Consider the following 44,483-nt stretch of genomic DNA (forward strand, 5'->3'; position numbering starts at 1 on the left):
GGGGTCCCCCCGCTCGAGCGCAGTCGAGAGTGGGGGAGTCGGCAACCGACGACAACGCCGCTGGGGGTACCCCCTCTGGGGGAGGGCGTGCCAGACCCCGCGTCTGCGGCATGATCCGCCGGACAGGCCCTAGCGCAGTAGCAGCTGCAGGGCTCCCACGACCGTCGCCGCGATGACGAGTTGTTCGAACAGCCGCTGGTTGATGCGGTGCACCGCCCACCTGCCGAGCAGCGCGCCGGGGACGACGAACACGGCGAGCGCGGCGTCCAGGAGGAGCGAGGGGCCGTCGATCAGGCCGAGACCGGCACTGAACGGCACCTTCGCCAGGTTGACGATGAGGTAGAAGAACGCGGAGGTGCCGAGGAATCCGAGCTTGCGGAAGCCCGCCGAGAGCAGGTACATCGACATCACCGGGCCGCCCGCGTTGGCGACCATCGTGGTGAAGCCGCCGAGGACGCCGTAGGAGCGGGCCTTGGCTCGGCCCGCGCGGGTGACCACGGCGTCGGGTTCGTCGGCCGCCTCGCCCGTACGGCGGCGCCACATGGTGACGGCCGCCATGAGCAGCAGGATCGCGCCGATCGAGGTGCCCACCGCGCCGTCGTCGGCCCACATCAGGAAGACCGTGCCGAGGACCAGTCCGGCCGCGACCGCCGGGAACAGCCGCCACAGCGTGGGCCAGTGGGCGTGCCGCCGGTAGGTGAGGACGGCCAGGACGTCCCCGGCGATCAGCAACGGCAGCAGCACGCCCGTCGAGGCGCGGGCCGGCAGGACCGCCGCGAAGATCGCCAGGCTGACCGTGTTGGCGCCGCTGACCGCCGTCTTGGAGAAGCCGACCAGCGCGGCCGCGAAGGCGAGGGCGGCGAACTCCCAGCCGGTGATGTGCCACAGATTCATCGTGTTCATGCGGAGGCCGATGCTATGCGCACGCATTCGACGGCGTAAGAGCGTCTCGCCTGCTGACCAGGTCCGTCCGCGCCCCCGCCTGAGAGGATCGCCCGAGGCCCCGGAGACCCGGAGACCCCGGAGACCTTCACCCGACCCAGCTGGAGGAGCCATGACCGAGCACGTCCTCGCCGGCACACGGGGCGCGATCACGGCGCACGAGTGGCCGAACCCGACGGCCCGCTACCTCGCTCTCGTCGTGCACGGTTACGGCGAGCACGCCGGCCGCTACGAGGAACTGGCCGGTGTCCTGACCGCGCACGGCGCGGCCGTGTTCGCGCCCGACCACATGGGGCACGGAAGGTCGGACGGGGAGCGGGTGCGGATCGAGGACTTCGAGGACGTGGTCAGCGATGTACGGGCCGTCGCGGAACTCGCCCGGGCCGCGCACCCGGAGCCGCCGCTGGTCGTGATCGGGCACTCCATGGGCGGCCTGATCGCCGCCCGTTACACCCAGCGGTACGGCGACGGGCTCAGAGCCTGTGTCATATCCCCGGGCGGCTGCTGGCGCACACGGAGATCCCCGACATCGCCGTCAGCCCCGCCGCGCTCTCCCGTGACCCGGCGGTCGGGACGGCGTACGCGGCGGACCCCCTGGTCTGGCACGGGCCGATGAAGCGGCCGACGCTCGAGGCCTTCGTACGGACCCTGCGGACCGTCGCCGAGGACGGCCATGTCGGCCCGCTCCCGCTGCTGTGGCTGCACGGCGCCGACGACCGGCTGGTCCCGCTGTCCGGCAGCCGCACCGGCGTCGAGCGGCTCGGCGGGGGCGGGCTCACCGAGCGGATCTACGCCGGGGCCCGGCACGAGGTGTTCAACGAGACGAACCGGACGGAGGTCTTCGCCGACCTGACCGCCTTCCTGGACGGGGTGCTCGACCACGGCGAGGCACCCCTGCCCGCCCGCTGAGGCCCGCGTTCAGCCCCCGGCCGGCGCCAGCCGGGTCAGCGCCGCCGACACCAGGGTCCGCACCCCCGGCACCAGCACGGACAGGTCCGGGGCGAACAACGGGCTGTGGTTTCCTGGCACGTTGGCGAACTTCTCCATCAACTCCTCGCCCGGCGCCGCCTCCCACACGGCGGCCGGGGTCGAGGTCACGTACCAGTAGTCGTACGGCACGCCCTGGGGAGCGAGCAGCGAGAAGTCCTCGCTGCCCATCGTCCCGCCGAAGTCGAACACGGTGTGCTCACCGAAGAGTTGGCGGTGGACGGAGGCGATCTCGCCGTCCAGGCCAGGGTCGTTGACGGTGTTCGGGTAGCCGGGAAGGACCGTGACCTCGGGCGGCACCGGGCAGCCCGCGGCGGCGCACTCGCCCTCGACGATCCGGCGGATCGCGGTGAGGACGCGCTCGCGCACCCGGTCGTCGCGGGTGCGCACGTTCAGCGAGAGCCGTGCCTCGGCCGGGATGATGTTGGGTTTCGTCCCGGCGTGGAAGGAGCCCACCGTCAGCACCGCCGGCTCACCCGCCGCGACCTCGCGGGAGACGACCGTCTGCAGCCGGGTGACGACGTACGCGGCCGTGACGACCGGGTCGACGGTCGACTCGGGCCGTGAACCGTGCCCGCCGACCCCGTGCACGACGACCTCGACGTCGTCCGAGGCCGACAGGGTCAGTCCGGGAGTGTGCGGATAGAACCCGGCGAGCCCGGGCGCGGCATGCTGCCCGAACAGCACGTCGGGGCGCGGGAAGCGCTCGTGGACACCGTCGGCGACCATCGCGGCCGCCCCGCCCTCGGCCTCCTCGGCGGGCTGCCCGACCACGACGAGCGTGCCGGACCAGGTGTCCCGGGCGGCGGAGAGGGCCTCGGCGGCCGCGGCCAGCCAGGTGACATGGAGGTCGTGGCCGCAGGCGTGCATCACCCCGTCGACGGTCGAGGCGTACGGCAGCCCGGTCGCCTCCGGCACCGGCAGCGCGTCCATGTCGCCGCGCAGCCACACCACCGGCCCCTCGCCGCCCGTGAGCACCCCGACCACCCCGGTACGGGCGACGCCCTCGGTCACCTCGAACCCGGCGGCCCGCAGCCGCCCGGCGAGCCGCGCGGCCGTGCGGTGCTCCTGGAAGGCGAGTTCGGGGTGGCGGTGCAGGTCCCGGTAGAAGTCCTCCAGGTCCCCCTGCTTCAGACCCGAGGTGATGTCCCTGGTGAGACGGGCGACGACGGCCGGATCAGTCATAGGCGGAGAGTACGGCGTGATCGGCCGAACGGTCGAGGAACCGGCCCTAGGACGCTGGCCGTTCGGCCGAGGCGCGGGGCCGTCCCGGAAGGAGAGGCTGGAGCCACTTCCCCTCCGCTTCCCCTTCGAGGAGTACGCGATGCTGTCCAAGAAGTTCGTCGTGGGCGCGATCGGAGGCGCCACGGCCGTGGTGGCCGTCGGCGGCCTGGGCACCTACCTGCTCTCCGGCACCGAGTCGACCACCGGGCTCGACCAGTACAACACCGTCCTCGTCGACGGCCACAAGGCGCTGGCCGCCAGCATCGTCGCCGGCCGCACCGAGAGCAAGTACCACCCGCTGCCGTGGATCGGCACGGACGTCTCCGTGAGCTGCCCGGGTGGTCTGAAGGCGGTCGCCGGCGCCACCCTCACCTGCGTGGGCGAGGAGAGCGGCGGAAGGACGATCGACATCCCGGTCACCGTGGTGAAGGCGTCCGCCCACTCCGTCACCTGGAAGTTCGAGCGATGAGCCCGGTCCTGGCCGCCCACGGTCTCGTGAAGACGTACGGCTCCACCACCGCCCTGGCCGGGGTGGACGTCGAGGTCGGCGAGCGCGACTCCCTCGCCATCATGGGCCCTTCGGGGTCCGGCAAGTCCACGCTTCTGCACACCCTCGCCGGGATCGTCCGCCCGGACGGCGGTCAGGTGCTGCTGCGCGGCGAGCGCATCGACCGTCTCGGGGAGAACCGGCTGAGCGCCCTGCGCCGCTCCCGCTTCGGTTTCGTCTTCCAGTTCGGCCAGTTGCTGCCCGAGCTGCCGGCGGAGGAGAACGTGGCCCTGCCGCTGATGCTGGAGGGCGTCCCGCGCGGGAAGGCCGTCGAGCGCGCCCGCCGCTGGTTCGCGCCGCTGGGCCTCGACGGTCTGGAGAAACGCCGCCCGGGACAGCTGTCGGGCGGTCAGGCGCAGCGGGTCGCCATCGCCCGCGCGCTGGCCGTCGAGCCGGACGTGGTGTTCGCGGACGAGCCGACCGGTGCCCTGGACCAGCGCACCAGCGAGGAGGTGGTCCGGCTGCTCACCTCCGTGACCCGTGAGCAGGGCGCCGCCCTGGTGATGGTCACGCACGACGCGGACGTCGCCGCCCACTGCGACCGGGTCCTCCAGGTCCGCGACGGCCGGATCAGCGGCCACACCCAGTACACGGTCGCCTGACCGCGACGCCCCAGGAGAACCGTATGCGCTCCCCCGTCCTGCCCCTGACCTGGCATCTGGCCCGCTCCTTGGGCCGCCGCGGACTGCAGAGTCTGCTGCTCGCGGCGGCGGTCGCCGCGACCGGCACGTTCGTGATGCTGGTGGTGCTGGCCGCCTGCCTCGGCTCCGGCACCCGCGCCGACCGCACCACGTGGCGCACCCCCGAGCCCGCCCGCCAGGCCACCGCCGTCCAGGCCGTCACCACGACGTACGTACGGCACGAACCCCTGACCGTGGTGTCCTTGGCGCAGCTCCCCGGCCGGCCCACCACGGGGGCGCCGCCCGGTCTCGCCCGCTTCCCCCGGCAGGGCGAGGTGTACGTCTCCCCCGCCCTGGCCGAGCTGCTGCGGAAGCTGCCCGCCGGCCGACTGGCCGACCGGTTCCCGAGGACCACGTCGTACGGCACGGTCGGCGCCGCCGGTCTCGCCTCGCCGGACGAACTGGTCGCCGTGGTGGGCCGGGCCCCGGACGACCCGGCGGTCTCCTCGGCCGCCTCGGGCGACCAGACCTGGTTCGACGAAGGGCAGACGGCCCGCGCGCGGGTCGCCGGGTTCGCGGGGACGAAGGCGAGCATGTTCACCGCCAACGACCAGGGGATGGCGCTGCTGGGTGTCGTACTGCTGGCGCTGCCCGTGGTCGTGCTGTCGGCGGCGGCCGGACGGCTCGGCGCGGCCCGGCGCGAGCAGCGGCTCGCGGCGCTGCGGCTGGCGGGGGCGACCCCGCGCCAGATCGTCGCGATGACGGCCGCCGAGGCGGTCGCGGTCGGCGCGGCCGGTGCCCTGACCGGCGCGCTGGTCTACGCGGCGCTGCTGCCCGGCCTGGCCGGGATCCCGTTCGGCGTCGGCTCCTGGTACACGGGCGACCTGTGGGTGGGGGCCGGCTGGGTCGCGGCGGCGGTGGCGGCGGTCACCGCTCTGATCACGGTGAGCGCGGTGTCCATGCTGCGGCAGGTGGCGACCGCTCCCCTGGGCGTCGCCCAGCAGGCGAACCCGCGCCGCACCCGGCTGATCCGGCTCGCCGTGTTCGTGGCGGTCCTGCTCTACATCCTCACGTCCTCCGGCGGTGACGGCGGGATCAAGCCCCGTCAGGCGCTCGCCCTGCTGCTGCTCTTCTACGGCGCGTTCTGGCTGTTCGGGCCGTGGGTGGTGGACCGGCTGGGCCGGCTCGTGAGCCGCTTCGCCCGCCGCCCCGCGACCCTGCTGGCGGGCCGCAGGCTCAGCGACGACCCGCGCGGTGCCTGGCGCACCGTCAGCGGGCTGGTGCTGGCCGGGTTCGCGGCCGGGTTCTTCTCTGTCAGCCTGCTGGGCACCGACGGCTCCGCCCACCGGGACCGGATCGCGGTGATCACCCCCGACGGCCGGTCGGCGGCGGCCGAGGCGCGCACCCTGCTGAAGGACGCCGGTGTCGACGCGAAGGTCACGGTCGGCCGCGAGGACGACTACGACACGCTGCTGGCCGGCACGGAGGGCCTGATCGTCCACGTCTTTGGCGGCGACCGGCAGCTCGACACGGCCGTCACCGCCCTCACCGGCCTCGGCACGGCCCGCGCCCCCTACACCCGGGACTACGCCGGCGCGAGCGACCGTGTGGCCACGGATCGCCTCGCCGACGTCAGCACCGGCACCCTGGCCCTGAGCTTCCTCGTCGCGACCGCCTCCGCGGGCCTGACCGCCGCCGCGAACGTCCTCGACCGGCGCCGGGTCTACGGCCTGCTCCGGCTTGCGGGCACCCCGCTGAAGGTGCTGGACCGGGCCCGCACCCGGGAGACCGTGCTGCCCCTGGTGATCCTGGCCGGCGGCACCACCGCCATGGGCGTGTACGGCTCCTACCGGCTCAACGAGATGGCCGGCGCCACCGTCAACACCTCCGGCGCCCTGCGGCTGGCGGTCTGTGTCGTCCTCGGCGCGCTAGCCATGTTCGCCGCGATCACCACCAGCCGCCCGCTCCTGCGCCGGGTGACGGCGGACCCGGCCCAAGCGGCGGACTGAGGCCCGCTCTTCCCACCCGCCCACCTGAGGCATGATGCGCCCCATGACCACCCCGAACCAGACCGGCGCCCCTCCCATCCGGGTCCTGATCGCCGACGACCAGGACATGGTCCGCACCGGCTTCCGTTTCTTCCTGGACGCGCAGCCGGACATGACGGTGGTCGCGGAGGCCGCAGACGGGGAGGAGGCGGTGGCGCTGGCCCGCCGGCTGCGGCCGGACGTGTGTCTGCTGGACATCCGGATGCCGAAGCTGGACGGTCTCGAGGCCACCCGGCTGCTCGCCGGGCCCGAGGTGGCGGACCCGCTGCGGGTGGTCGTGGTCACCACCTTCGACCTGGACGAGTACGTGTACGGGGCGCTGCGCGGCGGCGCCTGCGGTTTCCTGCTGAAGGACTCCGGGCCGACGCTCCTCGCCGAGGCGGTCCGGGCCGCCGCCGCGGGCGACTCCCTGGTCTCCCCGTCGGTCACGGTCCGGCTGCTCCAGCACCTCACCGCTCCGCAGGCCCCCGCCGCCGCCCCGCGCTCGGCCGCCGCCACCGCCGCTGCCGGTGCCACCGAGCCGCTCACCGACCGTGAGCTGGATGTCGTACGCCTGGTCGCCCTGGGCAGGACGAACGCGGAGATCGCCGCCGAGCTGTACGTCTCCCTGTCGACCGTGAAGACGCATCTCTCCAGCGTCCAGCTGAAACTGGGCGCCCGGAACCGCGTCGAGATCGCGGCCTGGGCCTGGCAGCACGGCCACGCCGGGCCGCGCTCCTGAGCCCAGCAGCGCCCCGGAAGGGGCGCGGGGAACTGCGCGACCAGCCACGACAAAGCCGCACATGAACGACGGCACATCGCGCCACCACCAGCGGAGCGCTCGGGCCCCTCAGAGGTCCAGGACGCGGGCGATCGTGCGCAGGACCCCGTTGTCGTTGTTGGAGGGCGCGAGATGGCGGGCGCGGCCGACGACCTGCGGATGGGCGTTGGCCATGGCGAACGACCAGTCGGCGGCGTCCAGCATCTCCAGGTCGTTGAGGTAGTCGCCGAACACCATGGTCTGGGCGGAAGTGATGCCCAGCTCGCGCTGGAGCCGGCGCAGGGCGGCGCCCTTGTTGGCGGTGCGGTTCATGACGTCGACCCAGTGCTCGCCGGAGACGACGACCCGGTGGGTGTCCGCGAAGGGCGCGAGCGCCGGGGCGGTTCTCTCCTCGACGGGGCCGAAGTCGTAGAGGGCGACCTTGATGACGTCGTCGTCGACGGCGGTGAGGTCCTCGACGAGCTCGCAGCGCACGTAGTACCGGCGCACCTCGGCCAGGAAGGCGTCGTCGGCCCGCTCGACGTACGCGGACCGCTTCCCGCAGACGACGGCGCCGAGGTCGACCCCGCCGGCCGCGAGTCCCCGTACCGCGTCGACGATCTTCGCGGCGACGCCGGGTTCCAGCGGGTCGGAGCTCAGTTCCCGCCCGTCGCGCACCACATAGGTGCCGTTCTCGGCTATGAACACCATCCCTTCGGCGACCTCGGCGAACTCCGCCGCCAGCGTGGCGTACTGGCGTCCGCTCGCCGGGCTGAACAGCACCCCGCGCTCACGCAGCCGGGCCAGCGTGTCCCACAGCCCCTCGGGGATCCGCTTGTCGTCGTCGAGCAGGGTGCCGTCCATGTCGGTGACGACGAGCCGGATGTCGACGGGACCGGCCGGGGGCTCGGGCACGGTCGGCTGGGGGGCGTGCGTGTAGGGCATGTCCTGCTTCCTGTGCTGCTGCTTCCGCGCGTGCTGCCACGGGGGTGACCGGATTTTTCACCCTACCGGGGGACCCCGCGAATCCCGGGACAGCGATGATCATGGGCGGCACAATGGACAGCCGGACGGTCGGTCGTACGAAGGAGTGGTGACGTGGGCGGTGCACGGCTGGACACCAGCGTGGCGCACAACGCGCGGGTGTGGAACTACTGGATCGGCGGCAAGGACAACTACGAGGTCGACCAGCGGGTCGGCGAGCACGTCGCCGGCATGTTCCCGCTGATCCGGGACATCGCCCGCGCGGACCGCTGGTTCCTGGGCCGGGCGGTGCGGTTCCTCGCCGAGGAGCGCGGGATGCGGCAGTTCCTCGACATCGGCACCGGGCTGCCGACCGCAGACAACACGCACGAGATAGCGCAGCGGATCGCGCCGGACTCGAAGATCGTGTACGTCGACAACGACCCGATCGTGCTGGCGCACGCCCGCACCCTGCTGACGGGCACCTCCGAGGGCGCCACCGACTACATCGACGCCGACGTCCACGACCCGGCCGCGATCCTCGAACGGGCCTCCGGCACCCTCGACTTCGACCGCCCCGTCGCGGTGATGATGCTGGGCATCCTGAACTTCGTGCTGGACTACGAGGCGGCCAGGGACATCGTCCGCGAGGTCATGGCCCGGGTGCCGTCCGGGAGTTGTCTGGTCCTCACGCACCCCACGCACGACCCGGAGGTGGGCGGCGAGGGCCAGATCCCGGCGATGAGGTTCTGGAACGAGAACGCCACCCCGCCGATCACCGCCCGCTCCGGCGCGGAGATCACCGCGTTCTTCGACGGCCTGGAGCTGCTGGAGCCGGGCCTGGTGTCCTGCTCGCGCTGGCGTGCCGACGGCGACTCGGCGGCGGTGGTGCCGCAGTACGGCGCGGTGGCCGTGAAACCCTGACGTCCCTGACCGTCCCTGATGGACGAGCCCGTGGAGGACGTATGACCACCCTTGCCGACCCCGTCCCCGGCGGGCGCCCCGGAGACGTCGAGCGGGCGTCCGCGCTGAGCGGGGAGCTGTCCGGCGCGGGCGTGCACGGGATCGTCCTGTCGTACGTCGACACCGCGGGCGTCGGCCGGGTGAAGACGGTCCCGGCGGCCGGGCTGGCCTCGGCGGTGGCCTGGGGCGTCGGGATGTCCCCGGTGTTCGACACGTTCCTGGCGAACGACCAGATCGTCACCACGGACGTGCTGGGCTCCCCGGACGGCGATCTGCGGCTGTACCCGGACCTGGACCGGCTGGTGGTGCTGGCCGGGCAGCCGGGGTGGGCGTGGGCGCCCGTCGACCGCCTCACCCAGGACGGCGACCGGCATCCGGGGTGCTCCCGCACCTTCCTGCGCCGGATCGTCGCCGACGCCGCCCAGGGCCACGGCCTCGCCTTCCGGGCCGGCATCGAGATCGAGTGGTCGGTCGGACTGGACTCCGCGCCCGCCGGGGAGTTCGTCCCGGCGACCACGGGACCGGCGTACTCGGCGACCCGGATGGTCGAGCTGAGCGCGTACACCGCCGATCTGCTGGCGGCCTGCGAGGCGCAGGGCGTGACCGTCGACCAGATCCATCCGGAGTACGCGCCCGGCCAGTTCGAGATCTCGGTGGGGGCGCTGGACCCGGTGGCGGCGGCCGACCGCAGCGTCCTCGTCCGGCAGACGATCCGCGCGGTGGCCCGCCGCCACGGTCTGCGGGTCTCCTTCTCCCCCGCCGTCGCCGCGGAGGGCGTGGGCAACGGCGGGCACGTCCATCTGTCCGCCTGGCGCGACGGAACGAACCTGCACTCCGGCGGGGACGGGCGGCACGGCCTGACGGCCGACGCGGAGTCCTTCGCCGCCGGCGTCCTGTCCCGGCTGCCCGCCCTGACGGCGGTGACCGCGCCCAGCCCGGCCAGCTATCTGCGGCTCAGACCCTCCCAGTGGGCGGGGGTGTTCACCGCCTGGGGCCTGGAGACGCGTGAGTCGGCCCTGCGGCTGGTGCGGGGCACGGCGGGCCGGCGCGCGGAACAGGCGAACCTGGAGGTCAAACCGGTCGACCTGGCCGCCAATCCCTACCTCCTGCTGGGCTGTCTGATCGCCGCCGGTCTGGACGGGCTGGCCGCGCGGGCCACGCTCCCGGAGGAGATCACCGGCGACCCGGCCCGCCTCGCCGCCGACGAGGCCACGGCGAAGGGAGTACGGCGGCTGCCCACCTCGCTCGCGCAGGCCGTCGCGGAGTTCCGCGAGGACGCCGTGCTGCGGGCGGCGCTGGGGCCGGTCCTCGCCGACGCCGTGACCGCCGTACGGCAGGGCGAGATCGACGCGACCTACGGGCTGGACGACGCACAGATCGCCGCCGCCTACCGGTGGGCGTACTGACATGGGCGCCGGACCGGTCCACGAGGAGCTCGCCGCGCTGGACCTGGTGGACCACCACTGCCACGGCGTGACCACCGGCCCCCTGGACCGGCCGGGCTTCGAGTCCCTGCTCACCGAGGGCGGGACCTGGCCCGGCGTCTCCACCTTCGACACCCCCGCCGGGGTGGCCGTACGCCGCCACTGCGCACCCCTGCTCGGCCTCGACACGCACGCCCCCGCCGACGCCTATCTGGCCCGGCGCGCCGAACTCGGCCCGCAGGAGGTCAACCGCCGCTTCCTGACGGCGGCCCGCACGGGCGTGTTCTGCGTCGACACGGGTTTCGCCCCGCATCCCCTCACCTCGCCCGCCGAGCTGGCCCGGGCGGGCGGCGGCCACGCACTGGAGGTCGTACGGCTGGAGTCGGTGGCGGAGTCCGTGGCCGCGCGGGGCGTCGACGCGGGCGGGTACGCCGACGCGTTCCGGGCGGCGGCGCTGGACGCGGTGCGCCGGCCGGGGGTGGCCGGGGTGAAGTCGGTGGCCGCCTACCGCACCGGCTTCGACCTGGACCCGGCCCGCCCCTCCGACGCGGACGTCACCCGGGCGGCCCGGCGGTGGCTGGCGCGCGGCGGACGGCTCGACGAACCGGTCCTGACACGGCACCTGCTGTGGACGGCCGTCGACCTGGGCCTCCCCCTGCAGCTGCACACCGGCTTCGGCGACAACGACCTCCGGCTGCACCGGGCGGATCCCGCACATCTCACGGACTGGTTGCACCTGATCGCGGGCACGATCCCCGTGCTGCTCCTGCACTGCTGGCCCTACCAGCGGCAGGCCGCGTACCTGGCGGCCGTGTTCGAGCAGGTGTATCTCGACGTGGGGCTGACCCTGCACCACGTCGGCCCGGTGCGGGCACGGACGGTGCTGGAGGAAGCGTTGGAGATCACACCGTTCCGCAAACTGCTGTACAGCTCGGACGCCTACGGTGTGTCGGAGTTCTATGCCCTCGGAGCGCTGGCGTTCCGCCGGGGCCTGGGAGACCTCCTCCAGGACCGGGTGGACGCCGACGAACTGAGCCTGCCCGACGCGCTGCGCCTGGCACGCTGGGCCGGAGCGGACAACGCCCGCCGGGTCTACCGGCTTCCCGACGGACACTGAAAGTATGATCAAGCAATGTCAGACTTGACCGAGACCACGCCCGGCTGGCTGAGCGCAGACGAGCTCGAGATGGCCCGCGCCCGCATGCCGATCCTGTACGTCGAGGCCGTGCCCGTGCGCGTCGACGACAGCGGCGAAGTCGTCAGCATCGGACTGCTGCTGCGCATCGGACCCGACGGAAACGTCAGCCGGACCCTGGTCTCCGGCCGGGTCCTGCACCACGAGCGGGTCCGCGACGCCCTGTTGCGGCACCTGGAGAAGGACCTCGGACCGGTGGCCCTGCCCCGGCTGCCGGCCTCACTGCAGCCGTTCACGGTCGCGGAGTACTTCCCGACGCAGGGCCTCACCCCGTACCACGACCCCCGTCAGCACGCGGTGTCGCTGGCCTACATCGTGCCGGTGACCGGTGACTGCCAGCCCCGCCAGGACGCCCTGGACCTGGTCTGGTTCGACCCGCAGGAGGCGGCCTCCCCCGCGGTCCAGAGCGAGATGCCGGGCGGACACGGCTTCCTGCTCCGACAGGCCCTGGCCCACGTCGGACTGTCGGCGTCCTGAGCATGGCGGCTCCGCTCCCCGGTCAGCGCAGCCCCTGAACACTCGTGGTGTGCAGGGGCTGCTGTTGCGGCGACGCCCGCAAGCACCCCGGCGTCGCCGCGCCGCCGGTCACGCTGGAGCTGCGGTTCATCCGGCCGCCGAGGGACGCGCGGGTGCGAAGTGCGCGTGAGCGCCGGGCAGTTGGCACCGGCGGATCTTGATGTCGTAGGTTGCCCCGATGGGGGCGACGACTCAAGAGCGCGTGGGGAAACGTTCCGGCGGGGCGGCTCGGTCGTCCGTGCTGATGGCGCTGGGCACGGTGGTGTCCCGCGCGACCGGGCTGATACGGCAGGTGCTGCAGGCGGCCGCGCTCGGCACCGGCCTGCTGGCGACCACGTACAACACCGCGAACACCGTGCCCACCAGCCTGTACACGCTGCTGATCGGCGGCGCGCTGAACTCGGTGCTGGTGCCGCAGCTGGTGCGGGCCCGGTCCGCGCACGCGGACGGCGGGCGGGCGTACGAACAGCGGCTGGTGACGCTGGTGGTGTCGGTGCTGGCCGTCGGGACCGCGCTGGCGGTGTGGGCGGCGCCGCAGATCGTCAGCGTGTACCTGCGCGACACCCCGGACCACCACGAGGCGTACGAGCTCACCGTGGTCTTCGCCCGGTTCCTGCTCCCGCAGATCTTCTTCTACGGGCTGTTCAACATGTACGGCCAAGTCCTCAACGCCCGCGAGAGATTCGGCGCGATGATGTGGACGCCGGTCCTCAACAACGTCGTGCTGCTGGGGGTGTTCGGCGCCTACCTCGGGCTGATGACCGTGCCCGGGCGGGTGCAGGACATCACGGACACGCAGGTGCGCCTCCTCGGCGTCGGGACGACGGCCGGGATCGCCGTACAGGCCCTGGCGCTGGTGCCGTTCGCGCGGGCGGCCGGGTTCCGGTTCCGGCCGCGCTTCGACTGGCGCGGGTCGGGGCTCGGTTCCGGTGTGCACGCCGCCAAGTGGACGCTGCTGTTCGTGCTGACGAACCTCGTCGCCCTGACCGTCGTCTCCAACTACGCGAACGCCGCCGACCAGGCGCTGCCGGACGCCGGCGCGGGCTACACGGCGTACACGTACGCGCAGACCATCTGGATGCTGCCGCAGTCGGTGGTCACGGTGTCGCTGGTGACCGCGCTGCTGCCGAGGATGAGCCGGGCGGTGGCGGAGGGCCGGATCGGAGACCTGCGCGCCGATCTGTCCCGGGGGCTGCGGGTGAGCGGGGTCGTCATCGTGCCCGCCGCCTTCCTGTTCCTCGCGCTCGGTCCGCGGATCGCCACGCTGCTGTTCGCGCACGGGGCGGCCGACGCGGCCTCCGCCCAGCCGCTCGGGCACATGCTCCAGGCGTTCGGCCTCGGTCTGATCCCGTTCTCGGCGCAGTATCTGCTACTGCGCGGCTTCCACGCCTTCGGCGACACCCGGACGCCGTTCTTCCTGGCGGTGTGGATCGCGGCGGTGAACATCGCCCTGGCCACCGCCTGCCATCTGCTGCTGCCGGTCCGCTGGGCGGTGACCGGAATGGCCGGCGCCTACACCGTGTCCTACCTGGCCGGGCTCGCCCTCACCACGCGGCTGGTACGCCGACGGGTCGGCGGCCGGCTCGACGAGGGCGCGCTGCGGCGGACGTACACCCGGCTGATGTGCGCGGCGGGCGCGGGCGCGGCCCTGGGCTGGGCAGCCGACCGCGCCTGCGCCGCCGCGCTGGGCGGCGGGACGCTCCCCACGGCGGCCGCCCTCACCGCCGGCACCCTCACCCTGGGCCTGGTCCACATCGGCCTGGCCCGCCTGCTGAAGGTCGAGGAGCTGCGGCAGCTGCGCCGGCCGCGGTGAGCGCTTGACTCCGTGACGCAGGGCGAGGACAGTGGGGGTATACGACGTAAACATACTTCGTAATCAGGAGCTCCTGCCATGGCGCCCAGCGAACCGCTCTCGGCTCCCTCGAGGCCCTCGCCGTCCACGGTCCTCGTCACCGGCGGGGCCGGTTTCATCGGCAGTCATGCCTGCGTGGAACTGCTCGACCACGGCTACGAGTTGATCGTGGTCGACGACTACTCCAACAGCGCACCCCAGGTGCTCGCCCGCGTGGAACGGCTGGCCGGCCGCTTCGTCGGCGCCGTCTACGAGCTGGACATCCGTGATCGGCGCTCCCTCTCGGCCGCCTTCGACCGACACTCCGTGGACGCCGTCGTGCACTTTGCCGCGCACAGGGCCGTGGGCAGGTCGACACGGATGCCCATCCAGTACTACGACTCCGTCGTCGGCGGCACCATCACCCTGCTGCGTACCATGCACGAGCACGGGGTGCACCAGCTCGTGTACTCCTCGTCCTGTTCCGTCTACGGCGACTCCGGAGGCGGGCCGCTGCGGGAGACCACCCCCGCGCGGCCCACCAGTCCGTACGCCGCCGCCAAGTGGATCTGCGAACAGATCCTCACCGACGTCTGCCGCCGCTGCCCGGAATACACCGTGCTGTGCCTGCGGTCCTTCAACTCGGCCGGCGCCCACTCCAGTGGACTGCTCGGCGAGGACCCCCTCGGCACACCCGCCGGCCTGATGCCGTACATGGCTCAGGTGGCCGTCGGCCGGCGCAACCGCCTCCGCGTCTTCGGCGAGGACTACCCCACGCACGACGGCACCGCGGTCCGTGACTACCTCCACGTCATGGACACGGTCGAGGCACATCGTGTCGCCCTCGACCATCTCGCCGACGGACCGGGCATGCACGTCTACAACCTGGGCGCCGGCAAGGGAAGTTCGGTCCTCGATGTGGTCGCCGAGTTCTCCCGGGCATGCGGCAGGCCCATTCCGTACGAGGTCGTGCCCCGTCGCCCGGGCGACGTCGCCGAACTCGTCGCCGACACGACCGCCGTGGAGCGCGCCTGGGGCTGGCGCCCCAAGCGCGCTCTCGCCGACATGTGCCGGGACGCCTGGCACTTCCAGCGGCTCAACCCGCATGGCTACGCGGGCTCCGCGCGCCGTCCGGAGCGCAAGGAGTGGTACGCCCCCTAGGGCTCCCCCAGGGCGGCCGCGCGACGAGATGCAGCGACTGCGCCCCGCGCCTATGCTCTTTACAGGAGCACGAGTTGACGCTCCGAGGCAGCCCCCGGTGTCATCCGCCCAGGGGAGGCGCTTGCCCTTGCTGCTGTCCCATCGGCCGATGGCCGCCTGTGCCGCGCTGGTCGGCGTGCTCATCTCCCTGTACATGACGTTCTCGGAGCTGCGTACCGCGCTCTGGGCCGTCGTCGGGCTCGGAGGCGTCGTCGCCGTCCTCACAGGCGTCCACGTCCACCGGCCCGCGCACCGCTGGCCGTGGTGGGTGCTCGCCGCCGGGCTGCTGGCCTTCACCGCGGGCGAGACCTTCCACCCCGTGCGGGAGACATACGCCCACACCTCCGGTGCTTTGCCGTCACCGTGGAACGCCTGCTACCTCGCGGTCTACCCGCTCCTCGCCACCGGCCTCCTCGGACTGGCCCGGTACGGCTGGGCGGACCGCGATCTGCCCGGCCTGCTGGACGCGCTGATCATCACAGTCGGGCTCGCGCTGCCGGTGTGGGTCCACCTGGTGGCGCCGCCGTCCCGGCCGGAGAGCCTGACCTGGCAGCAGCGGGCGATCGGCATCGCGTATCCGCTGGGCGGCATTCTGTTGCTTGCGCTGCTGGCCCTGCTGCTCATCCCCCGTCCCCTGTACGGCGGCAACCGCGCCATGCGGTTGCTCGTCCTGGGTACCCTCGCCCTGCTCCTCTCCGACATCGCCCACGAGATCCTCCAGCGCTACGGCGGGCCGCGGACCGGCACGCCGTCGGACTCGGGGTGGATCGTCTTCTGCACCGCCTACGGGCTGGCCGCACTGCACCCCTCCATGGCGGAGCTGACCGCGTCGAAGTCCCGGCCCGGGTCCCTGGCTCTGCTGCCGCCCCGGCGCCGGCTGCTGCTCACCGGGGCCATGCTGATCGCGCCCGCCGTCCTAATTCACGAGGAACTCCTGGGCAACGTACGGGACGCGTCGGAGATCGCCGCCTTCTCCGCCCTGCTGTTCCTGTTGGTGATGCTGCGGCTGGCCCTGCTGACCGTGGCCCATCACCGTGTCGTCGTGCGGGAACGGGAGCTGCGCACGGCGTCCGCCTCCCTGATGGCGGCGGTCCGGCCGGAGGGAATCGCGCGCGCCTGCGACACCGCGGCCGGCACGCTGTTCGGGCCGAAGGTCCGGCACGCCACCCTGCTCCTGTCGGCCCGGGACGCACAGGCGCTGTACACGCGTCTCGGCCCCACCTGCACCGGGCACCCTGACGTCACGGCCGGCGCCGCACCCCCTCGGGCCGGGCCTGCCGCCCTCGCCCGGAACCGCGATGTCATGGTTCCCGTCGCCGCACTCGGCACGGAGCTCGCCGGTCGGCTCGGGGAGCTGCCCATGGCGCTGCTCTGTCCCCTCGTCCGGTCCGCACGCCTGCCCGGCGCCGGGCTTCCCGGCCTGCTGGTGGCGGCGGGAACCGAACGTCAGCTGACCGAGGTACGCGAGTCACTGGGGATCCTCGCCTCGCACGCGGGACTGGCGACGGAACGCCTCGCGCTGCGGCGGGAGATCATCCACAAGGAGAGCGAAGCCTACTTCCGCACCCTGGTGCACAACGCCTCGGACGTGATCCTCATCGTCAACGGGGACACGACCGTCCGCTACGCCAGTCCGTCGGCACGTGCCGTGTTCGGCCGCGCCGAGCTGATCGGTACGCCCCTGCGGGAGTTGGTGGACCCGCGGAACCGGAACCGGGTGGACCGGACGCTGAGGGCTCTGCGCGACGACGGGCAGGAGGAGGTCCACGACAACTGGTGGGTCACCCCGGCCACGGACGACACCGAGGGCAGGGACCGAATCGAGGGCACGGACCGCATCGAGGTGGAGGTGAGATGCCGCGATCTGCGGCACGACAGAACCGTGGGCGGTCTGGTCGTCACACTCCGGGACGTCACCGAACAGCACCGGCTGGAACACGAACTCACCCAACGGGCCTTCCACGACCCCCTGACCGGTCTGCCCAACCGGACACTGCTGCTGGAGCGGACCGAACGTGCCCTGCTGCGCGCCCGTCGGGACCCCGCCGTCACCTGTCTGCTCTTCATCGACCTGGACGACTTCAAGAGCGTCAACGACACGCTGGGCCACACGGTCGGCGACCGGCTCCTGGGCGCCGTCGGTGAGCGTCTGTCGAGGATGCTGCGCCGCAGCGACACCGCCGCCCGGCTCGGCGGCGACGAGTTCGCGGTGCTGATGGAGGACGTGAAGGAGCCCCTCGACGCCGAACTCCTGGCCGCTCAGGTGGTCCAGACGCTCAATCAGCCCTTCCGGCTCTGCGGCGAGTCGGTGAGCGTCTCGGCCAGCGTGGGCGTGGCCACGGCCAGGGACAGCACCGACGCGGACGAGATGCTGGCGCTCGCCGATCTGGCCCTGTACGCGGCCAAGGCCGCCGGGAAGCGCCAGTGGCGCCGTTTCCGGCCCCAGCAGCGCGTCCGCATGGCGGAGCGTCACGAACTCCAGGCCCGGCTGAACGAAGCGGTCAGCAGAGGGGAGTTCGCGCTGCGCTACCAACCGGTGGTGGACGTCACCGCAGGCGACGTCGTCGGCTTCGAGGCCCTGGTCCGCTGGCCGCAGGGCCGCTACGGACTGGTCCCGCCGGACGAGTTCATCCCGCTCGCCGAGGAGACCGGGCAGATCTCACCGCTGGGCGCCTGGGTGCTGCGGAACGCCGCGCGCGACATCGCCCGGTTGCAGGGCGCCGCGCAGCGGTCCACGGCTCCGTACCTCAGCGTCAACGTGTCCGCGCGGCAGTGGCGGGGCACGGAGTTCTTCGACGAGGTGTGCGGCGCTCTCGACACCCCCGGTCTCGTCCCGGGGACGCTGCTGCTGGAGATCACCGAGTCGGTGCTCATGCAGCGGCACGAGGAACTCGACACCCTCGTCCGGGCGCTGAAGGACCTGGGGGTGCGCATCGCGGTCGACGACTTCGGCACCGGGTTCTCGTCGCTGCGCTACCTCCGGGAGTTGCCCGTCGACGTACTCAAGATCGACAAGACGTTCATCGACGACATCGCGCGTAACGCCCGTCAGGTGGCGCTCGTCGAGGGAATCATCCACCTCGCCGACACACTCGGCCTCGAGGTGATCGCCGAAGGCATCGAGGAGCCGGCGCAGCAAGAGCTGTTGGCGGGCATCGGCTGCCGGTTCGGGCAGGGATACCTGTTCGCGGAGCCCATGACGGTGGAGCAGGGCGAGTTCGTGCTGCGTCGGCAGGGGGGCGAGCGGCCGTCGGCCACCTGGGACTGAGGAGCAGCCCCGCTCTGCGTGTGCTCACGACGATGACAGGTTGAACGCCGTCTCCACCAGCGCGATGTGGCTGAACGCCTGTGGCGCGTTGCCGAGTTGGCGGCCTGCTTTCGGGTCCCACTGTTCGGAGAGCAGTCCGACGTCGTTGCGGACGGCGAGGACCCGCTCGAAGACCGCCCTGGCCTGCTCCGGACGGCCGGTCGCGGCCAGGGCGTCGGCGTACCACAGGGAGCACGCGACGAACGCGCCCTCCGCGCCGCGCAGCCCGTCCACGTCGTGCACGCCTGCGCCGCCCGGGTCGTACCTCTGCAGGAACCCTCCGTGGTACAGCCGCCGCATGGCCCGGACGGTGCCGCGCACGCGCTCGTCGTCGGCGGGCAGGAAACCCACCCGGGGGATCAGCAGCGCCGAGGCGTCCAGGGCCGACGAACCGTAGGACTGCACGAACGCCCCTTGCCGCGCGTCCCACCCCTCCCGGCACACCTGCCGGTGGACCTCCTCCCGCATGGCCCGCCATTCGCCCGAAACCCCGTTCGCGCCGAGCAGCTTTCCCATGCGCAAGGCGCGATCGGCGGCGACCCACGCCATGACCTTGGAGTGGACGAAGTGCCGCCCCGGCCCGCGCACCTGCCACATGCCCTGGTCCGGCTCGCGCCAGTGCCGGTGCAGATGGTCCATCAGCGCTTCCACCAGGCTCCACACATGGGCCGGCACGGCGATCCCGGCCCGCGCCGACAGCAGGAGCGTGTCGAGGACTTCGCCGTACACGTCCAGCTGGAACTGGCTCGTCGCGGAGTTGCCGAACCGGACGGGCCGCGATCCCTCGTAGCCGGGCAGCCACGGCGCCTCGGTCTCCGGCAGGAGCCGCTGTCCTCCGACGCCGTACACGGTTTGCAGATCGGCCGGGTCACCGGCGATGGCCCGTACCAGCCAGTCCAGCCATGCCGTCGCCTCGTCCCGGTAGCCGCTGCGCAGCAGGCAGGAGAGGGTGAGGGTGGAGTCGCGCAGCCAGCAGAACCGGTAGTCCCAGTTGCGCTCCCCTCCGATGCATCCGGGCAGTGAGGTGGTCGGCGCCGCGACGATGCCGCCCGTGGGCGCGTAGATGAGCGCCTTGAGGGTGATGAGCGAGCGCACCACCGCGTCCCGCCACGGCCCCTGGTAGTGGCACCGACCGGTCCAGCGCAGCCAGAAGTCGCCGGACTCCTTCAGCAGCGTCTCCGCCGGGGCGTACAGCGGCGCGGGCGGCGCGGGCAGGTGGGACGGCGACCACACCAGTGTCAGGGCCAGCCGCCGGCCGGCCGGGACGGTGAAGTCGAGGACCGCGGAGTCCCGGTGGCCGGGCGACCGCACCGGCCCGTCGGCGTTCAGCCAGACGGCGTCCGGCCCGGCCACCGCCACCGTGCAGGCGTCGATGCTGCGGATCCACGGCACGACCCGCCCCTGATGGAATCGAACCCGGAGTTCGCTGCGCATGACCACGGAGCCCGACAGGCCCTCCACCACGCGGACGACACACGGAAACCGAGTACGGGGCGGCATGAAGTCCGTCACGCGGACCGCTCCGGATCCGGTGACCCATGCCGACTCCAGGACAAGCGTGTCCTGCCGGTACGCACGACGTGTACAGGGCGTCTGGGTGCCCGAGGCGGCGGGGGCGACCCGCCAGAACCCGTTCTCCTCCGTACCCAGCAGCGCGGCCAGACAGGCCGGCGAGTCGAAGCGGGGCAGACAGAGCCAGTCGATGGCCCCGTTCCTGCCGACCATGGCGGCGGTTTCCAGGTCGCTGATGAGGGCGTAATCCTCGATGGGCTTGCTCATGACCGGAATTACGCCGTCTGTGCGCTGTGCCGCTGCTTCCCAAGCTACTCCATGGTCCCCCGCCCCGCTTGACTCCTCCCGCAGCCTTCCTAGACTGTACGTATACGTCGTAAACATGCACTTGAAAGTGACTTCGTACATTTTGGCCGTACGAGGAGTCTGCTGAGGTTTCCGCCGGTTTCTGGAGGTCTCGACCATGGCCGACACCCGCACCCCTCCCGCTCACGCTGCCGAGCACGCCGTCGTGGAGCTCAACGAGCAGGCGACCACCGTGCCGCGGCTGACCGTGATGATCCCGACGCGAGACGAACAGGAAGGACTCCCGCTTCTCCTCCAGGCCCTCGGACCGGCCTTCGCCGGTCTCGGCGCGGAACTGCTCCTGGTGGACGACAGCGACGACGCCACACCCGCCGTGGCCACGGCCGAGGCCTCACAGTGCGCCATGCCGGTCCGGCTGCTGCACCGCGGGCCGGGCACCCGGGTGGGCGGCCTGGCCGGAGCGGTGCTCGCCGGAGCCCGCCGCGTACGAGGGCAGTGGGTCCTTGTCATGGACGCAGATCTGCAGCACCCCGTGAATGCGGCCGCCACCGTCGCCCGCACCGCCATGGGCCACGACGTCGACATCGTCATCGGCACCCGCCGTGCGGGGTCCGGCTCCAGCGGCGGTCTCGAAGGCCCGTCCCGCCACCTCGCCTCCTGCGGGTGCACCGCCCTGGCCAAGGTGCTCTTTCCCCGCAGCCTCGCCACGGTCAGCGACCCGATGAGCGGCCTGTTCGCCTTCCGCCTCGACGCGGTGGACCTCGACCGGCTCGATCCCCTCGGGTTCAAGGTGCTGCTGGAGATCCTGGTCCGGCACCCGGCCGCGCGCGTCGCGGAGGTCGCGTACCGGTTCGCGCCCCGGGCCGCGGGCAGTTCCAAGGCATCGCTGCACGAGGGCGTCACGTTCCTGCGCCATCTCGTACGCCTGCGTCTGGGCCTCTCCCCCCAAAGCACCCGCGGGGACCCGGCTACCGGCCGGCGCCTCTCGCCCGGCGGTGGGGAGCGGCTTTCCCCGTTCGCCCGCTTCCTGGCCTTCGGCCTCATCGGCCTGACCGGCATCGCGGTCAACACCGCCGCCCTGTGGTTCGGCCACTCCGTGCTCGGTATCCAGCATCTCCTCGCCGCGGTGCTGGCCACCGAGGTCTCCACCGGCTGGAACTTCGCCCTGCTGGAAGGGCTCGTCTACCGGGGCGGCACCCCGGGCCACCGGCTCCGCCGGGCCGCGGGCTTCTTCGCCCTCAACAACGTGTTGCTGCTGGGACGGCTGCCCGCACTCGAACTCCTCGTCCGCCTGGGCGTCGGACTTCTGGTCGCCAACGTCATCACGCTGGTCGTGCTGTTCCTGCTGAGGTTCTTCGTCTCCGACCTCGTCATCTACCGGCGCGGCGGGCGGGGCGCCGCGACCAGGGGCCGCCGCGACCCGGTCCACGTCTTCGTGGACGCGGGGCACGAATCCCGCGACGCCGAGAAGCCAGGCTCCGGAAAGACCCCCGTGACCCCCGTGGCGCAGTCCACGGCCAAGCGTCCCCGCCACCTTCCCCATCGCTACGACATCGACGGCGTCGTCGCCATCGGCTCCCAGGTTCCGCTGCCCGAGCTGGAGTTCTTCCGCGCCCAGTGGGTTCCGTCGAGCAGCTGCGACATCACGCTCCGCGTCGGTGCCGTCGGCCACCGCACACCCCGTCACCGGGCCTCGATGACCGAGCTGCCGGTCGACGGCGAACCGGATCACACCACCGTCGTCTACGAGGAGCAACTGGGGCAGCTGGGCGCCAACTTCCATGTCGAGATGGGTCGTCCCATCTCCGTGGTCGTCAGCCCGCTGCTGGCTCGCTCCCCCCACGTCGTCTACACCAATGTGATCGAGGCGCTGCTGCGCTTCGTACTGGTCTCCCACGGGCGCATGCTGCTGCACTCCGCCTGCGTCGAACTCGACGGCACGGGAGTCATGCTCTCGGCGCTCACCGACACCGGCAAGACCGCAACCGTCCTCAGACTGCTGCGGGAACACGGCGGCAGGTTCCTGTCCGACGACATGACCCTGGTGACCGCCGACGGCGTCGCCCAGTGCTTCCCCAAGCCTCTGACCATCAGCTCCCACACGCTCCACGCGGTGCACGCCGACGACCTGACCCGGCACGAGTGGCGCCGGCTGCAACGCCAGAGCCGGCTGCACTCCAAGGGCGGGCGCTCCTTCGCGCTGACTCTGAGCCGGTTCAACCTGCCCATCATGGCCATCAACGCGCTCGTCCAATTCGCGGTCCCGCCACCCAAGTTCGCCGTCGACCGGCTGATCCCGTGCCGCCTGTGCAGCGCCACCCCGGTCCGTGAGCTGTTCATCATCGAGCGGGGCGCGCCGCGGCTCGCCGTTCTCGGACACGAGGAGGCCGAGCAACGGCTGCTGGCCAACACCGAAGACGCCTACGGATTCCCGCCGTTCCGCTACTTCGCGCCCGCGATCAGCCTCGACGGCATGGACTACACCGGCCTTCGCAGCCGGGAGCGTGAGATCCTCTCCGGCTTCCTCGACCATGTCCGCGTCCGGGTGCTCGCCTCCGACCACTTCACGTGGGCGGACGACATTCCCCGCCTTCTCACCGAGGAAGGCGTCACCGGACCGCCGGCCCCCGGCCGGTACCCGGACAGCGAGCAGTGGCCGCACTGGGGACAACCGGACCTCACCACCGCCGACTCCGCCTCGTCGGACGGCAAAGGAACGGGCTGATCACATGATTCGCCTGATGGCTCGCCTCGGGAGCGACTCCCTGTCCCTGCTGAGCAGGGGGCCGCGAAGCATCACCGCCGGCGGCCGTCCCGAGGCCGCGCAGCCCGCACCCGGGCCCGAGCCCGGACGACCGCCGCGCCTGCGCCGTCCCGGCCGGCATGGTGCGTGGCTGCTGGGCACCGCGGCCCCGCTCACCGCCATCCTGGCCGCCGCCGCGACCCTGCGCTTCTGGCAGCTGTCCGCGACCGGTTTCAACAGCGACGAGGCCGTCTACACCGGAAGCGCCGCCACGCTCGCCGGAGACCCGGTTCTCCGGGACCTGTTCCCGGCGTTCCGCTCCCATCCGCTCATGTTCCAGACGCTCGTCTCACTCGCCCTGCACGGAGGCACCCACGACTTCGCCGCCCGTGCCGTCGCAGCGGTGATCGGGGTGGTCACCGTCGCCGTGGTGTATCTCCTCGGCAAGCAGCTCTACGGGCGGACCGCCGGTCTCGCCGCCGCGGCGCTCCTCGCCGTGATGCCGTACCACGTGGTCGTCACCCGGCAGGTCCTGCTCGAGGGTCTGGTGACCCTGTGCGCGACCGGAGTGCTGTACTGCGTGGCCCGGTACGTCCAAAGCGGCGCCGCGCTCTGGACTTCCGCGGCCGGAGCCGTCCTGGGGACCGCGATCCTCACCAAGGAGACCAGCGTCGTCCTGCTGCTCGGCCTGTGGCTGTTCTTCATGCTCACCCGGGGCGTCCACATCCCGTGGCGTCACACGCTGTACGCGCTGGGCTCGGCGACGGCTGTCGTGGCCGCGTTCCCGCTGGCGGCGTGGCTCGCGGGCAGCAAGCGCACGACGCAGGACTATCTGCTGTGGCAGTTGCTCCGCCGCGCCAACCACAGCGTCTGGTTCTACTTCACCACCCTGCCCGGTGCGGTCGGCTGGGGCGTGCTCGCCGTCGCGCTCGCCGGGGTGCTCTGGCTGCGGCGGCGCGGCACATGGCGCGAGCCGCTGCTGCTGTGGTGGATCGCCGTGCCGCTGGTGTTCTTCACCCTGTGGCCGGTCAGGGGGTACCAGTACCTGCTGCCCGTCGTCCCGGCGCTCGCGGTGCTGGCGGGAAGAGCGCTCGCCGCGGTCGCCGCCCTGCCCGCGCGCCGCCGGTGGCTGCCCGCCACGGCATCCCTGGTGCTGTCCGCCGGCCTCATCGCCTCCCTCGCCGTCCCGGCCGCCGAGCGTACGACCCCTTCCGTCAGCGGCACCTTCCTGGCCGGAACCGGCGGAGTACCCGGCGGCCGGGAGGCCGGCGAGTGGGTGCGCGACAACGCTCCCCGTGGCGCACAACTGCTGGCCGGCGGCCCGTCGATGGCCAACATCCTGCAGTTCTACGGCCATCATCCGGTGTCCGGGCTGTCGGTCAGCGTCGACCCGCTCAAGCGCAACCCCTCGTACCAGCCCGTCCCGAACCCCGACCGGGCGCTGCGGAACGCCGAGTTCCAGTACGTGGTGTGGGACTCCTACACCGCCGCCCGGTCCCCGTTCCACGCGGAGAAGATCCGCCGACTCGCCGAGAAGTACCACGGTGTCGCCGTCTACACCTCCACCACCAAGGTGGAGACCGGCTCCGGCAAGGGCACGGCCGCACCGGTCATCGTCATCTACCAGGTGCGTGCGTCATGAGAGTCATCAGGCCGCTGTCCGCCCTCGCCGCCGCACTGTCCGTGGTCACGGTGCTCGCCTTCCCGGCGGTGTCGGACGACACCGCCGGGCCGACCACCCCTGTGCGGCACTTCGTCTACCTCATGCAGGGCGGCCGCAGCTTCGACAACTACTTCGGCGCCTTCCCCGGCGCCGACGGGATCCCGGCCGGAGCCTGCCAGCCGCGGATCGTCAAGGGAGGGTCCGGCGACTGCGTCAGGCCCTTCCCCCTGCACGGCACTGTTCCGGCCCCCCTGCACCCGACCCGGTCGCTCATATCCGCCCAGGTCGACGGCGGCCGTATGGACGGTTTCGTCTCCGCCTTCACCCGCCAGGGCCGCGACGGCGCACCCGCCATGGGGCACTACGACGAGCGCGACCTGCCCTTCAGCTGGGCGGTCGCCCGGGAGAACGTGCTGTTCGACCGCTTCTTCTCCGTGGTGCCCTTCGGCGTCGGAGCCGAACGGCACCAGTGGGTCGCCGCCTCCTCCCCGCCGGGCGGTGGGCAGACGATCCCGGCGGGCGGCCACGACGACCGGCCGACCATTTTCGACCGGCTCGGGCAGGCCGGTGTCAGCTGGAAGTTCTATGTCGAGGGCTATCGGCCCGACGAGACCTTCCGCTCCCCGGACAGCACCCAGCCGGTCCGGGCCCCGCTCCTCGGATACGCCCGGTTCGTCGACGACCCGGCCCTGCGCGGCCACATCGCCGACCTGGGCCAGTACTACCGCGACCTGGAGAAAGGGTCCCTGCCGGCCGTCTCGTACATCGCGAGCTCCGGCTCCGCCGAGCGCTCCGCCCACGCGATCCCCGCGGGTCAGAAGCTCATCCGCGGCGTCGTCACCCAGCTGATGCTCAGCCGCTACTGGGACAGCTCCGCACTGCTGTGGTCCTACGACGGCTCCGGCGGCTGGTACGACCACGTGCCGCCGCCCACCACCGCGCACGGCCCCCGGGGCCTGCGCGTCCCCGCGGTCCTGGTCAGCCCGTACGCGCGGGTGGGCCATGTCGATCACACCGTCCTCGACAGCGCCGGCGCCCTGCGTTTCATCGAGGACAACTGGCGGCTCAAGCCCCTCACCGCCAGGGACGCGAACGCCAGGAGCATCGCCGGCGCCTTCGACTTCACCCAGGCACCGAGGGAACCCGCGGTGCTCCCCGTGGAGGCGGCCGCACCGGAAGGAACGCGCTCCGTCCACTCGGCCATCGTGTACAGGGTGTACGGGGGAGCTGCCGCCCTCGTCGCCCTGGTGCTCGGAGCCGCGGTGCTCACCGCCCGCCGCGGCTCCGGCCCGCCGCAGAGCCCACCCTCATCACCCGAGGGGCCGCCGTCATGAACCACCCGCGCCGAGCCCTCACCGCGGTCCTGACCGCCGTACTGCTCTCCGTGCCGACAAGTCCGGCCCTCCTGCCCGCAGCGACCGCCGCACCGGCGACGCAGCAGACACGAGCGGCCACGGCGGCGCCGGTCGAGCACCGCGCCCCGTCGACCGCCACCGTCACCTTCCGGACGGTGCCCGCCGTACCCGGCGTACGCATCGGCTTCGGCGACCGGACCCTGGTCACCGACGCCCGCGGGCGAGCCACCTACACCGCCCCCGAGAGTCCGGCGCGCCCCACGCTGCGCCTGCTGGACACCGCGGTGGACACCCCGGACCGCCGCTACCGGTTCGTCCGGTGGACCGGACAGCGCGACCCCGACCAGGCCTTCCGTCCCGTGGTGCACGGGCTGCCCCTGCGCGGCGACTACACGGTCACCGCCGGGTTCCAGGTGCGGTATCCGGTCACCCCCCGCTTCACCGACCAGCACGGCAGGCCCCTGGACACCGACCGGATCTCGGCCGTGCGGGTCAAGGGCTCGGACGGCCACCAGGTGAGGCTGGACCCGACCGGCACCAGCTGGCTCGACGGCGGCACACCTGTCCACCGCGGCAGCGGCCTGGAGCTCAGCCCCGTCACCTACTCCCTGCAGAGTCTGGTCTACGACCGCGCGCAGCTCGTCGACGCCGGACGACAGCGCTTCCGTCCGGACGCCGGCCGTGTCGTCACCTTCACCGGCCTCTTCCACGACCTGACCATCACCGCCCACGACACCGTGTTCAACCGCCCCGCGGGCTCCGAGGCGCGTGTCACCGGGCCGGACGGGACGCAGCTGCGGGTCCCCCTCGGCTCCGATCACTCCGCCGTCCTCAGGCATCTGCCCCGCGGGCGCTACTCGGTGAACATCCACACGCCCGGCGGCAGCAGCGCGACCCACGAACTGCAGCTGTCCCGGTCCACCGCCCTGGACGTGCAGGTCCTCAGCGGCCTCGACACCCTCACCCTCGCCGGCGGCCTGCTGGTGGTGATCGTCGTACCACTGGTGGTGCACCTGCGCAGGCGGCGCCGGCCGACGGCCGCGAAGGCGGGATCACGGTGAGGCGTCTGATGCTGGTCCTGGCCTGCCTGCTGCTGTGCTCCCTTTCCGTCGCCGGGCCTGTCGCCGCCGGGTCGGCAACAGGCCCGGCAGCCGAGCCCCGCGGCGGTTCACGGCACGCCGCGGAGTCGCCCGTACCGTTGCTCGCCTACTACTACCAGTGGTTCGACCCCGGCTCCTGGCAGCGCGCGAAGACCGATCTTCCGCACCTGGGCCCGTACTCCAGCGACGACACCACGGTCATGCGACAGCAGATCGTCTGGGCGAAGTCCGCGGGGATCGACGGATTCATCGTCAGCTGGAAGGACTCCCCCGTCAACGACCGGCGGCTGGAAAAGCTGATCAAGGTGGCCGAAGCGGAGAACTTCCGGCTCGCCATGATCTACCAGGGCCTGGACTTCTCCCGCCGGCCCCTGCCCACCGACCGGGTCGCCGAGGACTTCCGCACGTTCCGTGACCGGTTCGCGCAGAGCCCGGCGTTCCTGCGCCTGGGCGGCAAGCCGCTCACCGTCTGGAGCGGCACCTGGAAGTTCTCGGAGGCCGACGTGGCCCGGGTGACGTCGGCGGTCCGCGACGACCTGCTGGTGCTCTCCACGGAGAAGAGTGTCTCCGGTTACCGGCGCATCGCGGATGTCACCGACGGCCTGGCGTACTACTGGTCCTCGGTGAACCCCGGCACCAATCGGGGGTACGAGGACAAGCTCGGCGACCTGTCACGGGCCGTGCACGGCGACGGCAAGTACTGGGTGGCGCCCTTCGCTCCCGGATTCGACGCCCGTCCGGTCGGCGGCACCAGCACCGTCCCGCGCGAGGACGGGCGCACGCTGAGGGCCGAGTACAGCGCGGCCGTGCGGTCCTCTCCGGATGTCCTCGGGTTGATCAGCTGGAACGAGTTCTCCGAGAACACCCACGTCGAACCGTCCCGAAACTATGGATTCCGCTACCTCGACGAGCTCCGAGATCTGCGCACCACCCCGGCGCCGGACGCCCCCGCCGACTCCGGCGACGAAGAAGCCGCCGGATCCGGTGACGTGCCCGCCTGGCAGTGGCAGGTTCCCGCCGCCGCCGTGTCCGCCGCCGTCGTCGTCGGCGCCGTCGTCCGGCGCCGGCACTCCGTCCGCCGGGGGAGCGAGCGGTGACGGCGCCAAAACGCGAGGGGCGGGCGTCCCCGCACAGGGACGCCCGCCCGGGCGGAGCGCGACGGTCAGCAGGAGACGGTGCGGGTGACTCCGGCGGTGTTGCCCGCGAGATCACGGGCTCTGACCTCGTACTGGTAGCTCCCCGGACACGTGGCCTGCTTGTCGCTGTACGTCAGCTGACCGGCCGGGACGGTGGCGAGATAGCTGCCGTCGCGGTACACGTCGTAGGCGGCTACGCCCCGGTTGTCGCTCGCCCCGCTCCAGCTGAGGACCATCGTGCTGGTCCCTGAGCGGGTGACGGTGAAGGAACCGGGAGCGGTGGGGTCGGTGGTGTCGGCGGCGAAGTCGTAGACCTGCTGGTCGAAGACGTTGCCCTGCGCGTCGGTCGGTGAGACGGTCACCGTCGTCCCGTTCACGGCGACCTTCAGGAAGTGGTGCACCTGGGAGTCGCTGGTCGGCCGGGGCGCGGCGCCGCAGGCCTTGCCGTGGGTGGTGGAGCTGTAGGACCAGCCGAGGGCGTAGGCGTCCGTGGGCGCACAGCCACGGCCGCCCACGGAGGTGAGCTTGCCGCCCCCTCCTCCCGTGACGTAGGCGGGGACGCCTCCGGGCGGTGCGACATTGCGCTGATAGATGTGCGCGTGGCCGTTGAACACCAGGTCCACGCCGTTGTCGTGCAGCAGTTGCTCGAGGGAATCGGTGCTGCCCGGGGTGTTCTTCAGGTACACATCGTCCGGTTCCGTCGGGTCGTCGGAACGCAACGGATAGTGGAACGCGGCGATCTTGACCTGCTCCGAGTGGGTGGCCAGATCCTGCTGCAGCCACTGGTACTCCGCCGAGGACGGGGTCCAGTGGGCGAGCCGGTCGAGCTCGTACTGCTGACAGCTCCGGTTGGGAACCGGGCACCTGTCTCCCGTCGACGAACCCAGGTTGCTGTCGCTCCAGGAGGCGTCCAGCACGTAGAAGCGGACGCCGCCGTTGCTGAACGCGTAGTACGTGCTCGGATAGCTCGCCGGATTCGTGCCGAGGATCGACGGATAGCTCGTCATGGCGTAGACGCCGTTGGAAGCGGCCGCCGTCCGCGTCTCGGGCCAGTTCGTCAGGAGCGTGCTGTTGCGGCCGTGGTTGCCGTTGGTGGCGTACATCGGGACGCTCTGGCCGGGAACGGCCCAGTAGGAGGGGCCGAAGACCGCGCTGATGTTGACGCCGGTCTGGTCGAGGTCGCCGTAGTTGGTCTGATTGCCGCTCGGGTAGGCGACGTCGCCCGTCGACAGGGCGAACCGGGCTCCGCTGGCGCCGAGTCCCGCCATCACGTTGGCCTGGTTGACGTTCAGGGAGCCGTTGTTGACGCCCCCGTTGGTCGTGTCGCCCCAGTCGCCGATGACGGCGAAGGTGAACGGCTGGGTCCCGGTGGGCCCCTGCCGCGTGGTGAAGGCCGGCGAGGGGTTGGAGCCGAGCAGGTCCACGGGATCGGTGCCACCGGTGAACACCCGGTAGCAGTAGGTGGTGTTCGCGGAGAGCCCGGCGACGGTGACCGTGTTCTGGTACTCGGTCACGCCGTTGACGGTGATGGTGGTGCCCTGCGCGGTCGCGGAGACCGAGTTCGCCGTGCAGTTGCCGAGGGGCCCGTACCGCACGATTCCCGTGCTGCGCGTACTGGTTCCCCAGTTCACCCGCACGGAACTGGTTGTGAGATCGGACAGATAGGGGGCTCGGGTCAGCTGAGGATCGGCGCCCGGCAGGTCCGCGTGGGCGGAGCCGGCCACGGCGGCCGCCGTCAGCGTGGCCACAGCGACCACGAGCGTACCCCGGAGCGAGCGACGGCGATGTCTTGCTCCGGATCTCGCCGCGGTCCTGCGTGTGCCTCTCGGCACCGGGAGCCGAAAACGTGAACAGGGGCGTGCATGCTCCATGGAGCCTCCGGCGATGGACATACGAAAAGGGAAGGGCCTTCGACCTCCGTCGCGGCCGGGCGGCTGGTGAACGCGCGGCGGCGACGGCGCGGCCGGGCCAACGTATGCGCGTCCGCTCCCCGGAGACGGGCTGACGCGAGTCACGAGCGGAAGGCTCTGTGCAGCCTTCACCCGGTCGGCCCGCGTCGTTCCGACGAGCGGGTGAAGGCCGTGCTGTCGCGGCGGGCCGGCCGGCAGCGGCTCGACAAGGATGGGACCGATCCCTTTCCCCTCCTGCGACCGAGCGACGCGGGAGATCACCGGTCTCTCCACGGAGGTCGCAGTGCGCGGACGTGACGGAACACTGGCACTCGGAGATCAGTGGCACAGCGTGCTCTCCCCCGGGCGGCGCCGGAGAATCAGGACGCGGGGACGGACGGTCGCGGCCGCGGCGCTCGTCACCCTCTCCGTCGCGTCCTCGGTGACCACGACGTCGTCGGCCGAGGCCGCCCGGCCGCGGCCGGCGTACGCCTACACGGCCAACGCGGCCTCGCGGAACCTCTCCGTGGTGCGGCTCGACGCCACGGCCGTCACCGGCACGGTCCCCGTGCCGAACGGAGCAGAGGACATCGCCCTGTCCCGGCGCTCCGGGCGGGCTTACGTGACCGGCGGAGGCCGGTCGAACCGGGTGTCCGTGGTCGACACCGCGCGCCGCCGTGTCGTCGGGACGATCCGCGCCGGACAGCGCCCGATGGGCGTCGCCGTCACGGGCGACGGATCCCGGGCGCTCGTCGCGAACGCCGGCTCGGACACCGTCTCGGTCATCGACACCCGGCGCTACAAGGTCATCAGGACACTGCACGTGGGTGACTGGCCCAGGGACGTGGCCATCACCCCCGACGGCCGCCGCGCCTACGTCGCCAATCTCAAGTCCGACTCCGTCTCCGTGATCGACATCAGGCGCGGGCGCGTCGTCGACACCGTCCGTTTCGAGAGGGACATCGCCGCGTACGCCGTCGCCATCTCCCCCGACGGCCACCGCGCCTATGTGAGCGGCGGAAACGGTGTGGACGCCGTCACGGTCATCGACACCCACACGAACGACGTCGTGGAGACCGTGCAGATCCCTCGCGGGGCGGAGAGCCTGGTGGTCACGCCCGACTCGTCGCGGGTCTATGTCAGCGGCGGCTTCCTCACCGGTGACATCTCGGTGATCGACACGGACCAGCTGGTCGTGAGCCACGCCTTCCATGTCCCGCACGGGGCCGAAGGCATGGCCATCAGTACGGACGGGACTCGCCTCTACGTGGCCGGCGGGCACGACCGACCGTGGATGACCCTGGTCAACGCCGAAACCGACCGGGTGATGCGATCCGTGCGCGTGGGGCGGAGCCCGCTCAACATCGCACCTGACACTCCTCAGAACCCGGCTTCCTAACGCGTCGTCGTGTCCAGGCGCCCGTGACCGCTCGGCTCCTCGGGCGGGCTGAGACGAGTGACGACCGATCAGCGGCAGATGTTTACGCCGTATAGATACGCTGTACGATGGTCGTACACAGCCGCTGTCGGATCGGCACGCGATCCCGACGCCTGGAGGCGAGGCGAAGGATGGCCAAGGAACAGGAATCCGGCCCGGCCCGACGCGCCGGCGACCGTGGCCGCTACGGGCGTCTGAGCCGGGAGCGCGTCCTCGCGGCAGCCCTCGAGCTGGTCGACCGCGAGGGGCTCTCGGCGCTCAGCATGCGCCGGGTGGGTGCCGAGCTGGGCGTGGAGGCGATGGCGCTGTACCGCTACGCGGCGAGCAAGGACGCCCTGCTGGACGGTCTGGTGGAAGCCCTGTACCTCGAGCTGGAGGAACGGCTGACCGCCGAACCCGGAGCACCCGCCGCCACTGAGGCCCCCGCGTGGCGCACGGGCCTCCACCGCATCGCGCGCACGACGTTCGACGTCTGCCTCGTCCATCCCCGAGCGGTCCCTCTTCTCACCACGCGCATGCTGGCCGTTCCGCTGGCGCGGCGCCCCGCCTCCGTCCTCAGGAACCACGAGCGTGTGCTCGCTCTGCTGGCGGAGGCCGGAGTCGACGAGGCCACCGCCGCGACCGCCTTCCGTGCCTTCACCGCCTGGTTGCTGGGCTATGTGTCCGTGGAACTGCAGCCTATGGTGGACAACCCCGAGGAATCCGACCCCGCGTTCCGCCTCGGCGTGCACCGCATGCCCGCCCAGGAACTGCCCAGGCTCCGCCGGGCCGCCGCGGCCCTCGCCGAGGGGGGCGGGCTCGAGGGCCTGACCGCCGGGTTGGACGCCCTGCTCGACCGTCACGTCGGCGGACCGCGGCGCGTATGAGTCCCCGTCACAAAGGTGAACTCACCACGCTCCGGCCCGGATCAGCCGTGGCCGTGCGAGGGAGACCGTCAAGGCGGCGAGCAGGGCCGCCGCGCACGGCACTCGGTAGCCTGCCGAGGCTCCTGCCGCGTCGACCACCCATCCGGCCGTGGCATAGCCCAGCGAAACTCCGACGGAGAGGCCCGAGACGACCCAGGTGATGCTCTCGGTGAGCCGGGCGGCCGGCGCCAGGTGACCCACCAGCCCCATCGCGGTGATCAGGATCGGCGCGACGGACATGCCCGCCACGAAGAGCATCCCCGCCAGCACCGCGAGACTCGGCGCGAACAGCAGCGGTGTCACGGTCACCGCCATCGCGCAGACGCTGACCAGCAGCCGACGCGTGACGGTCCCCCGCGGCCGGACCGCGCCGAAGACCGCGCCCGCCAGGCCCGAGCCGAGCGCGTACACGCCCAGCAGCGGGCCGGAGAGCGCCTTGTGGTCGTCCGCTCCGGCGAACGCCACGGTCGCGACCTCCACGGAACCGTACGTCGCGCCCACCGACGTCAGCACCAGTACCAGCAGGCCGAGTCCCGGGAGCCGCAGCGCGGAGCCGCCGACGTGTTCCGGCGCACGGCGCACCGGCGGTTCCGTGCGTCGCTGGGCGGCGAGCAGCAGGACGCCGACGGCGAGCAGAAGAGCGGCCGCGAGCGGTCCGGCCCCGGCGCTTCCCCTGGTCGACAGCGTGATCGCCAGGATCGGGCCGACGACGTAGACCACCTCGTCGAGCACCGACTCCAGTGAGTACGCGGTGTGCAGCAGCGGCGGTGACTCCCGGTGGATCTCCGCCCAGCGGGACCTGACCAGCGCGCCCGTGCTGGGCATGCAGCCCACTGCCGCCGCCGCGACGTAGAGGGTCCAGTCCGGGGCGGCGTACCGGGCACAGAGCCACAGCGCGCCGATGGCGGCGACCGTCACGGCCGTCGCCGGCAGGACGACCCGGCGCTGGCCATGACGGTCGACCATCCGGGAGATCTGCGGTCCGATCGCCGCGGCGGCGAGTGCCTGCGTGGCGGAGACCGAGCCGGCGAGCCGGTACTGACCGCCGAGTTGCGACAGCATGGTGACGATGCCGACGCCGATCATCGACTGCGGCAGCCGTGAGACGAAGCCCGCGGCGGAGAAGAGCAGGCTGCCCGCGGGGGCAAAAATCCGGCGGTAATCGGAGAGCATGGATCTCCGCGCTCCGTCAGGAGTACTCCTTGCAGGCTATTTTCACGCCTGGCACGGAATCCCGCGAGGTGGATCTCTCCGTGCGCATTCTCTCCGTGCGCATGCGGGAAATAGCGAGCCGGGTAACCTGGATGGAGGACACGTCGATGTCTCGGCGAGATGGAGCCTGGGCTTACCCATCCTTGCCCGACAGTTTTCGCCCAGCTCGGTTCGCCTGACAAGTATCCTTTCCAGGAGGCGAGTTGGGGTGAACATAAGGCAAGTCGGGGAGAACCCGCGACTGCGAAGCCAGGCCGTGATGGCCGCCGTCAGCGCATGCATCGTCGTGCTGACGGCGTTCTATTACGCATTCCCGGGTCAGCGTCTCACCTTCGTCGCCATTGGAATCACCGGCGTCATCGGCATCGTCCTCGGCGTCATTCTCAACCGCCCGGCGCATCCGCTCCCCTGGCTGATGCTCGCCATGGGAAACTTCGCCTTCGTCGCGGGTCAGGCCACTCAGATCATCCTCACCCAGTGGCTCCACGAACAGAATCCGTTTCCGTCGATCGCCGACGGCTTCTATCTCGCCGCATATCCGCTCTATGCGGCCGGACTGCTGGGTTTCGTCCGCTGGCGCACAGGCCTGCGCGACCGCGCGAGCCTCGTCGACGCGCTGACGCTGGCAGTCGGCCTGGCGCTGCTGTCGTGGCTCTTCCTCATCGGGCCGTTCGCCCACGTCCCCGGGCTCACCTGGGTGCAGAAGGCGTTCTCCATCGCCTATCCGCTCGGCGACATCCTGGTTCTGGCGATGCTGCTGCGCCTGCTGGCCGGCCGTGGCGGCAAGAGCATCTCGCTCATGCTGCTCACCGCGGGCACGATCGGCCTGCTCGGCGCCGACGTGGCATACGGCCTGATCCAGCTGCACGGGACGTGGCGCACGGGTACCGCGGTCGATCTCGGCTGGGCCGTCCTCTACGGCGCCTGGGCGGCCGCCGCGCTCCATCCGTCCATGCGGTCGCTGACCCAGCCGGGGCCATGGCGCGCCGAGACCGGCATGGGCCGGTTGAGCCTGCTCACCCTGGCGTCGCTGATCGCGCCCGTCATCCTGCTGGTGGAAGCGGTGCGCGGCGTGAGTTCCAACGTCGGTGTCATCGGAGTCTTCTCCGCGGTGCTCTTCATGCTCGTGCTCTACCGCCTGGCGGGTGTGGCGGCGACCCACCGGCAGGCGGTGGGCCGGGAGAAGGTGCTGCGCAACGCGGTGTCCGCGCTGAGCGGGGCGGGCGACGTACGGGATGCGGCCGCCGCGGTGCACTCCGCGGTGACGGAGCTGATGCCGAACGGCCCGCCACGTTCCGCGCTGCTCACCCTGCCGGACAACACGCTCTGGGTGGACGGGGCGCAGGACGGCGTACACGGGCCCCTGTCCGTGCGGGTGACCGCGGCCGTACGTGAACTGATCGCGTCCGGCGAGAACCGCCTGGTGGCCCTCGACGGTGTGGGACCCGGTCTTGCCGCCCGCCTCAAGGCCCCGGACGAGGAGGAGATCCGCGGCGGTCACGCGTTCGTCTGCCCGCTCGTCTCGCAGGACCACCCCTCGGGCGAACCGCTGATCGGGGCGCTGATCGTGGCCGGTGACGAGCAGCGCCTGCTCGTGCTGCGCGAAACGCTGGCGACTCTCGCCGCGCAGACGGCACTCGCCGTGGCACGCCTGGCCCTCGCCCAGGAGGTCAACCAGCGCAACAGCGAGGCGTACTTCCGCACGCTGGTACAGAACGCCTCCGACGTCATCCTGATCCTCGACGACGACAACCGGGTCCGTTACGCCAGCCCCTCCGCCGACCAGGTGCTCGGCGCTCCGAGCCTGGAGGGCACCCAGCTCATCGATCTGGTGCCGCCGCAGGACAGCCGCACGGTGGTCGAGACGCTGCACCGGATACAGAGCGGCGAGAACCAGAGCAGGCGCGAGCACTGGCGGATGGTCCGCACCGACCGGGCGTCCATCGAGGTCGAGGTGAGGTGGAGCGACCTGCGCGAGGAGGCGACCGTGGGCGGGGTGGTGATCACGCTGCAGGACGTGACCGAACAGCGCAAGCTCGAGCGCGAACTCACCCACCAGGCGTTCCATGACTCCCTCACCGGCCTGGCCAACCGCCTGCTCTTCCAGGAGCGGGTCAACCACGCCCTGGTGCAGGCCCAGCGCGACGGAACGGTGGTCGGCGTACTCTTCCTCGACGTGGACGACTTCAAGGTCGTCAACGACATACACGGCCACAGCGTGGGCGACGAACTCCTGGTGGCGCTCTCGCTCCGGCTGCAGACCACCGTCCGTGCCTCCGACACCGCCGCGCGCATCGGGGGTGACGAGTTCGCACTCCTGGTGGAGGGTTCCCTCACACCGGAGGGCGTGGAACGGTTCACCGAACACGTGATGACCGCGTTCGCAGAGCCGTTCCGGCTCAGCGTGGGGCCGGTGAGCATGTACGCCAGCGTCGGTGTCGCGACGACGGACGACAGCATCGACTCGGTCGAACTGCTGACGCACGCCGATCTGGCGTTGTATGCGGCGAAGACGGCGGGCAAACGTCAGTGGCGCCGTTACCGCCCCGAGCTGCAGAGCGGTATGGCCGAGCGTGCCAAGTTGCAAGAGGGCCTGGACACTTCGTCGATCGAGAACTCGTTCATGGTGCTCTACCAGCCCATCGTGGAGCTGACCGGAGGTCAGATCGCCGGCTTCGAGGCGCTCGTCCGCTGGCCCCACTCCACGCGCGGCATGGTGTTGCCGGAGCAGTTCATCACGCTGGCCGAGGAGAGCGGGCAGATCGTCCCGCTCGGCGCCTGGGTGCTCGATCGCGCCGCGACCGAGGCCGTCCGGTGGGAGGGTTCCGTACGACGCGACGCCGCGGACGGCCGCAGCGCACCGTACGTCAGCGTGAACGTGTCGCCGCGTCAGTTCCGGGACGACGAGTTCTACCAGGTGATCCGGACCGCCCTGGATCTCTCCGGCGTCGAACCGTCCTCCCTGGTACTGGAACTGACCGAGAGCGTGCTGATGTACAACGACGAACGTATCCTGGCCGAGATGAGTGCGCTCACCGACCTCGGGATCCGCATCGCGATCGACGACTTCGGAACGGGCTACTCGTCACTGAGCTATCTGCGCGAGTTCCCGATCTCGATACTCAAGATCGACAAGTCGTTCATCGACGAACTCGGGCGCTCGCCCGAGCAGTACGCCCTGGTGGAGGGCATCACACATCTCGCTGACACCCTCGGCCTCAAGGTGATCGCCGAAGGAGTGGAGAACGTGCGGCAGCAGGAGTTGCTGATCTCCATAGGCTGCCGGTTCGGCCAGGGGTACCTCTTCGCCGAACCGGTCAGTGCCGAGGAGGCGCAACAACTCGTCCTCGCGCCGCCGCTGGGCCGCCTGACCGGATCTCCTGTGGCACCCGCCGAAAGGAAGCGGTGAGGGCAGGCGCCCTCACCCGCGACAGACGCAGGTCGCGCTCCGGATGCCCCGAGGCAGGAGACCCAAGGTGACGGTACGTGATCATTCTCCGGAAGAGTCGGCCGCGCTGCACGTCGTAGTACTCAACGACGAGGAGCAGTACGCGATCTGGCCCGCCGCTCGCCGGATTCCGGCCGGATGGCGTCGGGTGGGCGGGCCGGCGCCGTCCGAGTGGTGCGACGACCTGGTCGACCGCCTGTGGACCGACATGCGGCCCGCGAGCGCCCGCGCCGAGCCGCGGCTCCGGGGATCCGGGCCGAGCACGGTGCCCGAACTGGTCCGGGAGGCGGCACGGCGTGCGCCGTCCGCTCCCGCGGTCCTCTCCGACGAGGGCCGGCTCAGCTACGCCGAGCTGACCGCTCACGCCGACCGGCTCGCCCATGAACTGCGCGGGTCGGGCGTCGCCGCGGAGTCCGTCGTCACCGTGTGCCTCGACCGGGTGCCCGAACTGGTCGTCGCGCTGCTGGCGGTGCTGAGCTCCGGCGGCGCGTTCCTCCCCCTCGACCCGGCGACCCCGCGGCAACGCGCGGTCGCTCTGGTCGGAAAGACCGGTTCACGGCTCATCGTCTCGAGCCACGAGCACGCCCCGATGTTCGAGGGGTGCCCGGCGCGGATCGTCCACGCCGGGGAACCGGCCACGCAGGCCCCGTCGGCGGGGCCGCCTGCGGCACCCGGCCCACGGCCGGACGACCTGGCCTACGTGATCTACACCTCCGGATCCACCGGACCTCCCAAGGGCGTGATGATCACCCATCGGTCACTGGCCCACTCCCTGACCGCGGTGGCCCGGGCGTACGGCCTGACGCCCGACGACCGGGTGCTGCACGCCGCGGCGCTCGGCTTCGACACCTCACTGGAGCAGATCTTCGCCACGCTGATCAGCGGAGCGACGCTCATCCTCTCGGGAAGCCGGACCTGGGCGCCCACCGACCTGCTGCACCGCCTCCCGGAGCAGGGGATCACCGTCGCCGACCTCACCCCGGCCTACTGGCGGCGGATGGTCGTCGTCACGGACGGCGGCGTCAGCCTCGCGTCGCTCAGACTCGCCATCGTCGGCGGCGAGATCGTCACCGCGAAGGACTGCCGCGCCGTTCTGCGCCGGATCCCCGGCGCGCGGCTCGTCAACGCCTACGGACTCACCGAGACCGCCATCACCTCCACGCTCTGCGACCTGGACGAGGACGCGCTCGCCGCGCCGGACACGGGCATCGCCCCGGTCGGCAGGCCCCTGGAGGGAAACCACGTCCACGTGCTCGACACGGAACTGCGCCCGGTGGCACCGGGGGAACGCGGCGAGATCTACATCGGCGGTCCGGGACTGGCGCGCGGCGTCTGGCGGCGGCCGGCCCTGACGGCACGGCAGTTCCTGCCGGACCCGCACGGTTCCGCCCCGGGGCGCCGGATGTATCGCACCGGGGATCTGGGACGCCTGCGCCCGGACGGCAACCTCGAAGTCCTGGGCCGGGTCGACGACCAGATGAAGATTCGCGGGTTCCGGGTCGACCCGGCCGAGATCGAGGCCGCGCTCGCCTCCCACCCGGAGATCGCTCAGGCGATGGTGGTGGCCCGGGCGCGCGACAAGGGCGACCGGGACCTCATCGCGTACTACACACCGGCCTCCCCTCCGGTCGACGGCGAGGGGGCGCTGCGCGCACGGCTGCGGTCGGACCTCACCGGCATCCTGCCGGGCTACATGATCCCGGCGGCCTTCCACGCGGTGGAGCGGCTGCCCCTCACGCCGGGCGGCAAGCTCGACCGCCGAGCCGTGCCGGAACCCGCGACCGTGACGACGACCGCGGGCGCCGACGACCGCCCGGTGCCCCAGGGGATGGCCCAGCTGTGGGGCCAGATCCTGGGCGTGGACCACGTCCGCCCGCACGACGACTTCTTCGAGCTGGGCGGCAACTCGCTGCTGGCCATGGAGATGCTCGCCCGGACCCGCGTCATCTTCGGCATCGGCATCACACAGATCCGTGACCTGACCCGTTCACTGCTGCTGCGTCCGACGCTCGCCGCGTTCGCCGAGTCCGTGCGCCAGGCACGTGCCGGCACACTGACCCGCCCAGGCGGCGAAAGCGTCGACTTCGCCGCCGAGACCGACCGGCCCGTCCCGGCGGTGGGCCGTTTCGCACCGGCTCCGGACCTCTGTCGCCCCGGCGACGTTCTCCTCACCGGAGCGACGGGGTTCTGCGGCGCCTACATGATCGACGAGCTGCTGTGCAGGACGACGGGACGCATCCTCTGCCTGGTCAGGGCCTCCGACGAGGAGGACGGCAGGGAGAGGATCCGCATGAGCCACAAGCGGTACGTCCTCGGCCCGCTGCTCAGCGACCGCGTCCAACCGGTCGTCGGCGACCTGGCCAAACCCGGACTGGGGCTGTCCCCCAGCCGGTTCGAGGAGCTGGCATCGACCATCGACGCCGTCTACCACTTCGGCGGCCAGGTCAACTTCATCTATCCGTACGACGACCTGCGCCCGGCCAACGTCGACGGCACCTACGAGATCATCCGCCTCGCCGCGCCCAGGGCCGTCCCCGTCCACTTCACCTCCAGCATGGCGGTGCTCGCCGGCTTCGGGCCGGCCGGAGTGCCCAGGGCGACGGAGAGCACACCGCTGCGCTTCCCGGAGTACCTGTCGGTCGGATACGTGGAGAGCAAGTGGGTCGGCGAGGCGCTTCTGCGGAAGGCGTCCGACGCGGGTCTGCCGATCGCCGTGTACCGCCTGATGGACATCACAGGCAGAAGCGGAACCGGCGTGATGAACACCAGCAGCGAGCTGGCCGCCCTCTTCAGCTTCATCGCGCGGACCGGGCTGTGCCCCGACGTCCCACTGCCGCTGGACTTCCTGCCGGCCGACCACCTCGCCCGCGCCGTCGGCCACATCTCCACCCGTCGTGCCGCTCAGGGCGAGGTCTACCACCTCACCAACCCGCACACCACGTTGCTGCACTCGCTCGCCGAGCGGCTGCGCCTGCGGGGATCCCCGGTCCAGGAGATCCCCTATGCCGAGTGGATCGCGGCTCTGGTGAAGTACGCGGCCGGGCACCCCACCGACCCGATCACGCCGTTCGTCCCGCTCTTCGTCGACCGGTGCAGCCACGACGACATCACCGTGAGCGAGATGTACTTCCAGGGCGTTTTCCCGGAGTTCGCCCGAGGCAATGCCGAACGGGCACTGAAGGAGGCCGGGATCGATGTTCCGCCGGTGGACGCGGACATGTTGGACCGTTACCTCGACTTCCTCCAACGTGCCGAATACGTCCGGCCGTTGAAGGGCCAGGACCACGGGACGGCACGATGGTGAACCGATGCCCCGACTGGGAGGCGCTGGACGTGCCGGCGGCGGCGCCCGACGGTCCGGTGGCCTTCTGCTCCGACCTCAGCCCCGCCGGCCTCCTGGCGGCGTACCGCGCCGGGGTCTATCCGTTCCCGGCATCCGACGAGTACACCCGCGCCCTCAACGAGGTGCTCTTCGCCGATCAGGTCCGGGACGGCCGCATCCGGCTCGTGGGGGAGGAATCCACCGACCCCTACGCCGTCTCCTGGTGGTCGCCCGATCCCAGGCCGGTGCTGCCCGTCTCGTCCACGCATCTCAGCCGGAACCTCGCCAGGCGGCTGCGCAACCGGCTGCGGTGGTCGACCAGTGTGGACCGGCGGTTCGAGCAGGTCGTGCGTGCGTGCGGCGCCGGCCGCACCCCCCTGTGGCTCACGGAGGAGCTGATCGCCTGCCTGATCCGCCTGCACGGTCTGGGTCATGCGCACAGCGTCGAGGTGTGGGAGGACGGCGATCTGGTCGGCGGTGTGTTCGGCCTCCGGCTCGGACCGGTCTTCAGCATGGACTCGATGTTCTTCCACCGTCCCGGCGCCTCGACGGTGGCGGTGATCGACCTCGCGGCGCGCTTCGCACAGGCGGGCGGTGTGCTGCTCGACGCTCAGCGCGACAGCCCGCACGTCCGAAGCCTGGGCGCTGTCCTGATACCTCGGGAGCAGTACCTGCGACAACTGCGTCGCGCCGCGTACGACAGTCCCCCGATGCCCACCGCCGCCTTGCCCGCCCGCCGCCTCGCCCAGCCGGCGGGATCACGCTGACGGCGGCCGGCTCCCCGGTCGCCGTCGGGCCCCGGAAAGAGCTGCGGCAGCTGCGCCGGGCCCGGTGACCGGTCACCGCGTGAGCTGCTCGGCGAGGGCGGCGCGGGCGCGGGCCACCCGGGAGCGGACCGTCCCCACTGGACAGTCGCTCACCCGGGCCGCCTCCTCGTACGGCAGCCCCAGCAGCTGCGTCAGCACGAACGCCTCCCGCCGGTCGGCGGGCAACGCCTCCAGCAGCTCGCGCAGAACGACCCCGTCGTCGAAGCCGGGCAGCCCGCGCGGCTGGGCGAGCTCGACGGCCGGCCGCCAGTCCGGAACATCCGCGAGGCGCGGGCGGGTCGCGGCGTACCGATAGCTGTCCATCACGGCCCGGCGGGCGATCGACAGCAGCCACGCCCGGGCCGAGCAGCGCCCCTCGAACCGGTGCAGGCTGCCCAGTGCCCGCAGAAAGGTGTCCTGCGCCAGGTCGTCCACCGCCTGCGGGTCGGCGCACAGATGGGCGACGTACCGCAGCACGTCCCGGTGCAGGGCCCGCACCAGCTGCTCCACGGCCCCGGCGTCCCCGTGCCGGGCGGCCAGGGCGAGGGCGGTGGTGGTCTCGTCGGCGGGGGTGTCCTTGTGGGCACGGCGGCGGGTGCTGTGCTTGGGGCTCTTGGTGTGGTTCCGGGGGCTCTCGTGTTTGTCCGTCTTCTTGTCACGCGGGGTCGTCGTCGGAGCAGGGGGCATCGCCGTGGGTCCTTCTCGGGTGGAGGGGGAAGTGCCGTACGCTTCCGGCCGTCGTCAGGCGACGGCGGTCCGTGCGGGCGGCCCCCGGGAAGTGATCGCGTCGGCGAGAAGAAAAGGCCGTGGTACGCGCTCCGAACGCCCGCGCACCCCGGCGGGGGAAGGGCGGGGCAGGAGGGGCCGCTCGCCCGGCCACAGCAGCGGAGCCGTCAGCCACCCCGCCACGGCCCGCAGCACCCGGAACCCGGCCCGCTCCCCGTAGGCCAGCCAGAGCCCGCACAGCAGGGCGGCGAGCAGATGGGCGGCGACCATGCCCGAGTCAGGACCGGAGTCAGGACCGGACCCCATGTGGTCCATACCGCTCATGGCGCCGGAACCGGCCGGCGGCACGAGGGAGAAGGCGGTGTGCAACCCGGCCTGCGCGACGAGCGCCACGGCCGTCACCAGCGGCACACCCCGCTCCCGCCCGGCCAGACACCAGCCCGCACCGCCCGTGACGGCGAGCCCAACGCCCGGCGCCCACCAGGACAGGACGCCCCCGGCCATCATCACGTGCCCCAGGGTGGCGAGCAGCACGCAAACGGCCGCGAACACCACGGCCCGCAGCATGCGCGACCAGCGCCCCGGGATCATGGGGCCTCATCCTGGCAGCGCGATCACGGACACCGACGGGGGTTGGGTGAATTCCACAGCTCCCTCGGCCTGCTCACAGGCTCACGGTGTGCGGGCACCATGCGAAAAGGGTCCCGCGGGCTCTCGCCCGCGAAGACCCTTCGCTCTGTCGGGACGACAGGATTTGAACCTGCGACCCCTTGACCCCCAGTCAAGTGCGCTACCAAGCTGCGCCACGTCCCGTTGCCCGTCTGACCTGGGGTTTCCCCTGGCCGAACGCGCATGGAAACAATACCGCACTCGGGTCGGTGGTCGCGCACGCGTTTCTGTCCGGCGCCGTTCAGTCGGTGGGCAGGCCCAGCTCAGGATGGGCGTCGAGGAGGCGGGGCGGGGCGGCCTGGCGCCAGGAGTCGGCGAGGATGTCGCGCAGCTCGTCCTCGTCCTCCAGGGCGGCCAGCCGGGCCCGCACCCAGGCGAACTGTGCCTCGTGGGCGGCGATCCAGAACTTCGCGGGCTCGGCGAGGACCAGTTCGTCGCGCTCCTCCTTGGGGCAGCGCACGGCGAGGGACGTCTCGTCCTCGGGCAGCGTGGCGAACATCTTCCCCGCGACCCGGAACGTGGGCATGTTCCAGGCGACCTTCTCCGTGGTGTCCGGCAGGGCGAGGGCGATACGGCGTACGTCTTCGGCGTCGGGCATGCTCCGCACCGTAGCCGCTGCCACTGACAGTCAGCCGCTCGTGAGGTGTTTGTAGTACAGGGTGGTGGGGCGCAGGGTTCCGGCCGGGTCCGCCGCGTAGTCGGGGATGACGCCCGCCCTGGTCCAGGCGGCGGTGTCGTAGAGGTGCTCGGCGGGGCTGTCGGTCTCGGTGCCGAGGTGGAGCAGGGTGATTCCGGCGGCGCGGGCGGCCTGTTCGGCGGTCGTGAGGAGGCGCGGCCGAGGCCCTTGCCGCGAGCCGCGCGGTGGGCCATGAGCTTGACGGGTTCGGCGCGGTGGCGGCTGTTGTCGGCCCCCTCGGCACGCTCCGCCACCAGGCAAGTGCCTCCGCGGTGTCCAGCGGTGTCAGGAAGCCGATCGAGGCGCCGCCGGCCACGGTGTCGACGAGCAGGACGGCCAGCTCCTCGGCCGCGAGGACGAGATCGGCCCCGGCCAGGCGCCGCACGGTCGCCGTCACGACAGCACCACCGCCAGCACATAGCGCACCTCGGTGTCGCCGACGCAGCGGAACCGGGTCGGCCCCCACACGCGCAGGCGCAGGCAGTCGCCCGTGTCGAGGTGGTGCTCGTCGTCCCGGTCGGTCAGGCCAGGGCTCCTTCCAGGACCCAGATGTGCTGTTCGAGGCCGGGCACGGGCGGGCGGTCTTAGGCGATGTCGGCGCCCGGCGCGAGCCGTCCCTCGACGAGTTCGCCGCGCAGTCCGCGGTGCGGCGGGGACACGGACCGGCGTGCGAAGCCGGCGCCGCGGTCCTGCCAGGCCTGCTGGTCGGCGGCCCGCATGAGCAGCGCGGGCTCCGTCTCGACCTCGCTGAGCAGCTGGGACATCGTCCGCCCGTACACCCCGCGCACAGGCGGTTGAGCATCGAGGCCGTCGGGCTGATCTCGGCCCGTTCGGCGCGGGACAGCGTCGAACGGCTCACCCCGCTGCGTTCCGCCACGTCCCCCAGGGACCAGCCGCGTTCGGCGCGCAGTGCGGCCAGGCGGGCGCCCAGCCGGGCATCGACGGCGTCCGTGGCCGCCTCTTCGGCTCACACCCGCGCCGCCTCGCGCAGCGCGTCCAGCACCGGCCGGATCAGCGGGTGCTCCTCCGCGCCGCGTCGTACGGCGGCGAAGACCCGGCGGGTCGGGGCGG

32 protein-coding genes, 1 tRNA gene and 3 pseudogenes are annotated in these 44,483 nt (G+C 71.9%); 23 read left to right on the forward strand and 13 right to left on the reverse strand.

Annotation, left to right across the window (positions count from 1 at the left end):
- Positions 1-129: 129 nt before the first annotated feature.
- Positions 130-903 carry a sulfite exporter TauE/SafE family protein gene (locus ACLZN2_RS42405; RefSeq protein WP_416985114.1) on the reverse strand — a complete coding sequence of 258 codons (774 nt, stop codon included), beginning with the start codon at positions 901-903 and terminating at the stop codon, positions 130-132.
- Positions 904-1,054: 151 nt separating this feature from the next.
- On the opposite strand from ACLZN2_RS42405, the gene ACLZN2_RS42410 reads away from it, so the two are divergent.
- Together ACLZN2_RS42410 and ACLZN2_RS42415 are read left to right on the forward strand one after the other, a co-directional pair.
- On the forward strand, positions 1,055-1,558 hold the full coding sequence (locus ACLZN2_RS42410) for an alpha/beta fold hydrolase (RefSeq protein ID WP_416985115.1): 504 nt from the start codon (positions 1,055-1,057) through the stop codon (positions 1,556-1,558).
- The gene (locus ACLZN2_RS42415; RefSeq protein ID WP_416985149.1) at positions 1,471-1,851 is read left to right on the forward strand and encodes a serine aminopeptidase domain-containing protein; all 381 of its coding nucleotides are present in this window, start codon (positions 1,471-1,473) and stop codon (positions 1,849-1,851) included. The genes ACLZN2_RS42410 and ACLZN2_RS42415 overlap by 88 nt, the downstream gene beginning before the upstream one ends.
- Positions 1,852-1,860: 9 nt before the next feature.
- Here ACLZN2_RS42415 and ACLZN2_RS42420 read toward each other — a convergent pair whose 3' ends face one another.
- Entirely contained in the window at positions 1,861-3,114 is a 1,254-nt protein-coding gene (locus tag ACLZN2_RS42420; RefSeq protein ID WP_416985116.1) for an amidohydrolase, read from the reverse strand.
- A gap of 16 nt (positions 3,115-3,130) precedes the next feature.
- Between ACLZN2_RS42420 and ACLZN2_RS42425 the strand changes: the two genes are divergently transcribed.
- Genes ACLZN2_RS42425 through ACLZN2_RS42440 form a run of 4 tightly spaced genes read left to right on the forward strand, consistent with a single transcriptional unit; the run spans position 3,131 to position 7,089 of the window.
- Positions 3,131-3,622: a hypothetical protein gene (locus tag ACLZN2_RS42425; protein ID WP_416985117.1), complete on the forward strand. Its 492-nt coding sequence runs from the start codon at positions 3,131-3,133 to the stop codon at positions 3,620-3,622.
- Positions 3,619-4,302, forward strand: a complete 684-nt coding sequence (locus ACLZN2_RS42430) for an ABC transporter ATP-binding protein (protein WP_416985118.1) — start codon at positions 3,619-3,621, stop codon at positions 4,300-4,302. The genes ACLZN2_RS42425 and ACLZN2_RS42430 overlap by 4 nt, the downstream gene beginning before the upstream one ends.
- A gap of 23 nt (positions 4,303-4,325) precedes the next feature.
- The gene (locus ACLZN2_RS42435; protein ID WP_416985120.1) at positions 4,326-6,329 is read left to right on the forward strand and encodes an ABC transporter permease; all 2,004 of its coding nucleotides are present in this window, start codon (positions 4,326-4,328) and stop codon (positions 6,327-6,329) included.
- A 43-nt stretch (positions 6,330-6,372) separates the two neighbouring features.
- Complete coding sequence (locus ACLZN2_RS42440; RefSeq protein WP_416985121.1) at positions 6,373-7,089, forward strand: response regulator; 717 nt, start codon at positions 6,373-6,375, stop codon at positions 7,087-7,089.
- A gap of 108 nt (positions 7,090-7,197) precedes the next feature.
- On the opposite strand, the gene ACLZN2_RS42445 is transcribed toward ACLZN2_RS42440, so the two are convergent.
- A complete protein-coding gene (locus ACLZN2_RS42445) occupies positions 7,198-8,052 on the reverse strand; it encodes a Cof-type HAD-IIB family hydrolase (RefSeq protein ID WP_416985122.1) in 855 nt (284 codons plus the stop codon).
- Positions 8,053-8,205: 153 nt separating this feature from the next.
- On the opposite strand from ACLZN2_RS42445, the gene ACLZN2_RS42450 reads away from it, so the two are divergent.
- The 7 genes from ACLZN2_RS42450 (at position 8,206) to ACLZN2_RS42480 (ending at position 18,467) form a co-directional block, all read left to right on the forward strand.
- Positions 8,206-8,994, forward strand: a complete 789-nt coding sequence (locus tag ACLZN2_RS42450) for an SAM-dependent methyltransferase (RefSeq protein WP_416985124.1) — start codon at positions 8,206-8,208, stop codon at positions 8,992-8,994.
- 41 nt (positions 8,995-9,035) lie between these two features.
- Positions 9,036-10,439 carry a glutamine synthetase gene (locus ACLZN2_RS42455; protein WP_416985126.1) on the forward strand — a complete coding sequence of 468 codons (1,404 nt, stop codon included), beginning with the start codon at positions 9,036-9,038 and terminating at the stop codon, positions 10,437-10,439.
- Position 10,440: 1 nt separating this feature from the next.
- Positions 10,441-11,574: an amidohydrolase family protein gene (locus ACLZN2_RS42460; protein ID WP_416985128.1), complete on the forward strand. Its 1,134-nt coding sequence runs from the start codon at positions 10,441-10,443 to the stop codon at positions 11,572-11,574.
- Between the two features lie 15 nt (positions 11,575-11,589).
- Entirely contained in the window at positions 11,590-12,129 is a 540-nt protein-coding gene (locus ACLZN2_RS42465; RefSeq protein WP_107122106.1) for an NUDIX hydrolase family protein, read from the forward strand.
- A gap of 217 nt (positions 12,130-12,346) precedes the next feature.
- Positions 12,347-13,981, forward strand: coding sequence for a murein biosynthesis integral membrane protein MurJ (gene murJ, locus ACLZN2_RS42470; RefSeq protein ID WP_416985130.1), 1,635 nt, complete (start codon positions 12,347-12,349; stop codon positions 13,979-13,981).
- Positions 13,982-14,059: 78 nt separating this feature from the next.
- Positions 14,060-15,160 (forward strand): UDP-glucose 4-epimerase GalE, encoded by a 1,101-nt coding sequence (gene galE, locus ACLZN2_RS42475; protein WP_416985131.1) that lies wholly within the window; start codon positions 14,060-14,062, stop codon positions 15,158-15,160.
- 148 nt (positions 15,161-15,308) lie between these two features.
- Positions 15,309-18,467, forward strand: a complete 3,159-nt coding sequence (locus tag ACLZN2_RS42480; protein ID WP_416985132.1) for an EAL domain-containing protein — start codon at positions 15,309-15,311, stop codon at positions 18,465-18,467.
- Positions 18,468-18,491: 24 nt separating this feature from the next.
- Here ACLZN2_RS42480 and ACLZN2_RS42485 read toward each other — a convergent pair whose 3' ends face one another.
- Complete coding sequence (locus ACLZN2_RS42485) at positions 18,492-20,285, reverse strand: glycoside hydrolase family 15 protein (protein ID WP_416985133.1); 1,794 nt, start codon at positions 20,283-20,285, stop codon at positions 18,492-18,494.
- Between the two features lie 196 nt (positions 20,286-20,481).
- On the opposite strand from ACLZN2_RS42485, the gene ACLZN2_RS42490 reads away from it, so the two are divergent.
- The 5 genes from ACLZN2_RS42490 to ACLZN2_RS42510 are packed head-to-tail and all read left to right on the forward strand — an operon-like array spanning position 20,482 to position 28,282.
- Positions 20,482-23,049, forward strand: coding sequence for a glycosyltransferase (locus ACLZN2_RS42490; RefSeq protein WP_416985134.1), 2,568 nt, complete (start codon positions 20,482-20,484; stop codon positions 23,047-23,049).
- A gap of 16 nt (positions 23,050-23,065) precedes the next feature.
- Positions 23,066-24,709, forward strand: a complete 1,644-nt coding sequence (locus tag ACLZN2_RS42495) for an ArnT family glycosyltransferase (protein WP_416985135.1) — start codon at positions 23,066-23,068, stop codon at positions 24,707-24,709.
- Positions 24,706-26,064, forward strand: a complete 1,359-nt coding sequence (locus ACLZN2_RS42500) for an alkaline phosphatase family protein (RefSeq protein ID WP_416985136.1) — start codon at positions 24,706-24,708, stop codon at positions 26,062-26,064. The genes ACLZN2_RS42495 and ACLZN2_RS42500 overlap by 4 nt, the downstream gene beginning before the upstream one ends.
- Positions 26,061-27,146, forward strand: coding sequence for a hypothetical protein (locus tag ACLZN2_RS42505; RefSeq protein WP_416985137.1), 1,086 nt, complete (start codon positions 26,061-26,063; stop codon positions 27,144-27,146). The genes ACLZN2_RS42500 and ACLZN2_RS42505 overlap by 4 nt, the downstream gene beginning before the upstream one ends.
- Positions 27,143-28,282, forward strand: coding sequence for an endo-1,3-alpha-glucanase family glycosylhydrolase (locus ACLZN2_RS42510; protein ID WP_416985138.1), 1,140 nt, complete (start codon positions 27,143-27,145; stop codon positions 28,280-28,282). The genes ACLZN2_RS42505 and ACLZN2_RS42510 overlap by 4 nt, the downstream gene beginning before the upstream one ends.
- A gap of 65 nt (positions 28,283-28,347) precedes the next feature.
- Here the strand turns inward: ACLZN2_RS42510 and ACLZN2_RS42515 are convergent, their stop codons facing one another.
- The gene (locus ACLZN2_RS42515; RefSeq protein ID WP_416985139.1) at positions 28,348-30,069 is read right to left on the reverse strand and encodes a fibronectin type III domain-containing protein; all 1,722 of its coding nucleotides are present in this window, start codon (positions 30,067-30,069) and stop codon (positions 28,348-28,350) included.
- A 445-nt stretch (positions 30,070-30,514) separates the two neighbouring features.
- On the opposite strand from ACLZN2_RS42515, the gene ACLZN2_RS42520 reads away from it, so the two are divergent.
- Together ACLZN2_RS42520 and ACLZN2_RS42525 are read left to right on the forward strand one after the other, a co-directional pair.
- Positions 30,515-31,609 carry a cytochrome D1 domain-containing protein gene (locus ACLZN2_RS42520; RefSeq protein ID WP_416985140.1) on the forward strand — a complete coding sequence of 365 codons (1,095 nt, stop codon included), beginning with the start codon at positions 30,515-30,517 and terminating at the stop codon, positions 31,607-31,609.
- Positions 31,610-31,779: 170 nt separating this feature from the next.
- Positions 31,780-32,514 carry a TetR/AcrR family transcriptional regulator gene (locus ACLZN2_RS42525; RefSeq protein ID WP_416985141.1) on the forward strand — a complete coding sequence of 245 codons (735 nt, stop codon included), beginning with the start codon at positions 31,780-31,782 and terminating at the stop codon, positions 32,512-32,514.
- A gap of 21 nt (positions 32,515-32,535) precedes the next feature.
- Here the strand turns inward: ACLZN2_RS42525 and ACLZN2_RS42530 are convergent, their stop codons facing one another.
- Entirely contained in the window at positions 32,536-33,726 is a 1,191-nt protein-coding gene (locus ACLZN2_RS42530) for an MFS transporter (RefSeq protein WP_416985142.1), read from the reverse strand.
- A gap of 247 nt (positions 33,727-33,973) precedes the next feature.
- On the opposite strand from ACLZN2_RS42530, the gene ACLZN2_RS42535 reads away from it, so the two are divergent.
- The 3 genes from ACLZN2_RS42535 (at position 33,974) to ACLZN2_RS42545 (ending at position 41,302) form a co-directional block, all read left to right on the forward strand.
- Positions 33,974-37,174 (forward strand): putative bifunctional diguanylate cyclase/phosphodiesterase, encoded by a 3,201-nt coding sequence (locus tag ACLZN2_RS42535; protein ID WP_416985143.1) that lies wholly within the window; start codon positions 33,974-33,976, stop codon positions 37,172-37,174.
- Positions 37,175-37,241: 67 nt separating this feature from the next.
- Positions 37,242-40,517 (forward strand): amino acid adenylation domain-containing protein, encoded by a 3,276-nt coding sequence (locus ACLZN2_RS42540; RefSeq protein ID WP_416985144.1) that lies wholly within the window; start codon positions 37,242-37,244, stop codon positions 40,515-40,517.
- Positions 40,511-41,302 carry a leucyl/phenylalanyl-tRNA--protein transferase gene (locus ACLZN2_RS42545; RefSeq protein WP_416985145.1) on the forward strand — a complete coding sequence of 264 codons (792 nt, stop codon included), beginning with the start codon at positions 40,511-40,513 and terminating at the stop codon, positions 41,300-41,302. The genes ACLZN2_RS42540 and ACLZN2_RS42545 overlap by 7 nt, the downstream gene beginning before the upstream one ends.
- A gap of 72 nt (positions 41,303-41,374) precedes the next feature.
- Here ACLZN2_RS42545 and ACLZN2_RS42550 read toward each other — a convergent pair whose 3' ends face one another.
- The 7 genes and pseudogenes from ACLZN2_RS42550 to ACLZN2_RS42580 all read right to left on the reverse strand — a co-directional run.
- Positions 41,375-42,028, reverse strand: a complete 654-nt coding sequence (locus ACLZN2_RS42550) for a sigma-70 family RNA polymerase sigma factor (protein WP_416985146.1) — start codon at positions 42,026-42,028, stop codon at positions 41,375-41,377.
- Between the two features lie 54 nt (positions 42,029-42,082).
- Positions 42,083-42,658, reverse strand: a complete 576-nt coding sequence (locus ACLZN2_RS42555; RefSeq protein ID WP_416985147.1) for a hypothetical protein — start codon at positions 42,656-42,658, stop codon at positions 42,083-42,085.
- Positions 42,659-42,806: 148 nt separating this feature from the next.
- A tRNA-Pro gene (locus ACLZN2_RS42560) sits at positions 42,807-42,880 on the reverse strand.
- 97 nt (positions 42,881-42,977) lie between these two features.
- Positions 42,978-43,334, reverse strand: coding sequence for an MmcQ/YjbR family DNA-binding protein (locus ACLZN2_RS42565; RefSeq protein WP_416985148.1), 357 nt, complete (start codon positions 43,332-43,334; stop codon positions 42,978-42,980).
- Positions 43,335-43,364: 30 nt separating this feature from the next.
- Positions 43,365-43,809 (reverse strand): annotated as a pseudogene (locus ACLZN2_RS42570) (GNAT family N-acetyltransferase).
- A pseudogene (locus ACLZN2_RS42575) lies at positions 43,806-44,343 on the reverse strand (helix-turn-helix domain-containing protein). The pseudogenes ACLZN2_RS42570 and ACLZN2_RS42575 overlap by 4 nt, the downstream one beginning before the upstream one ends.
- A 36-nt stretch (positions 44,344-44,379) precedes the next feature.
- Positions 44,380-44,483 (reverse strand): annotated as a pseudogene (locus ACLZN2_RS42580) (LysR family transcriptional regulator); the annotation flags it as partial.

It is taken from the genome of Streptomyces sp. T028, from assembly GCF_048159505.1.
Lineage (GTDB): Bacteria > Actinomycetota > Actinomycetes > Streptomycetales > Streptomycetaceae > Streptomyces.

What these genes read in the sequence shown, in the direction of transcription:
- ACLZN2_RS42405 (WP_416985114.1), bottom strand. Translation starts at nt 903, where the DNA reads ATGAACACGATGAATCTGTGGCACATCACCGGCTGGGAGTTCGCCGCC.
- ACLZN2_RS42410 (WP_416985115.1), top strand. Translation starts at nt 1,055, where the DNA reads ATGACCGAGCACGTCCTCGCCGGCACACGGGGCGCGATCACGGCGCAC.
- ACLZN2_RS42420 (WP_416985116.1), bottom strand. Translation starts at nt 3,114, where the DNA reads ATGACTGATCCGGCCGTCGTCGCCCGTCTCACCAGGGACATCACCTCG.
- ACLZN2_RS42430 (WP_416985118.1), top strand. Translation starts at nt 3,619, where the DNA reads ATGAGCCCGGTCCTGGCCGCCCACGGTCTCGTGAAGACGTACGGCTCC.
- ACLZN2_RS42435 (WP_416985120.1), top strand. Translation starts at nt 4,326, where the DNA reads ATGCGCTCCCCCGTCCTGCCCCTGACCTGGCATCTGGCCCGCTCCTTG.
- ACLZN2_RS42440 (WP_416985121.1), top strand. Translation starts at nt 6,373, where the DNA reads ATGACCACCCCGAACCAGACCGGCGCCCCTCCCATCCGGGTCCTGATC.
- ACLZN2_RS42445 (WP_416985122.1), bottom strand. Translation starts at nt 8,052, where the DNA reads ATGCCCTACACGCACGCCCCCCAGCCGACCGTGCCCGAGCCCCCGGCC.
- ACLZN2_RS42455 (WP_416985126.1), top strand. Translation starts at nt 9,036, where the DNA reads ATGACCACCCTTGCCGACCCCGTCCCCGGCGGGCGCCCCGGAGACGTC.
- ACLZN2_RS42460 (WP_416985128.1), top strand. Translation starts at nt 10,441, where the DNA reads ATGGGCGCCGGACCGGTCCACGAGGAGCTCGCCGCGCTGGACCTGGTG.
- ACLZN2_RS42465 (WP_107122106.1), top strand. Translation starts at nt 11,590, where the DNA reads ATGTCAGACTTGACCGAGACCACGCCCGGCTGGCTGAGCGCAGACGAG.
- murJ (WP_416985130.1), top strand. Translation starts at nt 12,347, where the DNA reads ATGGGGGCGACGACTCAAGAGCGCGTGGGGAAACGTTCCGGCGGGGCG.
- galE (WP_416985131.1), top strand. Translation starts at nt 14,060, where the DNA reads ATGGCGCCCAGCGAACCGCTCTCGGCTCCCTCGAGGCCCTCGCCGTCC.
- ACLZN2_RS42480 (WP_416985132.1), top strand. Translation starts at nt 15,309, where the DNA reads ATGGCCGCCTGTGCCGCGCTGGTCGGCGTGCTCATCTCCCTGTACATG.
- ACLZN2_RS42485 (WP_416985133.1), bottom strand. Translation starts at nt 20,285, where the DNA reads ATGAGCAAGCCCATCGAGGATTACGCCCTCATCAGCGACCTGGAAACC.
- ACLZN2_RS42490 (WP_416985134.1), top strand. Translation starts at nt 20,482, where the DNA reads ATGGCCGACACCCGCACCCCTCCCGCTCACGCTGCCGAGCACGCCGTC.
- ACLZN2_RS42495 (WP_416985135.1), top strand. Translation starts at nt 23,066, where the DNA reads ATGGCTCGCCTCGGGAGCGACTCCCTGTCCCTGCTGAGCAGGGGGCCG.
- ACLZN2_RS42500 (WP_416985136.1), top strand. Translation starts at nt 24,706, where the DNA reads ATGAGAGTCATCAGGCCGCTGTCCGCCCTCGCCGCCGCACTGTCCGTG.
- ACLZN2_RS42505 (WP_416985137.1), top strand. Translation starts at nt 26,061, where the DNA reads ATGAACCACCCGCGCCGAGCCCTCACCGCGGTCCTGACCGCCGTACTG.
- ACLZN2_RS42525 (WP_416985141.1), top strand. Translation starts at nt 31,780, where the DNA reads ATGGCCAAGGAACAGGAATCCGGCCCGGCCCGACGCGCCGGCGACCGT.
- ACLZN2_RS42530 (WP_416985142.1), bottom strand. Translation starts at nt 33,726, where the DNA reads ATGCTCTCCGATTACCGCCGGATTTTTGCCCCCGCGGGCAGCCTGCTC.
- ACLZN2_RS42545 (WP_416985145.1), top strand. Translation starts at nt 40,511, where the DNA reads ATGGTGAACCGATGCCCCGACTGGGAGGCGCTGGACGTGCCGGCGGCG.
- ACLZN2_RS42550 (WP_416985146.1), bottom strand. Translation starts at nt 42,028, where the DNA reads ATGCCCCCTGCTCCGACGACGACCCCGCGTGACAAGAAGACGGACAAA.
- ACLZN2_RS42555 (WP_416985147.1), bottom strand. Translation starts at nt 42,658, where the DNA reads ATGATCCCGGGGCGCTGGTCGCGCATGCTGCGGGCCGTGGTGTTCGCG.
- ACLZN2_RS42565 (WP_416985148.1), bottom strand. Translation starts at nt 43,334, where the DNA reads ATGCCCGACGCCGAAGACGTACGCCGTATCGCCCTCGCCCTGCCGGAC.